This window comes from Providencia sp. PROV267, assembly GCF_028477825.1.
Lineage (GTDB): Bacteria > Pseudomonadota > Gammaproteobacteria > Enterobacterales > Enterobacteriaceae > Providencia > Providencia stuartii.
The window spans coordinates 114,826-172,496 of sequence record NZ_JAMPLX010000023.1 but is presented as its reverse complement, the minus strand read 5'-3'; the positions used below and the strand labels follow the sequence as shown (position 1 = coordinate 172,496).

Here is a 57,671-nt window from a genome sequence, read left to right as displayed (position 1 = left end):
AAGGGAATATCGGTCTGATGAAAGCGGTTGATAAGTTTGAATATCGCCGTGGTTATAAATTCTCGACCTATGCAACTTGGTGGATCCGTCAGGCAATTACGCGTTCTATCGCGGATCAGGCTCGTACCATCCGTATTCCTGTTCACATGATTGAAACCATCAATAAATTGAACCGTATCTCTCGTCAGATGCTACAGGAAATGGGCCGTGAACCTTCACCAGAAGAGTTAGCGGAACGCATGATGATGCCGGAAGATAAGATCCGTAAGGTACTGAAAATAGCTAAAGAGCCTATCTCTATGGAGACGCCAATTGGTGATGATGAAGATTCACATCTCGGCGATTTCATTGAAGATAATACTTTAGAACTGCCATTAGACTCAGCAACTTCAGAAAGTCTACGTTCGGCAACTCATGAAGTATTAGCTGGCTTGACTGCACGTGAAGCAAAAGTACTGCGTATGCGTTTTGGTATCGATATGAACACTGACCACACGCTAGAAGAAGTGGGTAAACAGTTCGATGTTACCCGTGAGCGTATCCGTCAGATCGAAGCAAAAGCACTGCGTAAATTGCGTCATCCAAGCCGCTCAGAAGTTCTACGTAGCTTCCTTGACGAATAATTCAGTCTTTAAACACCTGCTTCGGCAGGTGTTTTTTTATTCGCCTAATTAATACACTAAACGTTCACTTTTCGACGTTTAACAATCAACCATAGTGTGAAAACCACAACACCCGCCCCACCTATCATCGCCACATTAAACCCTGATGTCATTGCCGCTCGAACAGCTTGAGCAACATAAGGTAAGGTAACTGATGAAGTATTATTAATAAGTAAACTGACTTCTTGAGCAGGTACGGTTGCCATTAACATTTCATCATGCTGTAATTGATTGAGTGCTTGATGCGTCATTAATGTCCCTAATAGTGCGATCCCCAATGTCATGCCTGTTTGCCGTAACGCATTCATCACCGCGGAGGCAACCCCTGAATAGGCTTTATCAACACTCCCCATAATCAAAGCTCCTATCGCCGGTGTCGCCATTCCCATCCCAGCCCCCAGCACAAATAAAAGCAAAGCAATAACCGTATAAGCCGTATCTGCATTCACCAAACCAAGCGCAGTAGGTGTTAGTGCAATAAGCACAAACCCTAAAATCATTAAATTTCTGACACTCGTCAATCGAGTCAAGTGACCGAAAGAGAAAGAAAATAGTGCCATGGCAACAAATTCAGGAGCCATACGCAATCCAGCCTCAAAGGCTCCCCAGCCCTGCCCTTTTTGTAGAAATAAGGCGATAAAAAATACATTGCTGTAGGTCGCAAAACCAAGCGTAAAAGAGGCCACGTTATATTGAAAAAAGTATTGATTAGTTTTAAACAAAAAGATGGGAAATAAAGGCTTTGCAACTTTCATTTCGACTATCACAAAACTGATCAAAGCGAGAAAACCTACAGTTAATCCCCCTATCGTCATAACGCTTCCCCACCCTTGCGCTCCTGCTTCAATTAAGCCATATGTGACACCCGCAAGCGCAACAATACTCAAGCATTGGCCTAATGGATCAAAGGCGGCTTTCTCAGGATCTGCACTTTCATCAATACCTATCCAACCCAACAACAAAGTGACTATTCCAAGAGGAAGATTAATTAAAAAGATCGTTGGCCAATCAAACAGTTCAACTAATAACCCGCCTAAAATAGGACCAATTATCAATGACAATGCACTCACAGCAGACCAGATCCCAATTATCTTCACTCGCTCAATATCATTCAAAAATGCTTGGGTAATAATAGATAAAGCACCGGGGATCAGTGCTGCTGCCGCAATGCCTTGGATCACTCTTCCCCAAATCAGCATATTTGTTGTCGTCGCTATCGCGCAAAGGGCAGAGCCAAGTGTAAAAATGGCGATCCCTGCTAGCCACACTTTTTTACGCCCATAGCGATCACTAATCGGCCCCACAGACAAAATCAATGCAGATAAACAAAGCGCATAAGCATCAATGATCCACTGGAGCATTCCCATATCAGCATTGAGATCCCGTTGAATTGCAGGTAATGCAACATTGACGATGCTGATATCTAATGTCGCCATAAACGTGCCTAAACAAACGGCAGAGATCAAAAAAAGACGTTTCATTATTCTCACCTTCCCATCAAATGATGCCTTTATCATAATTATCGACCGACCGACGGTCAATAATAAATGAGATTGAATATCATTTAATGTTAGGGATCAATAAGATCACGCCTGTGGGTTTAATGAAAAGGGATCATTAACTAAGTTATAGGGGGATGTTGATAAACCAAGCCTACTTTATCAATTCATAAAATAAGACCATCACTAAAAGATTTAGTAATGGTCTTAGTAAACGGATATAGCATAAGTCAAAATTATTCACTGCCCAGTATTATTTCACAGGCAATTCTGTTCACTTCAACAAATTCATGCCATGTATATTGATCGTGATAATGAAGCAAATACTGTTTATCGACACGGCAGATATCTGGGCGCTCTTCATAAATAGTGCATAACATGCTAGTTTCATTATAATGTTTACAGATGCCATCGCCTCTATCAAGAAATTGAGTTTCATTAGCGCGATCAACATGGCGGCAGCATGCCCCACATTTATCACAAGGAAATAGCTCGGTTTCTAAAATCATAATGAATCCAGCCAATCACTGAATGAATCATCACTATCTACATCATAGGGTAATGCAATATTGCTCCGTTTAATTTCCTGATTAAGAATAATTTTTCGCTCATATTCTGTATTTGTCGCCTGCAATGCATGGGTAAACGTCTGCATTTCAGCAACATTAAAATTAAATTCAAGCTGAGCAAGTTCTGTTAGGTATTTATCTAAAGCAGCATTAACATCTCGGTAGTACTTTAATGTTAGCTCATATTTATTGCGGAATTTATTTAAAAAACGCCAAATCTTTTGCATTAAATTACTGTGCTCTAAATAATAGCACATCGCCAATGTCAATAAACCAGAGACTAAAGCCCCAATGAATAGCGCAACATCATTACCGAATGGGAATGATAATATTCCATTCAAGTATGTTGTTATCATTGAACCGAGTACAACAGAAATACTGGTCGATATAATTTTAATGGCTGATTTTAGTAAATCCCCTAATGCTAAATTTTCTGGATTAAAAAAGAGCAGCTTCACAGCAGAAAATAGGCTATTTGCAGACTCTCGGATTAACTTCCCTATCATTTTTGTCGATGTTAGGAAAATATTCAACATGGTGGTTGTAACACTGGCTAATAACCCACCAAACAACCCATTATTAAACTCAGTCCAAAAATCTTTAAAACGAGCTTTTAATCTTTCCCAAATATTCGTAACAACACCTTTCAAATCCTCCAAGAAAAGTTTAAATTTAAAGTATGTTTTATGCTGTTCAATCAATTTAGGAATCGAATCTTTTAATTCAAACCAAAGCTCTGCAAATACAATCCCTAGCATTTGCCTTGCTCCCATTCTCAACCCAGTGTTAATAGCCGCTGATGCCGTATTCACAAAAAACTTACTGCTACTGTAGTACTTGCTACTAATTTCTGCATCATACTGTTTTCTGGCCTTTTCATCGACAGCCTTCATGGCATCAAAATTGGCTTTCTGCTTATTCTTAAGTGTCTTGAGTTTTTTTAACTCAATATCGGTTAGTTGCCCTTTACTTTCTAATGCACTAATTTCTGCTTTAAGCAGTGTTTGCTGTGACTTTAGATTCGAAATAAAGTCTGCCATTTTTTTGGCTTTTTTCGACTTATTTAATGTTTCATTCGTAAAGGTCAAATTTGAGTCACGGTTAGCTAAATCCGCACCGTCAATTTCAGCAAGAACACGTGCAGGGTCATTATGCACTTCATAAGCCGCAATAATATGATCAAGATTAGTCACATCATGTTGGCTAAACGTTTCTCCTGTATAGGAGTCCGTTAACTCACCCGCTAACTTTTTTTGTTTGCCTTTGCGGTTTGTCTCTTTGTAATTCTCGTGGCTGTGGTATGCATGTGAATCATATTCACCACGATCCTGATAACGATTTTTTTCTTTCTCGGTTGCCCAAATATCATTTCTGACATTATGCACCGTATCAACATCCCCCCCTTTTTTATCTTTTAATAATAAAAAATCCAAACCAAAGGAAGTGACTAAACTTTGAACAATCGTATCATTCACTTCTTTTTGCCAATTATAATTTGTCTGTTGCATATGTCTTACCTATAAGTAGCAGTGAAAGTACTGCTACTTATGATTTATGATGCCATCAAGATAACGTAAAACGCTTAGTTTCATCTAATCGCTTATCTAAACATTCCTGATTTAATATTTTCAGACCATGGCTATCTGTTTCAATCTCGATAACCTCATCAACAATAATAGCCTCATTATTTTGATTTAATTTCGGCTTAAATAATGGTGTCGTAATTAGGTTAGTCATAATAGCTGCAAGTTTATAACCATTATTAATAGTGAGCTTTAACTCATCCGTAATGCCATGGGTGTTAGCCTGACCTAATGCTTTATTACGTTGAATCATTTTGTCGGCTTCTATGAGTGCTAATAGATATGGTTTAAACACGGTAAATTGTGCTTCTAAAACATGATAAATAGCGACAACGTACTCTTTGGTTTTGGTTAAATTTTCATAAGCTAAAGTCATTTTTGCAACGGCACCATTAACTTCAGAGCGAATTTTTTGGGCATTATCTAATGCTTTTTCAGCGTGAGAATTATAAGCCCAACCAGCAATCGCTAAGATAGGAGCAACAACAGCACCACCTAACACCATTGCTCCACCTGCCATCCCCCAACCACCAGCAGCTAGAGAACCGCCACCGATAGCCGCCATTGTCGCATTATAAGCAGCCGCACCTGAAAGCGCTGCAATTGGTGTTCCTGTAGATGCAGCCGCGAATGCCATAACACCACCATAGACAGCAAACCCCGCAGCAGCACTTGATGCACCGGCTCCCACTAAGGTTCCAAGATACTCTGTCGCTGAAATAGCGAGGTTTTCAATTTTATTGATTTCATGACGTGGAATCGAAATTGAAATATCCTGTCCTGATTCATTAAGCTGCTTTAATATTGATTGTGCGATAGTGTTAAATTTATTGAAACTTTTACCGATTTTTAACTCAAGCGTACCTAACTTTTCTAATTCCGTTGTCGTGCTAACATTTATTGACTCTAGCACTTCTTTTTTTTCATCATAACGACGTTTAGAGCTCTCTAAAATATCGTCAGCTTCTGATTTTGTTTGGTATCCGTCATAAGCCTTCTTTCCACCAAACGCGGCGGCCGCAATAGCTGCACCAGCAATAATAAATGGTATTGCCATACAATCCTCTCAGTTTTAATAAAATGAAAATAACTAGTTACAATTGACTAATATAATCCCGTAGGTTTTGTTCAAACTTTATCTTTAACCATTCCGGCTCTAAAACTTTAATATTTGGGATCCAATATTGAATTAAAGGTAAAATTTGCTTTTCACTCATCGCAGAGCATGAAATTGTTAGAGTATCACTACTTTCATCAGCAATACACTGATTAGGTAAAACATCTCTTCTTTTGAAGTAATCAGCTATCGACTTTGAAACCAATACTCGAGCATGAAAATAATTATGGCTAGTCCATGGGTCTTTACTCTCCATTAACATATTGACAATATTATTATCAGGTAAAAAAGTTTTTTTGCTGACATCTAACCATTCAATCCTATTTAGTGAAAATGATTTAAGCTTACCCTCTTCGATAGCATTCAAGTACCAAATCGTATTGTGACAGATGAGCTTATATGGATATATTGTCCGATTTTTGCTTTTATACAAAATATGACATTCTCTTTTATTATCAATTGCATACCTAATTCTTTCATAATGTGTTTTTAAGTAGCTCTTGATCTTATGCTCAATGCCATTAAATTTAATGAGAACACTTCTGTTCTGAATAGTCTCAGGAATACTCTTCAAAAAAGACTGACTAAAATCAGGCAAATACTTATCTATACCAAAAAAAGAAATCATTTTATAATATTCGACAACTGTCGAAAAACCATACTTTGAATTCCCTTTATGCTCTAAAATTAAGTTTAGCGAATTCAAATCTCGATAAATCGTCCGCTCGCTGACTTTAAAACGAGAGGCTAATTCATACTTATCTACTTCACCATAAAGATATGCTTCGAGAATAATTGTTGCTAATCTGACTCCTTGATTTTTTTTATAGTCATCCATTTTATCACCAACTATGATTTAGGTTAATATTGATTACACAAAGAATATCAAACTCAGTGACAAATAGCGTCAGTACAAAACTTTTTATCGTATAAGATAACTCTCATTTTTATATCATAGCAATTTTTCAGCTACCTTTAATTAAAACCCTTATTAAGTGTAATTACCTTTTATTTAAAAACCACTGTAATTCTGAACAGACTATTTAAGAGTAAACAGCCAATAAAAAACATTAATAACAAAATTACGCTTAATAGGTGATTTTTATTCTAACGACAAGTTAAAAATGCTCATAAAACAAACTGTGATTATCTAATTCTTATTATCTTAGTCTTTTAATAAAGGGAAAACGATGCCATGATTAAGTAGCGTGATGACTTTAACTGGGTTGGAAATAGTGATAATGATGGCAGCATAGTCGCTCGCACATGTGAGCAACATTTTAATGTATAAAGGAATATCCTAGTTATCCCCAGCCAATATGTCGAAAATTCGATTAAAAATGATAATGAAGATGAAAAAACGTTAGCCTACTGTTCCAAAATACGCTAACGCTTTAATAAGTAAGTTAGTTTTTATTTATAGGAGTTTCATGCAAATATACCCAAAAACAATGTTCCCCAAGTACCTTAATACAAACCGTAGCAGTTCGTAACAGCCTTGATTCAGGGGTTTCATGCAACTCTTGATACTGTATCCAGCAATACTCACCTCGCTCAAAAATTGGTTTAATATCTGATAATGTAATTGTAAGTGAAGGTCTTGTGCCTATATTTTGGCTAAACAACTCATTCACTTGCTCTAAACCAATACGTTCTCCCTTAATTGTCACCATTGCAAAAGCATCATCAAAGCTAGCTAATAAAGGGGTTAATGCATGCGTATCTTTGCCAGTAAATACATTTTCAATCAAGATATGTAGATCTATAACACTCTGCAACGCTTTTTCCATGTGACTCATAAATTATCTCTCTTTTAATACTGCGATTAATGATAGTAGGCCGACAACCGCTGCTATCATGAAGGTATACTGATAGCGTAATAAATCATTTTGTACGGTGACGACACTAAAAATAGATACCAACACGACCGTTCCCACACTGAACGAAACTTGGCGATTAATATTCCATAGCACACTCCCTTGCAATAAATCCTTCCCTGAAAAATCAATTAATGCACTGATCTGAGCGGTATTAGTACACAACCCACCACCAGCCCCCATTAATAAATAAGCAGCAATGAGTAGAGGCAAATCTGAATAACTTGATACCCAAAACAGCAACATTATTCCTAAGCTATGAGTCGTCATTCCTGCAAAAAATAGCGTTTTCTTACCAACGTGGTGATAGAGGTAACCACCACTTAGCATTGATAGTAGTGCCCCCGCGGCATATAGCAGCATAAACATACCCGTCTGAGCTGCACTAAAATGCAAATTGCTTTGTAAGTTAAAAATATTGAGTAAATTGACACCTGTAAATACACCAGGTACTGCGTAATAAACAATAAAAGCATTACGCAAATTGCTATTTACGAGTAACTGAAAATTTAAAATGGGCGCCGAACATTTTTTGGCGTATTGAAGATATAAAACCAGAATAAAAGCGGAAAATAGAAAGCTACTTACGGCCAGCACAAGGCTATGATAGTCGTTATAAAATGAAAAGGATAACAATAAGAACAGTAAGCTAAAGCTCACCATAATCAACCCTATCACATCAGGTTTTTCTCTTTGTTGCCGCCCATCATTATTCACCCACCACCATGCTAAGATTGCCGCAAATAATGAGAAAGGCAAATTAGCATAAAATACCCAGCGCCACGATAATGAATCAATAATCATTCCCCCTACTGCTGGAGAAAATGCAGGGGCCGTTAAAGCGACAACCATAATTAAAGTTGAAATACGATGGCGCTCTTTACCTGGAAATAGCTCAAAAACGAGAGCCTGTCCCACAGGGATCAATAGCCCACCAGCAACGCCTTGAATAAAACGCCAAACTACCAAGCTATAAATTGAATGACTCAGCCCACACAATAAAACACTGACTGAGAATAACAGCATAGAAATACTGAGCAGTTTCTGGTTACCTAATTGCCCAGCGAGCCACAAACTCAATGGCATGATCAGGACTAAACCTAAGATATAACTATTAGCGACCCAAGCCACCATTGATTGGCTGGTAGAAAATGCTGAAGCAATATCAGGCAATGCAATCGCTGACATAAAAATATTAATACAGTCGATAAAGAAGCCGATTAAAAAAACAGTTGCGATTTTATATCGATAAGACATACCTACCTCCGGCGCACAAGAGTAGGTATTCCCCCTTTCTTTGTCGATATAAGAGGATTAAACTCATTGTTTAATAATGACAAACAATCAGACTGATTATGCAAAAAAACCTTAAGCAAATAACCACTTTTCTGCAAGTCGTGGACTCAGGCTCTTTTACCAAAGCCGCTGATATTTTAGGCATGAGCCGGTCTATGGTCAGTATTGATATCAAGCAGTTAGAGATACGGCTGAATGTCAGTCTGCTCATACGTAATACGCGCAATATTGCCCTCACCGAGGCGGGTAAGCATTTTTATGATGACTTTAAACGTATTCAATTAGAGATAGAAGAAGCGTTTGAAAGAAGCCAAAATTTAGCAACAAACGTCACAGGCTTACTGCGTTTTTCATCCACGAATGAGTTTGGCCAACGTTATATTTTGCCTTTACTACCTGAATTTTGTCGCCTTTACCCGAAGTTACGCCTGCAATACAGCTTTAATTCATCATTAGATGATTTGGTCACCGAAAAATTAGATCTCGCGATACGTTTAGGTAATTTAAAAAGCTCATCACTAAAAATACGCAAAATAGGTGAATACCAAATCTATATTGTGGCGACCCCTGAACTATTAAAACACTATCCCGTTAAAGGTATTAACGATTTAGCACAAATTCCTTGGATAACCCATTCATTACTCAATTGGCAAGATACACAATACATTCTAAAAAATACTCTAGGGGAAAAATACCCTCTTCCTATCATAAAAAGCCAATATGAATCGAATTCAGTAGCGATGATCCAGCAAATGGTACTGGCCTCTCTTGGGGTCGCTATCTGTCCTGATTGGCTAGTTAATGATGATATTAATGCAGGGCGTCTCATTCGTTTATTACCTGAATTTTATCTACCTTCACAGAATATTCAGCTACTTTATCCCAATAGCACTACTCTACCTGCGAAAACACGCGTCTTTATTGATTACTTAGTTGAAAAATTTAGCCTATAAAAAAGCCGTGTCTCATCGAAACACGGCCTTAAAATAGCATCGCGACTGTCAATAACGCTGAGTGCAGCTAGGCAACAAATGACTAAGGCGCTAGAGCACAGACTTGTGTGAGTGTGAGTCAGCGTCATCTGCAAAGCGTAAAGTATGACGAGTATATTAAAGGGCTATCCAAAACACCCCATTCGCTTTAATAGCCGTAAACTGCTGTAAGAATTCCTGCAAATTTTGCTCTGGCTCTAAGGTTGCAAAAGTCTGCGGATGCATAAACTTAGCCATGGCTTCAATAGCAAAAATATTCATTGGGTTATTATAGAAATTATGGTAAACCGCCATGACATGCTTATCTTTTACCGCTGTCAGCGATGAAATCCCTTGGCGATCGACAAGCTTAGCCAATTGCTTTTTAGCAACCGTTGCATCTGCATAATAACCCAGTTTAACGGCTGTTGAACGGCGATTAAAATTCTGCCAATCTGCACCGGTTAATAAATAAAAGTCAGGGTTTAGGGTAATAATGTTTTCAATTGAACTTTCAGCACCTTTAGCCGGAAACTTGTCTTCCACTAAGTTTTTACCACCCGCAAGGCTTGCTAAAACCCCAAAACCTGACCGACCGTAGAGCTGACAACAACTATCCGTGAATAAACCCGCATTAGCCTCAATTAATACCGATGGATAAGGTTTTTTCAATTGCTCTTCAATGGCGGCTAGCTTTTCTTGATACAATTTTGCAAAGCGGTTTGCACGTTCCTGAGTTCCTAATAATTCACCTAATAACACAATACTTTTTGGCGTGTTATTGGCGATATCCATACGGAAATCAATAAAAATAACCTTGATCCCTGCTGCTTCCAATTGTGGCATAAATTGGCTATCGCGCATCGCTGCATAATTAGATTTATGCATTAATACCACTTCTGGCGCCAGCTCAAGTAATTTCTCAATTTGAATGCCCGTCTCACGGGTTTTTCTTAGTGTTGGTATTTTGGCTAACTCAGGAACCGCAGAAAAATAAGCCTGCTTTAAATCAGGCGCGTACTGTTCTAACGAATCACTCCAGCCAATAATACGTGAAAAAGCGTCTTGCCCCGCGGCAATATCGACCGACAAAATATCTCTTCCATCAATCAAAAATAATTTTTCGACAGGAAGATCAACACTCACTTCACGTCCTTGTAAGTCCGTAATTAATGTAGGCGTTTTAGCTGACGCAATTACACTGACTAAGCATAATAATCCGGTTAATAGCCATTTCATTCAATAACCTCATTGAGTCATAAAGATGAGCCATCAATAAGATGGCTCATAAAATATTCAACTTAAAACGTCACACTATAATTCAACGCAAAAGTTCTTCCTCTACCTTTATAGGTATACAGATCTGCTGCCCCATAACTCGGGCTATATAATTTAGGCGCACGCTGTCCCCAAATGGTGGTGTAATCTTCATCCAGTAAATTTTCTACCGCAAAACTGACTTTACCAACTGGCAATAAATAACTGCTTAAGAAATCCACGGTATTATAGCCATCGAGCTTGTTACCATCCGCATCTGAAACATTAAAGGTTTGCTGGCTTTGTAAACGTAGAGACCAATCATTAGGTTCCCATCCCACATAAGCAGTGACTTTTGATGGGCTAGCAAATTTAACGCTCCATTTTTCCCATTTACCATCTACTTTGGTTTCTGATTTTTGCAGGTTAAAGTTACTACCAACACTCCAATCACTATTATCGAAGAAATAATCAATCGCTCCTTCCACACCATAAATACGACGTTTATCTGACTTCATATAAATCGTCATATCCGTATTATTAATGTCATAACTTCTGTCTGACAATGAATAATATGCTGCAATCTGTGTACGTAGGTTCTCGCCGGTATAACGCCAGCCCAGCTCATAAGAGTCAACTTTAATGCCTTTAACTTTAGTATCATTAATATTAATACTATTTTCTAATGCCAAATGCCCATTAGCATCAGGGGCTGCTGCGTATTTCCCTGTACCATAATATTTTGCAATATCAGGAATTTCGAAGCCTTGAGAGAAATTAAACCATGTTTGCTGATCTTCCGTTAAATTAATTAGTAGACCCGCATTAAAGAGTAAATTGTTATAATCAGTGTTCCCCCCAGGTACTGCATCGGCGGATTTTATCTTACCTTCTGCAATTTGCTGCTGTTGAGCATACCCAACAAAGTCATCCACTTTGTTTTCAGTATATTGATAGCGCACACCGCCGCTTAAAGTGAATATTGGATTAATATCGTAGCTACTTTGTAAGAAAGCAGCCATATTGGTTGTGGTATAACTTGGATAACGCCCAACTTGATAGGCTTTTTTCAAATCCATACCACCTGATTCTTTCGCTTTATCTAAATTAAAGAACATTTGATTAGCACGAAATTGTTCGTGCTCAGCGTCAGCACCATAAGTCAGCGTCAGATTATCGACAGGCTCACTATTAAACGTCAGCTTAGTACCATAGAAATTGGTTTTTTGATCGGAAGCACTAATACTGGTCACATCCTTTGCTTTATTTAAAGCGGGGAATGGATAAAATTTTTGTGATTCATCACGATAATAAACTTGAGCAACAAAATCTTGCCCCCAAAGGTCGCCATTTGAATATTGTAAATTCAACATATGGCGCTCAGTACCCGGTAAACGATCTGAGTTTAATTTGCCGCTATTATAGGCTTCGCCTTGGCCTTTCACCGCCGCAAAATCTTTGCCTAAATAAAGCCCATGTTTGCCATCGGACTCACTTTTATAATATTGAACCGTGGCTTGTAGCTGCTGATTATCATCAATATTAATAACCCCAGCGCCCATTACATCTAAGCGGTCAGAAAATTGTAGGCCTGTTTGTGTATTATCAATATTAATTGCCTTACCTTTGCCATCATACCAACCGCCATAACGTTGATAGGCAACAGATAAACGACCATGGGCGTTTTCATTACCCCCACTCATTGCCGCAGCAACATTTTCATCATGATCTTTGCCATTACTGAAACCGGTTTTTCCACCAATTTGCAGGTCAACTTGTTTTTCTTCTTGGCCTTTTTTGGTGACAATATTAATTAATCCACCACTACTACCGCCACCATATAAAGAAGTCGCGCCAGAAATCACCTCAATATGGTTAATATTAAATGGGTCGATAGAGTCTAATTGGCGGCTGTCACTACGCGAAGAATTTAAACGTACGCCATCCACCATCACAATCATTGAGCGGCCACGCATATTCATGCCGTAATTAGTACGTCCTTGACCGCTAACACTCATACCGGGGATCAATTGTGACAGAATATCTTTTAACTCTTTTCCACCTTCTGCTTGCTGTTCAATTTCAACATTATCAATAACCCATGTGGTTTGGGCCATCTCCGACACACTTCGATAAGAACGCGTTGCCGAGACAGTCATTTCATCTTGTTTGTTTTCTGCTGCGAATGTTGCTGGTGCAATAAATGAAGCAAAACATGGAGAGAGTATCCAAAGATGCTTAATTTTCATGTGCCTAAGATCCTAATAGGTTGTCGTGTTTTTTTAAAAGCCGCGGCCGATAGCATTACGGCTTTTTATCCGGCTAAATTAGCGGCTAATTTTAACTGATAACAAACATACTATTAAGAACTATTATCATTATTATGTCTTTTTTTAGACGCTTTCGGCAGATAAGAAGATAGGAGAAGCCAAATATTTATAAATCAGAAAAAGAAATGCTGGAGGAGATCAGACAAAAAGCAGGTTTATCGGATTTTGAGCTACCATCAATAACAAGTTATGACTAAGTCGCTATGTCGTCGTCGAGCCAATTAAAACGATATATAAAACGAATAGTAAGGTGTTTGCCTTTGATTAAACTAAAAACAAACACCACATTAACAAGGCTTTGATTTTGTACTACCCATAATATTTCAAGTGACAACGTTATTGATTAGGTTCGCTCGTATTCACCACAACATTTTGTCTGTGCCTAACGACTTGCTCACTTATCAACTAACCTAAATTGAAATTATCTAGGGCATAAATTTAACTTATTTTTTTGACGCTAAGTAATCTTGTAACGTACCTTCAGGGTGCTTCTTACAGAATTCAACAATCTGTGGCGCTTCAGCAACGCTTTGCTCTGTTAACGCAACATAATCACCACCTTTAAATTGTGTATCCATATTGGTGATCCACAATGCAACAGGTGCCCAGCTTTGCGGGTTCAGGTTAATATATTCCTGACAAGTCATTTTTTCAGGCGTGACAATATTCGAGTCCGCAGCCATCGCATTAAAAGAGAATGCTGCCATAGCAGCTAAAACGCTAGAGATAACAATCTTTTTCATTATAAACCTCTTATGTGTATAAATAATGCATAACAATGTGGCTGTTTATTTTTATCACAAACTTATTAAAGTTTATATAATCTTATTTGGATGATAAAAATAGAAAATAAAAGACTTAACTTGACCATCTTTTTATAATTAACTTAAATTGATAAAATAGAAAAAAAAGCTTTCATTTAAGTTTCTATAAGAGTAAATAAAAATAATAATATAAACCTATCACTGAACCTAATATTTAAAATATAAATTGTTTATTGGAATAAATGAGCATAGAGATTTCATTATTTTTCTGTCCCCGGAAAATAACCGGCTAGCTTACTTAATGACCTAATTGATGATACTGCCACCTCTTTGTTAGGATCCTTGCATAGCGCCATTAATCTTACAACAGCATTATGTTGCTCAATCGTTGCTTTATAATCCCCTAATGCAGGAATAGCCGCAATTTTGACATCATCGTTACCTCTAAAGGTAAGCTCAATCAATGTGCTTATTATTTGTTTTTCCATGAGTTAGCCTGTTATAGTAAGAAATAAGTGAATGTACTTGGTTATTTTAAGTCAAATAACTAATTACATCCTACTGTATTCAAGAACAATTTAAGTGGCTAATTGGAAATTTACTCCCATTTATTATGTGTTTTAATATTTATAGCGATAGTTCAAATTAGACGTAAGATTTATAACATAAAATACTCATCGTTGGATGAAAGGGCACTATCCTTCATTAAAAAACACGACTCATAGTTTAAAATCGCCATCCATACTCATTACGTACTCAGAGAAGATCGCTATGTATAAAACCTAATTGTTGAATATCAAGTTGTTGTAATACTAAAGCCCGTTAAAAATGGGAATCAATTAACGATACCAGCCGTAAAATTGATATATTCAGGGCGAATAGATATAATGTGGAGTTATAATATAGAAAAATATGAAGGCAAAAATATTATGAAGTTAAAATCTATTGAAGATTAAGACAGGCACCTGAAACTACTAATTCCACCACATGAATACTTTAGAAGAGGTAACTTAATGATATTAATATAATTTCCACATAAACAAACCGTTTAAAAACAGCAAAAAAATCTACTTAACCATTTCAAATTAAGAAATAAGTAACATTTGTTATATTTTAACTTACTGGTTATACTTATTAAATTCCAATACTTAATTAAGTGATTTTTTATTTAAAAAATTAACCAAGAATATATTAGCAATAACTCAATTAAATATTACCAAAAAAAATAAATTAAAATAGCAACCTCTCATATTAAATCAATATGAGAGGAATTACATTACTTAGCAAATATAGATAAGTCTAAAGCACCATAATAAACACCTGGCTCAATATAGTGTTCATCTTTGCATAAATTCCAATCTATAGTGAACTCACCACTATAATTATCATATTTATGTTCTAAATCAATATCAAAGGCTTCACCATTAAATAAAATATCCCCCTCATCATCACAGTCTGAACCATTCTGATTGATTATCCCTTCAATATATAAACCATTATCTTCATAGTCTTCATTAATTAAGTAAAACTTATTTGGTTCGTCTTTTATTAGCCCAGTTTGCAATCGAACAGAGCCTAGAACAGTATTTCCAATGTTACTATCACAATCAATTTCAACAGTCACTCTTTCATAATCAACCAATCCTGTTGACTCATCAGAAGATAGATAAAACCTAGATGAAGTATTTCCATTCACATCGATTGTGCAAGCATCAAGAACATCAATGTTAAAAGAACTAACTAATATCTCAGATAAATCTGTAGTTCCGTTTGCTTTTGCCGTTAATGATGCACCATATAGTTGAGGAACTATTGTACCATCACTTAATGCTATAAAATATTCCCCTGGCTCTGCCAGATCCGGTGATATAAATTTAATTTCTGCTCCTGTTACAGTAATATCAGTAACTCGATCATCATTTGGTGAAAATAGTTCCCCATTAAGGTTTTCTGATGGGGAGTAACAATATGCATATGAACTAGACTGCACTAAATTATCAATCTGAACAACTTTACCATTAACAACTCTTACACTACCATTATCGTGATTACCATCTAAATCAACCCAACTGGATGTAGCAAAAAAACTTAATGAAAAATAACCCACATGTTCCATGTCACTATTTAACAAATGAAAGTAATATTGGTCATCTTCTTCATAAAGTTTGTCGCTATTTAGGCAATAGTTTCCATCATGGCTTATAGAGATAATCCCAAATACATCCCAATTCCTAGGATCTTCAGTAGGGCCAATTAAATTAATACTAGAACTAATTGATACATAAGATACTTCTGTATCCGGTGGAATAGTTACATCAATAGTATTAGCAAACCCTAATGAGCTATTCAGTAAACATAACGCTAAGATGGCCTTAACGACGTTTCTTTTTAAAGTCAATGCCATTATTTAACTCCTAAATTTAATATTCGCCATTTCACGCTGATTACTGACACGTTAAGTTAATTTTTCTAATTGGGTTGTCTTCCGTTACTGCAATATCTTTCAAATGAGAATAATGAGCACCACACGATGCACTGTGGCTATTTCCCCATTGGATCAGCAATGTTCCGGAATCAGGTAACCCACTCATATAAAGTTGGCCGTTATCACCCACAATACTGGTGTTTTCTTCATTTTTTTCATCATCAACCAGCTTAGCAATCGCCCCAAAAGGGATCACACCGTCTCGATAGGTTAGTGAAATCAGTGCCTGCATCCCGACACGTGTTGGGAATTTCGCTTTAACCACCGCGCCTTTCGTCGGGTAAACGTTTTGCGAGGTCTTTGGTAACGTCACATCATCGGGTAACGTATTTACATTCAAACCAATGGTATTTTTGGCGTATTCGTTCACGTTCGGGGCAACCGCATAACCAAACATATCAATTTTTGCATTACCTTGATTTAACGAGGTCCCATCCGCATCCGGTGCTTCAACTAACACCACGGAATTGCCTAATGTTCGTGCTAATGTCAGGCCACCTGAATGGATCACCATCCCACCATTGACGCCCGCATTCACAGAAGAAGAACTTGATGAATAGTTATATCCCCCAGAAAAGCTGCCTTTTGAGGTGTTGTAATTCAGACTAATGGCGCTATTACTTTCTTGGTTGTTATTTCCCATACTCTGTGAAACAGAATAAGACAAGTCTCTGTCCAATAATGAACCGTGCAGCCCGACTTGCTGGCTATAGTTACCGCGGTTGTTTTTGGAAATATAATAATTACTGCTCATATTTCGTAAGTGCTCTTCATTGGTAAATAAACTGAAAGGCACATTCACATTGAAAGAAATTTGATGGTTTTTAGGCCAATCATTACGGCTATCGGATTTTCTGTAGTCAATCGCATAACTGACGTTGTAATTCACCCCTTTAAAATTACCGTTATACCCTGTCGATAATTGGGTAGTTTCAGTATTGGAGTCCCAATAATCGGTACGACTGCCACTTAAATAAATCGAGCCATATTTGCCCAGTGATTGTGAAAGCGCGGTTCGGAAACTAGAACGTTGGCGTAATCCTAACCAAGGTGCCACACCATCATTGAGCTGATAATTATGTGTATTAAAATCAGAGAAGCTGAAGAAATGACGTGTGGAATAACGTAATGCGGTTAAATCGACATTAGTTCCTGTAGAGGTTAAGCTTTTTGAATATTTAATCCTAAAAGATTGACCTTCTTTTCGATCACCAGAGACAAAAGAAGCTGCTGCATGGGTAATATCGACGGACAAAGCGCCAAAATTCCCTAACGAAATCCCCGTCCCCATCACCCCAGAAAAATAATCTTTGGAGAATAAAGAGCCACCGTATAAGGTCACATCATAAGGCAAGCCATAAACCAAGCTACCCAACAAAAATTTAGCGCGTTTAGAAGAGCGCGTTAAATTGCCGTTATATTCTCCCGCCGTCACTTCATATTTCATGCCACCCGGTCTTAACATCACGGGTAATGAAGAATAGGGATAAACAAAGGTTCTTTCAGAACCATCTTCTTCACTGATATTGACCTGTAAGTTCCCTGAAGAGCCCGTTGGGTATAAATCTTTAATGCTAAAAGGCCCCGGTGCAACATAAGTTTGATACACCACATTACCATTTTGGCTGACAGTGATCCGCGCATTAGATTGTGCAATGCCATTAATTTCAGGAGCAAAACCACGCATACTGGAAGGCAGCATTTTTTCATTCGAAAACAGCTTAATTCCTTTAAAAGGAATACTGTCAAATACATTACTGCCCGTTGAACTTTCCCCCACCAACACCTCCCCCCGTAACGCGTTAATGGCTCGCATCACATAGGTGTTTGAAAAAGTCGACGTGCGGTTAGTGTAATTACGCCTTCCTTCTGAATTCGAATAGTAATAACGATAATTTGAACGCAAACGCCAAGCCCCTAAATTGACGCCGCCACGCAGGCTTAAAAAGGCATTATCATTATTTTGAGTTTCTCGTTGGGACTTATTACGGCTGTGACTCCCATTGAGCTGATAAGAAAGCAAAATTGCAGGGATCCCATTTTCCAACAGCCCTTCAGGCACATAACCATTAGCACGGTTATCCATATAAATTTGCGGAATACTGATTTCCATGCTCAGTTTAGACAAATTTGTTTTCACAAACGCGTCGGGAATATAATCCCCTAATGCGGTGATCGCTTCATCATCCGAAAGTTTTTGTAACGTTGGGATCGAGGCTACATTCACACCAAACTCATCGAGCATAGACTTAGTGAACTCAGCGGAAACATCACCATCATGGCCTTTTACGAAAGTAACATCCATGCTTCCCATATCTTTTTTATTGATAAATACCGTAATATTGTATTTACCTTCAGGAACCGTATTGGCTTTTTCAAATTGAGATAAATCGATTGAGTTCGGATCCATTCCTGACTGCAAAGATAATAGTTTTGGGTCAAAGTAATCCTCTGCATAAGAATAACCAGCAATGCCAAGACAATAAGAAATAAAGCTCAGATAAAAAATTCCACTTTTCATCTTAGACGAATGATATAATTTCATAGTTATCTCTCAGTGATTTTTTTTATAGTTTTTGGGTTTGCTCTGGCATTTCCAGCATGAATTCATTTAATAATCGCCATTTCACCGTGGCATTCGCATAATTTCCTTTCGGTAATGAATAACTTTGTTTGCCAAAAGGTGGAATTAATTTAAACAGTTGCATATTGTCAATTTGATGTTGACCCACCGCTAATTTCCCAAAGGTTAAATAAAGTGGAGACTGGTTATCAACGATCAGTTTTCCATCAGAAACAGTAAATTTAAATTTATCTTTAACATTAACCATTTTAAGATTTTTAATCGCTTCTGGGCGATAATAAAACTTATAATGTAAAACTTTTGATAGAGTTAAGCTTCTATCCATTTTTTTAAATTTAACAGTATTTTTAGTTCCTTTCGGGGGAATAGACTTTAATCGAATAAAAAACACTGACTCCCGGTCTTGAGGTAATTTTTTTAAATTATCAATTTTTTTGATTTGCCAGTTATATTCTGACTTGGCCTCTAGCCGATATAAGGGTGGTGTAATCATAAAAAGAACTGAATCCGCTTTTTTCGCATTCAGCCCTGTCGACTCATCAGGAATGGCAATATCAGCTTGAACAAGATACGCATTTTCATCATTATTTTTTAATAAAAATGATAGTCCTCGGCTTTCTTGATGAAAAACCAATCGTTCATTAGGAAAGCGCAAGCCACTGCTAGTATTTTTTGCAATAGCTTGATGAAAGTTTAATAGACCTAAAAATAATATGATTAATGAAATTATTTTCATTTTTTAGCCTTACTTTCAAATATAAAAGGTTTGGTTGTGCCGCCATAATCATTCATTATTCGCCATGAAAAAGAACTAAGCCCCGCCATATCAGGTATCGTTATATGTGAATATGGAGCAACCATTTTATTCTTTATTTTACGATTATTATTCACCTTCATATCAACTAAAGTAGTATAATAAGGTGTTGGATTATTAATGGTTAATGTATTATTTTCATAGCTCACTGATATCTTTCCATACGAGTCTTTAACTGCCATATCTAAGTTTTTAGGCCGATAATAAAGTTTAATAACCAAATTTGTAACTATGGATAATTTTCTACTACCTTTTTCATCATTTTTCTTTGGTGGAATAGCTCTTGAGCTAAAATAAAATACACTCTCACGATCTTTTGGCAACAAGCTTAATGATGCAGGAAAAATACGCATCATAAAGGTTGAGTTTTTTTCAACTCTAAAAATATTAGGTGTAATAATAAAAAAATCGCTTTTTTTATTATCTACATCATAAATTTCATTTTGAACAAGAAAGGGAGATCCCACATTATTTTTAAATGTCACAGATGCAGATTTATCACCTTCATTGAAAATGATCCGGGTCTTATTTAAACTTAAACCAGCAGAATAAGTAAAAAAAGAGAGAAAAAATAAGAAGACAGTAAGCGTTATTTTTTTCATTATAATCGCCCTAATCTGAAAAATAGCTAAAAGTGACATGAGCGGTAAAGTCACCAACATCATCTTCCGAACAGCTTTGTCTAAGATCATAACAGGCTAATACTGCGGTTAAGATAATATGTTCATCTCCATCATCAATATCATCAAAAACGATATCTCCAACTGCAAAATTCTCTTGTTCATCTTCATCCATGATAGCGACACCAAAATAAGCATCGGGATCGCTATTAAAGACATAGCCATCAGAGCCATCAACAATACTTCCAGACGTCATTTGAATATAGCTGGTTGAAAAATCACCTTCACAATCTTGAAGAATAATTTCAAACTTTCTCCTCTGCGTTTGCTCAATAATGTCCTGCATTGATACAATGCCAAAATCAATTTCATCAGAAGCTTCATAAAGATCTTCGACAATAATGTCACAGGGCTCTTGATCAACATAAGCTGTAAATTCAAAACGGATCGAATCATTATCAGCTTTCACTGAAATGGAAAACAATAAACAAAATAAGAAAGAAAAAGTAACCCAATATTTTTTCTTATTATGGTATTTGTAATGAGAGTTCAATGGCAGCATCAATATCACCTGATGTTATGGTTTGATTGTCAATTTTTGCAGCAACAACTTCAAAATAATGCTCACCAGTCCCTGACTCGACGATTGCCTCATCGCCAGAAAAAATCACTTCCTCACATGCACCATTGTCATCACCGCAATTCATCAATAAAAAACCCACATTGATCGCGCTATCTTCATACAACACGTTATTTTTTATGTGTGTACTGCTTAATGGTGTAATCACAATATCGATGGATTCGGTGTCCTCTGAGATCCCTTCACAGCTATATTCCACCGTGAAAGACTTGCGATAATTACTTTCTTCGCCCGGCTGCAGCGCGTTCAGTACACTGCTGCTAAAAGGCTCATCAAAAATAACTTCCTGATCGCTATCTGCGGCGAATTCACAAGTTGCATTAGCTACCGTACCACTAAAATAAATCGTCGCACTTTCATCAGCCAAGCTGACCTTAGATAGTAAAACTGCTGGCAATAATACCCCTAAAAAATACTTATTGAATTTCTGCTGAATAGCCATCATAACCCCCTAAATCATTAATTGCAGTCCATTTTGCTATTGCCCCTTTTGGCGTTTTTAGGTCAAAATTAATACTTGAAAATGGTGCTATCATGTTATTTTTATTATCTGAACTAATAGTCATCACTTTATTATTCAGCGTAACGCTAAATAGACTGATGTAATAAGGTGAACGATTGATAACCTCAGTTTTATTACCAACATTTTTAAATACTAGCGATGACTGTGCTTCTTTGGCTGTTTGCTTTAAATCTGTAGGTCGATAAAATAATTTGATAATATTATCAAAACCGATAATTACCCCTTCGCTATTTTTATCTCTCGCTGGCACCATTCGTGCTTTAAAGTAAAAAACAGACTCTCTATCTTTAGGTAATTGATTATTGATCAACATAATGCGCACATCTTGCCTGCTCATTTTTTCTAAACGAAATAAAGGTGGAGCCACTTCAAAGGCATCGGGATATTGCTCACTCGCTATCGTGATTTGTGTCAGATAATTAATCTTTTCGTCATTATTTCTTAGTGTCACAGAAACACTTTTTTCACCTTGAGGATAAATAATGCGTGTTGCATCAATACCTACTCCAGCGGAATAAGCAAAGTTATTTAACAATAAAAAATTAACTAAAATAATAAACAACCAAATTTTTAATGACAGTGTATTTTTCATAAATTTTTATTAAGGTGATTACAAAATTTGTAATCACCTTGCTTTAATTAGTTATAAGCTACGCTAAAGATAACAGGTACATTCAGAATATCTGTATCATTAGCACCATTGAGTGCGAACAGGTCTGCCTGCATTGGTAATAAATTTACTGCGTTACCATCAACATCAGTTGCAGCGCCTTCATCATCCGTACTCATAGCCAGTGATTGATTAACACTGATTAATTGGTTTGGTTTAATTTCAGTGGCTGTGCCTGAAGCAGGATTGGTTTTAATTCCCACTGCTAATGTTTTTGCATCAGTGTTAGCAAAGAGATTAGGATTAAAGATACTTGCTTGACCATCTGCGTATAAACTTAATGCACCAGAAGTGGTTTCAGCACCCGCACAATTAGTTAATACTAAGTTGAAATCTTTATTAGCAATGGATGTTGTTGGACCTTGAGTCACGCTCTCAGTTGTGAAAACACCAAAGTCAACAATAGAGCCAGAGCTTGTTGCAATATCACAAGTTCCTTTCTGCAATTGTGCTTTAAAAGTTACCGTTGTTGTTGTTGCTGCCATAGCAGAACTTGCAACGCCAGCCGCTAACATTAATGCAGCGATAGATGCTAATTTAATTTTCATATTGAACCTCTTTTATAATGATATAAACGTGCGACACCACATAGAGACAGAACAATTCTGACTCTCTATTTCTTTGTATAGAAATTAATTTATTACCCTTCGGTAAGTAGCTTATTTACAATAAACAGTAATGTGACAATTTTTATATAACGCCTCTACTAACTAATAAAGGGGACAAAAAATAATTTGTTAATATTTTTCATTTCGCTAATTTTAAAATCATTTTTTAAATGTTAATGGCTCGAACCCTAATCGAATAATCATCGATTTACGATATTTCATTAGAATAATTTATCGAAGATTTATATATAAAATACACTTTATAATTGGGCTACTTTTATTCATATTCGATTTTTATAATACCTGACTTGGAATAATTTCCAGGAACAAGGTCAGTATCAATACTACTCACCTGAGCCCATAATATGGAGTTTTCTACTTTATCCCGATGCAATTGCCAATTGTTTTTCTTAGCAGACCAATAGTTATCATCAAATGACATACTTACCGTTAAGCCCCCCATATGCATGTCCTGAGGTAATACTTCTAGATTCACTATTACATCACTATTACATTGACCACTGATGACTCCACTTCTATTGGCCTTCATAGCTGAGTTCTGGTCAACAACCCCTAAATCTAATGTATCTTCATCTAACCAAAAATTACAAACGAGATCAGGTTCTATCGGTTCTATAGGCTCTGTCGGTATAGGCTCCCCTACAGACAAATATGCATGGTCGCCACATGACAGTCCATAAAGATCAGCATAAGGAATAACGTTTGGTCTTGCACCAGCACCATGAACATAAACAGGTGAACTCCGACCAGGCTTAGTATAAAAACCTTGAGGGCCATCAGTTACATATACTTCTGCAGATAACCCTGGTGCGCTAAATGTCGCTATAAATTCAGGTTTCCCTAAAGGCATTCCAACCCATCTAGTTTGCACTCCAACACCACCGCCAAACCCCTTATCATATAATGCACCAGCACTATTATAGACGGTGCCTGTAATTCCTGGCTGCATAACGGTCCAGCCAACAAATAATTGCGCCTTAGGATCTACAATTTCACAATTACCTAAACCATAATAAAATGATTCATTTATATTTAAACTAATAGTACCGCTATAACTATACTTTAGCGTTGATACTTTATAACTTTTTCCATCTATAGCTACACCAAGCCAAATATCATTTGTTTCCATTACATCAAAAGTAGATGAGGTATGTTGAAATTCAACACCAGGAATTAAATATGCAGCCCTCATAACTAAATTAAATATTCTGGTTTCATTAGGGTATGGTTCCGCATAAACAAATGGAGAAATAAAAAAGAATGCGAATATAATTTTTAATTTCATAAAACTCCATTAAACCTCAATTAAATATTTATTCATAGCTTAACGCATAAGTCATGATTGCATTGAAATCTCCAGCCACTAAACTTTTATTTGCTAGAGCTTCTCGCTCTCCTTGTACATAGGCTTTTAAACGAATAAGCATATCGCCATCAACAAGCTGTACACTATAATTTGACTTTCCATCTATAGAAATAGGCCGACCATCTAAATATTCTAAGCCTATTCCTGCACCTTTTGCTTCACTTCCTGGTGCAAACCTTAATAAACCTTCATTATTTGTTGATCCTGAAAATGAAGCTTTAACAGTAGTACCTAACGATGTATCGCAATCTTTCAATTCAAATGTTATTAATATTCCTGAAGTTCGGGTAAAGCGATAGAGTGATTTTGTTGGAGTAACACCTAAATCATAATAAGCATTCTCCGTCCCTGGTTCTATCGTACATGGAAGAGCAATTAAAGTGCCCCCATAGTGAATAGTTGTCGAAGATGATGCCATAGAATAAATTGGTATTAATCCTCCACTCAACAGGAATAATATTAAATATTTAAAAGCTATTTTATAATTATTCATATTGTTTCCTTTTTAAGGATAACGAATTTCTACTGTGCCAGTAGCTGAAAATGTACCTTCAAATAAATTGCGATCATCTTCTCTCACAGGAACAGCCCATAAGGGAATTACCTTTGAATAACCACCTGACATTACGATGGGAATGTCATCATTATTAGGAGAAACAACTTGGTCTTGATAATATAAACGTATGCCAAGCCCTCCAATACTCGTTTGTACAGCATCATTATCAAATGGAGCATTCATACCGTTATATCCCATATACAGCTGCACACCATTACCAAGGTCATTACCGCAAGTCACTATTAATGTAAAATCCTTCCTATAATTAATTCCGTCGATCCTAGTAAGCCCGACTTCATCAAAATCAACATAAATTGGATCATTTTCCCCCGATATATCACAAGGTGGATGGCCAATTAAATTGCCATAAAAATTGACTTGTGTAGATGCTTGTACAGGTATCATGATATATCCAGATATCAATACACTGGCTATCAGCCATAATACAATGGAAATTACACGTTGTTGTGCCATTACTCATACTCCACAGTAAGTAACGCCGAAGCCGTAAACGGACCGTCATCAATTCCAGCTGATCCTCTTGCTACAGGAACAACAGACAACTCAGGTTGATTGCCGTAAGTAAAATAAACCCAATTATTAAACGCAAAAGGATAGCCATCTTGTTTCACTCGCAGCCCTAAATTAGGTTCGCTCGTACGTAATAAGTTGGCATTAAAATTTGCCCCGGAGTTATTTTCAAAACGTAACTTAAGTGGAGTACTATTGGTTGCATCGTCACAATCAAGTGTATAATCAATCGGTTGCTCGTAGGCTACACCATCGATATTTTTGATAATCATGTCACCAAAATCTACTTCAATGGCTTGATTATCATTTACATCACAAGTTTTAATCTCAATACGTATAGTTACCCTAAAGTCTAACTGAGTTGAACCAGCTAAAACATCTCTTGGTAGTAATACCGTTCCCAACAAAACACTATACAACCAGAGTATTTTGAATGTTTTTTTTCCCATAACTATTTCACCTTACTCATAGCGCATTTCAAAAGAAATCAGCGCAGAGTACGCTCCCGGCTGCATCAATTGTGCCGTACGTACCGGTGAGACATAATAGGTCAGCGTCGATTGCCCTGATGGCAGCAGATCTGGGTTACTATTTTGATTTAAAGGCAAGATTTGCCCTGCCTTATCACTCAGTACTAAACCAATCCCTTGTGCGCCAGTCACTCTGGCAAAATCCGGCATCCACGGTACCGTTGGCGCAATAAAACGGATTTTAACCGCCGGTTGGGTGCTACTCCACGCGGTTTGCCCAGTTTGGACGTTTTCCAAGGCACTGTTCACTTCGATACAATCTTGCAGTTCAAGGTGAAACGCCGTTGCACGCCCTTTATCCCCCACGGCTTTCAGTTCCGCGGTTTCGGTATTGCCCAACTCAATCGCTTGATACGCCGAGGTCATCGCTAAACGACACGGACTTTCGGTCAGTGAACCCGACACATACAACGCACCGTTGGCGCCATCGACCTGCCAGTTATCCACAGGACGATACAAACGCGTGTTGTTATCTTCTGCCTGACTGCCCCATGAACAGACAAGTACGCTGCCAAACAGCATAGAGGTGACAGCATGATTTAATAATTTGTGTGTCATCGGTTATTCCTTATCGTCATGTTGCAGACAAAGCAACGGTTATGGTCTACGGTGTCGCAGGCTTATCGTTCGGCACCACATGGCATTGGCTACCTTGACATTGGAAGGTCAAGTTTGGGCGCCCACCGTAATCATTGATGTAAGTCACTACCGGACGCTGTCCTAATGCATTGGCACTCACCCCTAACGCGCTTTCACCAAACGGTGGCAACATGATGGGTTTAAATTCTTTTTTATCTTTGTTGTCCAATGCTTTAAGGCTTTCTGCTGCATTAATCACTGTCACATAATACGGCGTGGGATTTTTGACCATTACCGTATCGCCTTGTTTTTGCAGGGTTAATTTTTCTTGCCATGGTGTGCCCATTTTGGCCGGCACAATCGCTTTTGGCCGATAGAACATTTTTACGCGGGTTTGTAAGGCAATCTGTAACGTGTTGGGCTTATCGCTTTTAGGCGGTATTTCACGCAAGTTAAAGTAAAACAAGCTCTCGCGATCTTGTGGCAAGGTACTAACCGCTGGCAGGGCTTCGATTTTCACTTGGCTAGATTTGCCGGGCTCCACACGCTGCACTGGCGGCAATACCACCAATGGCGAAGTAATTTTGTTGCCTTCAGCATCATCAATCCACGCCTGTGCTAGATACGGTAATTGTTTATTGTTGTTAGAAATGTTGAGTGACATCGATTTTTGGTCACCGTTAAAAATCACCCGAGTACGGTCAAGACCAATCGCCGCGTGTGCCATGCTGCTTAACCACATCATGCCCATCACACCCGCTATCAAAGCGTATTTTTTATTCAGTTTCATGCTGTTATAACCTTTTTAATGTCATCTCGGAGACACCATCGCGTCACCGCAAATTCTGTTCATACCGTGCTAACGCGTGTTATCGCTGCGCTAACTGCTTTGCTGCTAGCGGAGTACACTGCAACAACAGCGATGGATTGTTGATATCGATACTCTCAGGGAAAGCCACTTGGCATCCGTCCTCGTCTCCCCACTGTATGGTCATTAGGGAATTTGGTTCAATACCGCTGATATACGCACTGCCGCTATCCCCTACGATGCCGGTGCTTTGGCCTTTTGTATTGAATATTTGCGCCCCAAACGGAGGGTAACTGCCATCCGGTAAGCGCAACACCGTCATCGCTTTTTGCCCTGCCACAACCGCAAATTCGCGGTAACCCACCGCCCCTTCGGTTAAGGTCACTTGCACCACCGATTGCTGTGCATCCACATCATCTGGCAGCGCGTTCAAGTCAATTTGTGCCTTGCTGCGGTAGTAACTGTTCATGTCACCAACCACCGCTTTACCAAACATATTGGTGGTAACCGGAGCTCCAAACCCTTTGACAGGCACATTAGCAATGCCATCGGTGTCCACCAGTAAACGGGTTCCTCCAGGGATGCTCATGCGATGTACACCACCACCTTCTGCCGTCAGCGTGATCCCACCAGTTGCTGATAATCCAAACGCGGTATATTGGTTATTGGCGTAACTCGCATTACCCGAGACTCGCGCGGTATCGCCTTGGTGAGTCAGATACGCAGTTCCACTCGCTCCTTTACGGTTTGATCCTACGCCCAATTGATAATTGGTACGCTCATCAATGCGGTCATGGTAAGTCACTCGATTGACCGTGTCATAACGGCTGCTATTTAAGGAATACCCCACATTAGCACCATTACTCAGCGGAAATGAGGTCGATAAATAAATACTGTCATCCGTCACCCCGTTATACATACTGCGGTTTGCCGACAGGTTAACGCTGACATTCTTAATCGTTCCCACATCAAAATATTTGGATAACGTCAGGCTGTAATAGTTGTTTTCCGGTCGATCCCAATAGGTTTGGTGGTTGTAGTTCAAATACACAGACATACCGATATCACGGAAATTTTTGCTCAGTGAAATGGTGTACAGCTCTTTGCTACCACCATAACGAATACCTGTTTTCCTTGCCTGTAAGAAGTCTGACATACTCATAAAGTCTCGCTCCGAGAAGCGATAACCCGCGAATTGAATTTGACTATCAATAGCATCAAAACGTTTTGCGTAGCTGACACGATAAGATCCACCGTTAATAGTGTTTTCACCTGCCAAACGCGCAAACGACTGAGTCACATCGAATGACAACGCACCGAACGCCAGTAAGTCTCGACCAATACCCGCTGAAATCGCTTGGTAGTTTTTGCTGCCAAGCAAACCACTGAACAGTGACCAACCGTTATTCACCCCCCACGAAAACTCACCAGTGATAAAGTTATCACCCTCTTTGTGCCGGTTAACATCATTCGGCTGACCCAATGCCAACTTATATTGAAGCTGTCCCGGACGAGTTAGGTAAGGTAAGTTAGCTGTATCGAGTTGATACTCTTGTACCGTACCATCTTGCTCTTCAATTTTGACGTCCAACGTACCACTAATCGCATCGCTCAAGTTTTGAATACGAAACGGCCCCGGTGCCACTTGTTCGGTATAAATCACACGCCCTTGCTGGCTTATCGTCACCGTCGCATTGGATTGTGCGATCCCTGTTACTTCCGGTGCGTAACCGCGTAAATTCGGCGGCAACATGTTCAAATCCGAGCGCAAACTGGCGCCAATAAAACGGAATGAATCAAACATATTTGAGTTCAGGTAATCTTCACCCAAAATCAGTTTGGCTCCGAGAGCCGGCAGCGCACGAAAGGCGTAAAATCGATTCCATTGAAAATCACGATTGATAGCTTGGTTTGAGCCTGTTGCATGATTTAAACGGCCTTGCCAATCTGCACGAAAACGCCATGCACCTAAGTTTACCCCCGCCACCCCGTTACCGTTTAAGGTGTAGGTATTATGACCTTTGTTGTGCGGGCGATAAGTGTTACCGTTAATGTTGTAATCCAACAAAATCGCAGCAATCCCTTCATCCCAACGCGATGGTGGATCCCAATTAGGAGCCGTATACTCCATGTAAGCTTGTGGAATACTCACGTATAAGGATGAAGTTGAGAGATCCCCACGCACCTGTATTCCCGGCAAACTTTCCAATTTTAAGCATTGGTCATCGTGCCACCATGTCAGCTTTTTCAAGCTGTCTGCGGTCAGCCCTAATTGGGCAGTGATATCGGGTGATAAGCACGGCTCACTGCCTTGAGGATCATTCTCAGGGGGATAAAATGGTACTTTCACTTCTGGTAACGTATCGTCATTGACCTTAAGCGCTAAGCTATAGGTTCCTGGCATCACATAACCAGCACGCGAAAAATGTTCTAGATTGATATTTTTTTTGTCTTCCACATCCAATACATCCATATTGAATTGGATAACATCAGATGATGCCAATGCTATCTGGCTTTCACCCAAAGCAAACGCAATGGACAGCGACAGCAATGCAAGGCGAAAATAAGTAGCCTTTGGTGAAGACATAAAAAATATCCCTCGTGAACATTCACAATAACAATAAAGAGAAAAATAAATTCAACCGGCTTAATTAGTAATAATCGACTTTAAAACGGATCAAGCTTTGGTAATATCCTGCTCTTAGTGGGCGAGAGTCAGAGACTAACCGTAATTGATAAGCTAATCGCATACTCGGCGGTACAATATCTTGCTCCGGAGATGCTTCCCCCGGTACCACTTGACGCGATTGTGCATCTTGCATAAGTAACCCTACGCCGCGCGCTTCACCAAATACTTGAAACAACCCGTTATCGGAAGGTCCATCAAAGGTCATGCGCAAGGCACGCCAAGTTTGAGTCGGATCACTGTGTTTGACTAAATCACAATTAACTAATTGAATTTCAAAATCTTGTTTGGGGCCTTGGCCTTCTTGACGGATCGTACCAATCGGCAACACACCCATATCAATGATTTGGTCACGTGATTCCATGGCAATTGTGCAGGCAGCATCGGTGATTTCACCGTTCATAGTCACCGTACCTGCACCTTGCCCAGCTGCGTGCACCAAAGGTGAGGTAAAACTCGTAGTGAGGAGTAATACACTCCATCCGAATACAGCTTGACACCCCATGGTTTTACCCTCCTTTGAATAACACACTAGTGTTCTGATTACTCGTAGCTCATTGTGAAGTTAGCGAGTGCTGTAAATTCACCTGGAACAATAGTTTTGCCATCACCTTTCAAATAAGCAGAGAACAGCAGTGAGTTATCACCATTTTGAATTTTTAAGTCAGTTCCAGCAGAGCCATCTAATTTCACTGGTACACCACCCAGACCTGCAATTTGAACACCTGCGCCAGATGCTTGACCTTGAATAGCCAGTGAATCAGCTAAGTTAGGATTCACACCACCCGTAAAGGTGACGGTCGCCGTATTGTCTGTCAGCGTGGTTGTATCACAGTCAACCAGCTCAATAGTGAATGGCACTGGACGAGAAGTACCACCATCGGCTAATTGTGCTGATGCTACCTGACCTAGGTTAACCGTTTGGTCTGTAGACTCTGGCGCGATACCACATGCGGCTTCAATGATTGAGCCGTAGAATGTCACAGTACCTTGACCTGCGCTGACTGGAGCAGCCATAGCTGATGCGCTCATTGCGCCAGAAATCAGAGTTGCTAAAAGAATCTTTTTCATATTGGTTACGCCTTTACGATGAACACTAAAAAAAGTAAGCTATTAATTAGCTCACTTGGTTAAATAATTAATAGAATTTATTTATTAAATAATAAATAAAAACAAATAAAATACTTTCTGAGAACAGAAAGTATTTTCTTTATTCTCAGTTAAACATAAATCTTTAATAGTTTATTATTTGGTCGACTATAATTAGCCAACCAAATTATTCATCTTTACTGAAAAAGCATCCTCACCTTTATAGTAAGGAGATGGAGGTAAAAACAAATTAATATAATGAGAACCAACTTTTTTTTCTGTATCATTAACATTAAGATAAACAGCACTAAAGAAATTACTTAAACTACAATCCAATTCATGCAAAATAACAAAGAGGGTATCAACATTAATATTACACACACCTCTTTCATATCGAGATATTTGCTGCTGCGAGACATTTAGTTTTTCAGCTAACTGTTTTCCTGTTAACCCTCTCTTTTTCCTTAAACGAAATATCTCTTTACCAACAGCAATCATAAAAATATTTTTTGACACTTCATGTTCCACTATCATATTAGGCCCTCAATTCCTGATACAACAAACTTCATTTATTAAAGCCCGCTTGCACGAAAATATTTACGCCTTGCTCTGTTGCAGATAAATTTACTGTACCTGCTGCTCAAAATCAAACAAAGCTATATCTACCAAGCAGTTATTGATATAAGTTAAATATCCAAATAATGAGTAATTCAAATACAAAAAACCACATTAGCTTGGTACATTCAACATTCCTATTAAGAGAATACAAATTAGACCAGAATTATATATTACAAGAATCCCAAAAAGATTTAAAATTAGATTTATAATTCTGAAATTCATATTTTTTCAGAGGTTAAGTAATAACACTTAACGAAAAAAATATATGGAAAAATCCATCAATCCAACAAAATAAAATAAACTCAATAAAATCAATGTATTGAATAGCGTGGTAATTTTAATTAACACTTCAATTTTAGATATAATATTTTGCAATATCTGTAATATTGTTCTAATCAAACTAATTGTTTAGGATTAAATAAAACAGAAGTTTATTTTCACTTCACGTTTTTTATTTATATTCTTACAGAGCTATTCTTAATTAAAAAATCATTATTGCTAACTTCATCACCTTTAGAGAAATCATCATTATATGACACTCACTTTATTATTTTCGAGATCATATTATGAAGATAGCTGCTCACCATACAAATTATCTATTAATATCTTTACAACACTTATTTTTTCATATTCACTATCCTTGAATAAAAGCCCCCCCTCTGACCTATTGACATTTACTCATGAATACAATAAAAAATGATGAAAAATATAAATTAGAATGAAATTAATGATATTGCTCAAAGTGGAATTCAACTACCGAAATGGAGATAAAAATCGCTAAACAATAAAATTTAAGTGCTAGATATTTTTAAGAAGCAATATAAAACCCCATATCTAGAAATAAGAAAAAATGAATATTTTAATTTGATTGATAATATAAACTTGTTAAGTCAACGACTCGAAGAATCAGAAAAAACAAAAACCAGCGCTGAACTGGGCGATAAAGATGCACAGCTCAACCTTGGCTTAATGTACTATCAAGGAGATGGAGTTCCTGTTTCCATTGAACAAGCACAGAAATGGTTTATGCGTGCAGCAGAACAGGGCAATGCATATGCACAATATAACCTTGGCTGGCTCATGCAAAAAGGTGAAGTCGAAAATGCTTCTCCTTATGCGGCACGCTACTATTTTGAGTTGGCCTGCAAAGGGGGCTTAGAAAAAGCCTGCTTCGCGCTAGAAAAATCGCATAGCGAACATTTCTAAAACAGCCTCTCTATTTAAACGTTAATGGGAACTTAAATCCCATTAACTTTTCCCAATGTATGTTTATTCAACCTATCAGATAATCTGCAAATTTCTTGATGTTGCCGCTAAAAAACAAAAAAAGCCCTATTTTTCGTTCTTAAGAATGATAGTCACCTTTCGTTATTTCACCCTAAAATCGACAAGTAATTATTAACTTTTTATTAACATTCACCGAAGGTACTGCTTATTATTGACGAGGTGCTTAAATGAACGAATCGCTGCACACACAAGATGTCAATGCCATGCCACCAAAAGTCATCCTAAAATCTTCATTGAGTTTACTACTCGCAATTATTATTTTTGCGGCCATTGCCCCAGGTATTTTGATGACAGCGCCGGCAGTTGCAACTCAATTGGGCTCTCAATGGCAGTTATCGGCCGATAAAATAGGTTATCTTTTTTCAGCAGAATTAGGGGCTATGAGCTTTGCAACTGTTCCTGCTTGGTATTGGATCAACCGTATTAATTGGCAAAAAATAGCCATTATCTCTGCCATTATTTTTATCATAGGTAACCTACTCTCTGCTTTCGCGGCCACCTATATCACCTTGTTAATTTTTCGCGTCATAGCATCATTAGCTGGTGGTACATTAATGATCCTGTGTATTTCATGTGCCGGAAAAACAGAAAACCCGAGCCGCATGTACGCTTTTTGGGTTTTAGGTCAACTCGCATTAGGTACACTTGGACTACTTGTCTTACCACCGTTATTTGAACTCTACGGATTACGTATCGTTTACTTTATTCTCGCTGCTTTTATGGTCATCTTTTTTCCATTAATTCGAGCATTTCCTAATGTGATAATGGAAAAAGATCAACATCATCACTCATCAACTCACCCGCGAAATGCATTTATTAATAAGGCGATGGCCATTATTGCGATACTCATTTTCTATATTTGTTTGAGCCAAGTTTGGACATTCATAGGTGTATTTGGCCAAAATAGCGGGCTAGATGCTGAAGAGAATGGTCAGATTTTAGCGATCGCCACCATTTTAGGTATGGTTGGTGCGGTGATTGCGGCAACTGTTTCTAATCGGTTTAAAACCAATAAATTAGTGTTTTTAGGATATGGATTATTAATGACAAGTATCTTGTTATTGATTGGTTCACCTACCGTAATACGGTTTATTGTTGCCGCCTTATTGTTTAAATTCACATGGACATTTGTTTTACCTTTTATTATGGGAGCGGTCTCCCAGCTTGATACCAGCGGTAGGCTCATGAATAACATAAATTTGGTAATTGGTGGTGGAATGGCTATTGGCCCTGCCATTGGTGGATATATTTTAGTCAATTCGACACAAATGTTGACCTTTATTAGTTTTGCAGCGTTATGCACCCTATGCTCATTCGCCTTAGTTGCTTACTTTATAAAACAGTCAACGTCATAATTTAAGTTATAAAATAATAATTTTCTTACTTTTGATAAGTCGAGGTTTTCTTCACATTAATGATAACGTATGACTCTATCCATTTTCAGTAAGCTCATTTTGTCTTATGAGGAAATATTGAAAAGTGGTTTTCTCTCAAAATTGTCATGGTCAATAAAATTTGCCCACAGCACTTGAGCTATCGCGAATTATACAGAAGGTCTAGTATCAGCAGTGCGGTAGCTTTCTTGAATTGTATTGTGTGCTTGCAACCGGCTGATTTTTTTATTCATCGGTAAGGCTTATTGTGAAATGCCTTTAGGCTTTCACTTGAACTGCCTGCTATTCATCTATGGTTAATTAACGCATTGATAGCTTTAGATACAGTGTTATTTTAGCCTAGACCCCGTTAAGTGACCCCAAGTTAAAATTCAGCACTGAGATTACATGAACCTGATATGTTATCAATATCCTCTGTTGAGTAATGAAATACTCGTTCCCTAGTTCAAGTTGCTAAATTAGCTATATCACGACAATCGCACCATTTCCTTCTGTGTGAAAACAATAATACCGCCAAGGTAGCAATTCAAATAGATAGTCGCTATCAAAAACAATTTATTTATCGAAACGTTCAAATATTTATAGCTGTAAAAATATACCGACCGATAACGAACATATAAAATCACTCATTCTCAGTTCGCTTTTGTCAACTTGATAAGATTATGATTGTATGATTAAGGTAGGCGCTTTAACATTAAGGAGCTTTTTACCTAACTCCTACAGTTATTTTCAAAAAGAAACTATTTCTACAACACAAAATATAGTAACCAAGCGTTAATAAATTATTGTAATTGTAGAAATAGTAACATGGACAAAAAATTAAACTTCAGAGTGCACAACAACCATATTAAAGTAAAACCTGGGAGGACAACACTTTATATACATTTATGTGCAAACTAAATTTAAACAATATATTTCAATCGTCGTTACACCTAATTCGGGATTAATAATATTCCAGCAATTTTAAATATTCAATAGCTTAAAATTCCCAAAAAACCCTTTAAAGTTGTAATAGTTAAATTATAAAATTAAAAATACTCATTAATAATCATGAACTTAATAAGTCAGAATAAATTAAAACAAACTTATTACAAAAGATTTCAAAAAAATAAAAAAACACCATTTAAGACTAATCTCACCATAGAACAATAACCACATAAGTAAAAACAACTATAAAAATACGAAAACCTACAATTACAGCCTACAAAAACGCAATAAAGGATAACTAAATAGATTTAAACACCACACAAATGCTATAATATATTTTTAAATTCCATTAATTATAAAAAATTAGACCAATTAACAAGAAAAACACTTCTTTATATAAAAATATTTCTTTCTCACTTTAAATTTTAATTAATAATATAATTTAAAATCTTAACAGATATATGCTTTTTAAAATTAATCGTGATTTTTATGAGGATATTTTCTTTAAACCAATGTGCATGATTAAACATACAACAAAGTTGTCATCACGAAACACCTATAAAATCCATCAATCTGATCACTATTAAGAACATTCTCAATGGTGCTTTTTATAATTAATTAAACACTCATAAAGGAATAGCTTTAATGATTATGGGAATACTTCTTTCTCATTTAAAAATAAATATTACTCAACCAACCTTAAATAGATAGTCTATATACGACAATTAAATAAAAATAAACCATATCTTGTAGAAGTCAAACTCCCATTAGCAGCATAAAGAAATACTTTTATCATTAGGTTCTTAACTGGAACGGATACCTAATTAATCTTAAAGCGAATAGTTTAAATTCATTATTTTCAATAGATAGGGAGAACTTCAGTGAAGAGATTTCTTGGACTAAAGGAATAGGATGGAAACAAAAAAGCCACTTGCTAAGAAGTGGCTTAATGCGCTGATTTAACAGCTAAAATTTGGTGGCCCCTACTGGACTTGAACCAGTGACCAATCGATTATGAGTCATGCATAATACTTGTTCTCACATTTCTTAAATTGTTCTCAATCTGTTTTTTTATTATTAAAATTCATAATATTAAAATAAAAAAACGTTCTCATTCGTTTATTTTAATACCTAATTGTTCAAACACTACCTGACCCATTACCTGACCTGATATAATAATCAGGTCTCTCACATTATTGGTGATAATCAAATGAATTTAACCGAAACAGCCATTCGTGCTTTAAAGCCTAAAACCTCAGCCTACTATTCTTGGCACCAAAGTTCACAGAGAGGTACTGGGCGCATTGGTATCAAAGTACAACCCTCTGGGAAAAAAGTATTCTACTTTCGCTATTATGTAAACAAAGGCAAAAAAGAAAAGTTTATCCAAATTGGCCTATGGCCTGAAATGAAGCTAGCGACTGCAAATGAAATTGCTAAAACATATAGTTTATGGCTCAGCGAGGGTAAAGATCCAACCAATGAATTAGATATCCTTAAAAAGGAAGAACAGCAATTAGCCCAATTTAATAATAGCCAAGGTTCTTTTGAGCAATTGATACATGGCTATGTTAATAAAATGAAACAAGATAATAAACGTACATGGCAAGATGTCTTAAAAAGGCTGGAAAAAGAATGCTATGAGCAGATCCCTAGAGGCACAAAGGCAAAGGATGTAACACCAATCCAAATTAAAAACCTGTTAAGTACTATTATCCAACGTGGGGCGGTTGTACATTCAAATCGGATACGTTCATATTTAATGGCTGCTTTTAACTTTGGGATTAAGGCTGATAACGACCCTATGAATGCAAATAATGGTATCACATTTGGATTAGAGTCAAATCCTGTTTCAATGATACCTAAACAATCAGCTGCCGAAAAAGTCGGTAATACATGGTTAAACTGGGAAGAACTATCATTTATCATGAATTCAATAGCTGAAACCTCTGGTGTTGGTATCCTCATGCAACACTTAATTAGGCTATGTATATTTACAGGCGGACAGCGACCTTATGAACTCATTGCAAGTCAGTGGGGTAATATTGACTGGAAAACTAAAACACTACTTATTACATCTGATATTTCCAAAAATAAGCGCGAGCACCTTATTCCTCTCACAGATTCCGCACTATCAGAGCTTGAAGCTATCCAAAAACTCACCTCTCACCTCAATAGTAACTATATTTTTCCGTTATCTAAAGATGGAAAAAGACCAACAAGAACAGATAGCCTAGCACAAGCAATTGGCTACTTTAGGAAATACCATCCAGATTTTAAACACTTCACAGCAAGAGACCTTCGCAGAACCTGTAAGACCTTAATGGGTGAAATTGGAATAAGTAAAGAAATCCGTGATAGAATTCAAAATCATGCTTTGAATGACGTCAGTTCTAAACACTATGATAGATATGATTATCTAAATGAAAAACGCGCAGCTTTATCCCTATGGGAAGAAGAATTAAATCGAGTTTTATCATTACAAATAACTTAAAAACCTCACACAAAGGAGCTTTCACTCAAAAAATTTTTCATAAAAATACGACTATTTTATTTTTCATAGTAATATATAAAAAAACACAATAATATTAATGAGGTTATCATGAAAAGAATAAAATTTCTGAAATTATCGAAAATACTCAATGAGTATAACTTTAACTACAGAGATCTCCTTGCATACTGGTTTACTGATAGAATATATATTTTTTATCACTATGATAATCAAGACTGCTTTTTATATTTAAATTCGAAAGAAAAACTAGAGAAATCACCGACTACCTGTGATATAGAAAAACTAGTATCATGTTATAACTCTAAAAAGAACAAGCTTCAAAGTTTCACGTTTGACAAAAGATACAAATTAGAATTAGTAAGCGAATCACTCAATATGGATTTAAATATAAATTACAGATATAAAATAAAAGGATTAATATCAGGTTATTGGCCATTACAAATAAAAGGTAGTGTTAATTATACAAATGATGTATATCATATAATAGGAGATTCTTTCGATGGCATTAATATATCTATGCACGATGAACAATTCAAAGAATTAATGATTTCTGGAATTCCAGATATAGATAGAATCATTAATGATAATGATAGAGATATATTTAAATATCATAGTTTTGATTTAATCACTTTACCTAAAAAAGAAAAAGTGGCTATAGGCGAATTTTATATTTTAGAGAAAACTTTTTTAACTTTAGCTAAAAAAAACAAATGGAGACCCTATCCCGATATTAATAAAGGGAAAAGTAGAACATCCGCTCAGCAAAGTGAAGCCATTTATATTCTTTACAAAAAGCTATCAGATGATTTTTACGAATTGAAAAGTTCTAAAAATAGAAGTTATAGTTCTACTGAGTTTAATAAAGACTTAAATTTACTTTCAGAAAAAAAAGGAAATAAAATTAAATTTAATGAGGCAACCACTGCAGGATGGGTAAATTCTTATCCAGAAATAAAATTAATAAAAAAAACAAAATAACCGCTTCCCTCCTTTTTATTACAATTTCAGAAAGGAGGGGTTAATTTAAATTTATTCGTAAGAAATGATATTATCAACTATACCCGCGTTCATTGAAGTTGCTTAATTTTATGCAAAATAAGGGGCATGCTGACAATATAAATATTGAACTCAGTTCTGAACAGAAACGTACTCTTGAAGCACAGCATCGCAAATGTCGTGGCCGTACGTAGAATCTAGGACAGGATACGGTTCATACTGCTTTCTGCTGAAGGCTGGTCAAGCGGTATCAGAGGCTCAATCCCAGCGTATTAATGAAACGATAGTCCGTAGCCACCAGTAGGACTAGTTTAATAACGAAAAGCTGAAGCCTAAGAATGGTGGGATGTCCACTACACCGTGCTGGACATGAACAAGTGGCTGCACCGCAACAGTTTCAGTTACCGAAGACCCTAGGGTGTGCCGCATAAGTTCAGCGCAAAAGCTCAGCAGATGTTCGTGAAAACCTACAGCGCCTTGAAACAGCAAGCCGGTGATTAAGCAGCTGAGGCACAACCGCCACTTCCTCTCAGCCAAAAAGAATCCATTGCTTCTTCAGCTATAAATACCGTTCATCACCGAGACGTTGACTGATCGTATTAATGAGAACTTCCAGATGCTGAAAAATGCATCTTCAAGTTAATAGTGTATATACTAACTTATTGTCTTTGATATCACCTCTCATTTACCCATAATTAGATATAATGGTGTCCGATTAAATACTTATCACACACAAATTTCCTCCGTTAAGCTCATAGTATTATTTAGTGGTTTGCCATACCTTTTTCTTCAAATGTCCATGGCTACTTTCCCAATATCTCGTCATCCAAATATCCCCAAAAAACCTCAAAGTAAAAAATAAAAACAAATAAAACAATAAGTTGAAAATCCATTCTTTAATAAGGGTTCAATCGATTGCCAAGCTACCGTTATTTATATCACTATATACGTACCCAATAAATTTGCTAAGAAAAGATAACAATGGATACAAATACCCCAAACTCAACGTTACGTATGGAGCTTCTTAAACGTTATGGAGAACCTCGTGATCGCCTAGTTCGTGAAAAAGAGCGAAAAATAATCACATCGATATCCCGCACAACCGCATGGAAACTAGAACGGGAAGGTAAATTCCCTAAACGTAAGCAGCTAGGCCCTAAATCCTGTGCCTGGTTGTTAAGTGATTTACTGATATGGATTAATGAAAAGTAAGGCTCCTATTAGTCATAGCTGTATTAATTAAATAAAGACTAAATTGAATAAATAAATTTATCAAGTATTTTTTGATTAATTATTTATCAGGGTAACTTTATCTTTTTTTTACCATTCTGATTATTGCTATTTCTGCTATTAATAGCAGGAGTAGCAGTTAACTTAATTAGTTTTAAATAGAGAAATTTAAATATGAATAAAAATACATTCCCCATTGATGCTCTACCGAACATTATCAAAGATGCCATTAATGAAGTTCACAAAAATACCCAAGCGCCCATTCCTTTAATTGCTGTATCTGCTTTAGGAGTTATGTCTTTAGCTTGTCAGAACCAAATCAACGTTTTGAGATATAATAATGATAGTATGCCTGTCTCTCTTTTTTTTCTAACTTTAGCTGAATCAGGGGAAAGGAAAAGTACCGTCGATAAACTATTCATGAAACCCATTTATCAAATGGAGGCTGAACTTAATCAAAAATATCAAACTGAAATGAGTGCTTATCGCCATGATAAAAAGTTATTTGACCTCAAGAAAAAGTCATTATCTAAACTCATTACTACCGCATACCAAAAAGGTAATGACCTATCTGATTTTGAGGCACAATTTAAAGTTTTGTCTAATTCTGAGCCCAAAGAGCCCATTCTATATAAATTTTGTTTTAATGATGCGACACCACAAGCAATTAAAGATCACCTCAGCAAAGGCTCTAATTCCATAGGCTTGATGTCAGATGAAGCAGGAGTTGTTTTCGAGGGGAGAGCTCTGAATGAGCTCGGCTTCATTAATAAGATGTGGGATGGGAGCCCATTTTCTGTCTCTCGTAAGAGTGAAGAAGATCAATATATTAAAGATGCAAGAATGACATTATCCTTAATGGTTCAACCTACTATATTCAAAGAATTTATACAAAAAAAGGGAGATAAAGCTAAAGATATTGGCTTTTTTGCCCGATGTTTGATTAGCCAACCAGCATCAACCCAAGGTTATAGAATAATTACAGATACAACATCATACTCTGAATATTTAACTAAATTTCATCATCGCTTAACAGAAATATTATCATTAACAACAATACAAAATCGCAATAGAATTAATATAAGATATAACCTATCCCTTTCTGACGAAGCAAAAGCTCACTGGATTGATACTTATAATGATATAGAGAAAAATTTGATGAAATCAGGCACACTTTATCACCATAAGGAGTTTGGCTCTAAAATGGCTGAGCATTGGCTCCGCTTAGCAGCGATAATACATTATTTTTCATATGATAAAAAATTAATCTCATTAGATAGCTTACAATCTGCGGGAAAACTAGTTCACTGGTTTTATCTTGAACAACTAAAGTTATTTCCAGCTAATGATGAAATCTCCATGGCTAATCGAGATGCCGATACTCTATCTGTATGGCTAAATAATTTTTTTGATAAAAATAATATAAAAGAAATTAATAAGAACTACATTCGACAATATGGCCCTAACAGTTTAAGGGACTCAAAAAGATTGGATAAATCACTTTTTATATTAGCATCTAGACTTGAATTCTTTTCAAAGAAAAAAAATAAAACAACGTATATTTACCGATTTGATTTAAATGATTTATTACAGGTTAAAGATGGACCTTCTGAGTACATTCCCATGATGGAGGCAATAGGCAGTCAAAATTATTTAAACCAAGATTTTACAGTGAAACGTTAGGTATCATTGCATAGAATTACATTTAAATCCTTATTTTTTCTAGTTATACGCATTAACTCCAGAGTGGTTATTTGTTAATCAACTCTGATATAAAGGGGGCTGAGTGATATTATTGATGTTGGATAGGTAATATACTTCTAATCTATTACTGATCTATTTAATCTAATATCCCATATATAGATCTATTAATTAACTGGTATATATCTACTAGCCATATAATCCTATTAGTGAATATCACTATAAATACATATTCATCATTAGGTATGTAATCGAATTAACCATTAACGCAAACTGGGTATAGGTAACCCTCATTACCTATACCCTACCCTTTAAATTAATCACTGAGCCATTACCCATGGCTCTAAGGTATACTTATGTCTAATGATAACGATTCCATTTATAACCCTGATTATATAAGAATCATAGAAAAGACCTTAACCCGTTCCTTAACTGACTATACACGTATTATGGCATTACGTGTAGACTTACGGTTTCCTGTCATAGATAATCACGGTGATATGCCAACCTGCTTTATTAACCTAGATAAAGTGATATCTCGTTTCATTGATTCATTAAACGCTAAGCTTAAACATTATCAATACAGTAAAAGGCGAAAAGGTCAACGTACTTACCTTAACCGATTGCGTTACGTATGGGTAAAAGAACAATCCAGTTCTGAGCTCCCTCACTACCACTGTGTATTAATCTTCAATAAAGACGCCTACTATCACCTAGGAGACTATAACTTAGATGAACCTAGTTTACGGACGATGATTACTACAGCGTGGTACAGTGCGTTACAGCTCCAATTAGACCCTATCTCAGACCCGACTGGCGCATTAGTACACTATCCTAATAACGGTAAGTATTGCTTAAATCAGAATTCCTTAACGTTTGAAGCGGATCGAGCGATGTTGATGAATAGGCTAAGCTACTTAGCGAAAGAGCACTCGAAACATTATAATGCGAATTCACGTAGCATAGGTTATAGCCTTTCATAATTGTAATAAGGATGATGTCAGTACGATAGTTCACTACCCTGAGAACTGTCGGTACTGTTTAAATCGAGAAGCCTTATCCTTTAGCGATGACTATAATACCGTAATAGAACGATTAAATTACCTAGCTAAAGAATATTCTAAACACTACAGTTCGAATTACCGTACGATAGGCTATAGTCAGTACTAGAAGCGACTTAGGCAGGTAGCGCCCGCTACCTGTCTTTTAAAAGGGTTCCACTAATAGCCGCAATCCTCGTCTGTTAGGGAATATTCTGATACGAGCTTACCAATATCATGGAACAAAACGCCGAAGGCCACTGCAACACGCCACCTTGGTTCAAGCTCTTTTTTCTCAACAGGTCTGCCACTGGTGTCAATGATCTTCAAAAAATCCACCACAATGATCAATGCAAGGCTGAATGAGCCTTTGGAAATCAAGCAGATTAAAACCAAGTATCTGGGAGCAGTTTGGCAATTTGCTCGTCTTGTGTGGACTGCAAATCCTCGGGTGACGCAGCTGGCACCCCCTTCAGGAATGGCGAGTAGCGTGGAATTTCTGTATCTAGTTGAGATGACAGCTCTGGTAATGCTTTGGCTTGAAAAAATAGGTTTTTGAACATAGTGAACCTCCGACACGATAGTGTGAAGGTTCACTAACAATTAGGTTGTTAGATAGTCGCAAGAAACTTGCACTTATCTGTAGCGATGATAGAGCTAAAGACTTAAAAACCAGTCTGGTTCAACTGTTACTTTTTCAACCAACTCTGTTTTAACACCTAAACTAAGTTCTTTGAGCTTATCGGCTAACTGATCACCATCAACCAAGTCAATCGGAGCAACACCATCACGGTTGGCTTCTTCAATGGCTGCTTTTGTAAAGCTGCCAGTTGTTATAAACATCCCACGATCTGAACGTCCTACTGTTGCCCCTCTGAAATCTCGGATTTCTGGTGCCCCAACTGAGCCTTTGTATTTTTTACACTGAAAGGCAATATGAAAACTCATCAAACCATTGATTCGGGCAATTCCTTTGCCATCGATACCACCATCCCCCGTGCGACCAGTCACTTCAACATGAATGAAGCCTGATTCTCTCAATAACCTCTGTGTTAACCGCTCAAAAGCATCAGGGCTCATTTCTTCAATGAGTACATGGTGTAACTTTTCACGCCAAGCCATAGCTTCTTCTGGTGAATCATTAGACGAAAGCTCTGGCTCTGAAGAAGAACTTTTTGACCCCCCAGGCTTTCGGTCAAGCTCTCTGACAAAGTTCACAATCTCTCGACTATCCAGCTTAGCATTTTGCTTGGCTTTATCAGTCAAAGCCCAAACGCCTCTTGATGAATTCTCAAGATATCCTGCTTTTTTGAGGTAGGTTCTCGCCCAAGCCAATCGATAACCAACCTCTGTTTGGCTGCTCTTTTCGGGGTTATGCAACACGGCTAAAGTCTGCTCATCAAACTTTTCTAGCTCCACGACCTCCTCGTATATTTCATCAATACTGCCTGAGCCGCCAAGATTGTTCAGGGCGATGATGAGTGGCTGCATCAGCTGGTCAAAAGTAACCATAAAAGATCCCATCCAAAATCAAAAATGGGCTTCCCATCCTAGAAAGAGCAGCCCATATTGGTGACATTAATATCTAACCGTTTACGACTTCCATCAATTTCGAGTAACTCGTTACAACATCATATTTGACGTTTTCACTCGTGATCTCTGCATTAATTTTTTCAAAGAATTTCCGAGCACATTCAATCTTGCGATCTTCTATGCCACGCAATTCAAGCGAAGACATCGTTCCTTTAGTCTCAGCAATAAAGTAAATGTGTTTAACACTTCCTTCTTTGAAAGAAATCGCCCAATCAGGGTTGTAGTCGCCAACAGGCGTCGGTATCAGAAAACCACGAGGCAGTTTTGCATAAACCACGACTTCTTTGCTTGTATCGAGCTCAGTAACAAAGTCCCGCTCAATACCTTGTGAATCAACGACTACATAATCATAAATATGCTTATTAACGCCACTAACGGCTTTTGTCATATCAGTGATTTTTTGCTCTGCCGTGAATATATCAACATCATAAGATTCGTTCGTTGGATCATATGATAGCTTCTCGATGATCACAGATGCCTTTTGCTCTTTCACAAGGCGTGAAGCCTCAGCGAGAAAATGCTCAGGGTTCTGCTTAAATTGTGCAAATACTACAGGTTCTATACCCATCAGTATTTCGGCGACTGTTTTGCGAGTCAGCACACAATTTTCAGCCAACTTACCAACCAAGTCATAACGAACAGCAGAATGAATGCTCGATTGATGAGTTTCAGTCTCAGTGTTTTTCACCTTGAAACTTTGTCCAGCTTTGAGTTGTTCGTCGGTAATGCCATCCAATTGAACACCATCTTGAATGGTGTATTGAAGAGGCGTTACCTTAAGTTCTTTATTGAGCACTCGAATACAATTTTTAATCAACTCAGACGAATCAAAATCAACCTTATAAACCGCTTTGCGATTGATTTTGTGCCAAAGCTCCTGAAACTCTTTCTTATCAAAATTAGCATTCAAAGGATTGTTTTTAGGTTTACGATCATCACCAACACCTGGCAATTGCGCTTCACTATAAACACCGTCAATCAGGGTCAATATTTGCTCTCGGTAAGGCTCTAACTCAGCAGGCATTGGCGCTAACTGCCCACTAGCCTTAGCCTGGTGGAATGATGGCGCGATTGAATCGTCAGCGTCATTGGTATAATCATTTTTAAGCAAATACTTATAAATTTGCTTAGCCATGACAGGTGTTACTTCTACCGGGCCATCAGCCGTTGTAATTATCTTACCCGTAAAATAAGCTTCATCTGCTTTTCTAGGTCTCGCAGAGAGAGACTCGCTGATCTCTTTTTGCAGATTCGTGACAAAGTCTTTATAGCTTTCACTTGCAATCACCGACAAAACATTAATTTCATGCACAGTTGCCGGATGGTCCTGTCTGTCACCATGTTTATTGACGGCCAGACGTAAACCACGTCCAACTTCTTGACGACGAGAGATAGTATTGTCGCTGTGTTTCAACATACACATGACAAATACGTTTGGATTATCCCAACCCTCGCGTAAGGCCGAGTGTGAAAAGATAAATCGAGTAGGCTCTTCAAACGACAGTAACTTTTCCTTATCTTTTAGAATCAAGTCATAGGCATCTACATCGTCTGATAGCCCGGCATCTTCACCACGAACTTTAAAGCCAGGGTTCTGAAGACGATTTGATTTCTTATCAATTGAGAAGTAGCCATTATGCGTTCTAGAGCCTTCAATGGCCGATAGATAGGCTTTATAGGCATCATTCTGCTCACTCGGTAAAAGGGTCAACTCATCAAGATACTCCTGTACAAGCAAGGAGTACTCTTCCTCAAAGACGCGAGCATAATCACCTTTCTCATCCGCTTGAGAGTAATCCCTATACTTTGCGACTTCGTCAATAAAGAATAGAGAGAGAACCTTTATACCCTGGCTAAAAAGTGTTTTTTCTTTTTCAAGGTGCGCTTTAATTGTCTCGCGGATCTGTATGCGGCGAATTGTCTCTTCGGTCACGTCTCCCGTGGCATCGCCCGCGGTTAAAACATGGCCATTTTTGAATTCAACCGTGTCGTTAATCGCGTTGACATCAGTAACCACAAAGTCACGGTACTGGTCCAGACCATTGCTAAGATCAAAAAGATTATCGCCCTTAGTAACCTTCTTGGGTATGCGTTTGATGCCATTTTGTTGTTTAACCTCGATCTCTATACGAGCCACTGGCATTTTTTTCGAGATCTCGATGGATTCCAAATATAGATAGGCTGTCGTTCCCGCCAAGCCTTTTACTGAAATACCACGAACGGCAATTTTCTTAACCAGCTTATTGTTATAAGCGTCAAGCGCATCCAGGCGATGCACTTTATTATGTGTTGTCTTATGCGTGGCCGAATATCGAAGTACCATCAGTGGTTTGAATTTGGCTAAGGCATCTAATGTCTTTTTACCTTCCATCTTCTGCGGCTCATCCAAAATCAGGATTGGACGGTTTGCACTAATAACATCAATAGGACGCCTAGACTGGAAGTCATCCAACTCTTCATAAATACGTCGATTGTCTTTTCCTGACGCATTAAAGGCTTGAATATTGATGACCATCACATTGATGCCACTGTCAGAAGAAAAACTTTCTAACTGATGCAATTGTTTCGAGTTATAGATAAAGAACCGAGCCTTTTTACCGTTGTAATTCTGAGCAAAATGCTCACTTGTGATTTGCAGCGACTTATAAACACCTTCACGAATGGCGATGCTAGGCACAACGATAATAAATTTGCTCCAGCCATAGCGCTTATTCATCTCAAAGATGGTTTTGATGTAGCAATATGTCTTACCAGTACCGGTTTCCATTTCAACATCGAGATTAATCTTAGAGCTGGAATTGCTTATTAACGCTTCTGAAACAGGGAGGTTCTGTCTACTTTGAACACCATGGATATTCTGCAATAGCTGCGATTCAGTGAGCGCGAGTTCAGCATTTTTAAAACCATCCTGGTCGCTCATATCCCAGCCAGCGTTGCCAAATTTATCTTTGGCAACGCCAGGATCGATTCGGTAGGTTACGCCGGAGGTATTAGGTTGTCCCGCAAAGCAGTCAACAACCGACTCTACGGCAACAGTTTGATAAGGTTGGACTTTGAACTTTAACTTCATACTCCCTCCTTATATCGCTTTAACTTCAGTATGTGGGGACACTTGCTTGAAAATCTGCTCGGCATTAATTTTTACTGCATCAGACTCAAAGCCGTCATCACGGAATACTACGCGAAGTGGTTCTTTTATGGCTAACTCTTTAATCAATACTTCATTTATACGCAGATCAAAACAGGCCACTAATGCATCATCATCAACAAAGAAAACTGTTTTGCCTTGAATCGTTTCTTTTCTGATTGGTAAGGTTAAATCGACGCCCCAATCCAGCAGTACTTGAAAGAGTAAATCTTCATCAGTGCGGTCTGATTTAATATTATCTACCAATAAGTCTAGCGAACCCTGAGTAACTTGATCTGGAGAGTAGTAAACATCCGCCATATTCGAGGTATCCACTTTAAGTACTCGGAATCCAACGTCTTTATTCCAGTCTTTGTGGCACTCGCCTGCTAATATTTTTGCACCAGCTCGGCGGATGCGTTCTTTAGAAATCTCAGCAATAGTTTTGTAGCCAGCTTTGAACGCTGCTGACTCTGTATCACACTCTTCCGGCAACTGAACCATAATAAATTTTCGGTTTCCGCCGTCTTCAGCATTAATCGCCATTACTGAGTGGGCAGTGCTACCACTTCCAGCGAAGAAATCTAATACAATACTACTTTTATCAGTCGATAAAGAAATTAACCTTTGGAGTAGTTTTACTGGTTTTTTACCATTAGAAAATTCAGTGTCTCCCTCCTTTGTGAGGTTGTTGTACTCAATGTCATCCCAAAGAGTAGTAATACGATCCATGTAGTAATAGGTATTATCAACTTTTTCTACTACGTCAGCTAAAAACATAACCATGTTACGTTGTTCTGATGTTGACCCTGCTTTATAAAAAACTTCAATCTCTGTTCCTTCATTACGTCCTTTTATTGGTGTATAGACACAACTATACATTGGAAAGTCATGTCCGGACGTTTCTCTGATTACAGTTTGCCTTACACTGCTCTGGGCATTTGTAGTGCGAAATATCCTATCTGCGAACTGATTGTAAACTTCATCTATCGTGATCCCTTTCGATCTGGCAAATGCTGATAGAGACATTGTTTGCAAATTCTCATATCCATAGAATTTGATTTTTTTAGTTTTATCTTCCTTGATAAGAACTTTGTTTTCCAAGTTGGTGATTATTGATGTGTACTTCCAACTTTTGCCTTCTTCTTCGTAACTCTTGATACGGTCTGAAAGTTTTGTTTTTATATAAACTGGGTTAAGGAACGTTGACTCTTTATTTTTTGAATACACCCAAATAAATTCAGTAGCATCTTTCAGGCTCTTTCCTTCAGAGCTTCCAGATACTCCACCTATTTTAGTTTTAACGGTAATAATATTTATAAAATTCTGCTCACCGAATATCTCGCTACAGATTTTCCCTAGAGAATCTACCTCATTGTCATCTATATGGATGAATATAACGCCGTCATCAGATAACAAATTTCTGGCTAACTTTAATCTTGAATACATCATAGTTAACCAATCAGAGTGGAACCTACCATTTGTATCCCTGTTTGCGACTAAGCGATTACCATCTGAATCTACTTGGTTTGATCGCTTTAAAAAAAGATCATTTCTCTCAGAGAAATCGTCGTTGTAAATAAAATCGTTTCCAGTGTTGTAAGGAGGGTCGATATAGATCATCTTAACCTTGCCTAAATAAGTTTCTTGCAACATCTTTAGCGCATCGAGGTTATCGCCTTCAATAAAGAGGTTTTCAGTGGTGTCAAAATTGACACTTTCTTCTCGACTAGGTCTTAATGTTTTTGCGATAGGTGCATTCGCTGTTAGTAGTGCCTCTCGTTTACCAGGCCAGTTCAGCTGATAGCGCTCTTGCGGGCCTTCAACGATTGAATTTGATAGCTCTTGTTTAAGTTGGTCAAAATCAATGGCCAGCTTTAGCTCTCCGTTAGCACCATTTGATTCCGTCACGCAGTTCGGAAACAACGCCTGAATTTTCTCTATGTTTTGCTGCGTCATGTCGGGGCTGTGCATCTTTAATTTATCCATGTGTTTTACCTTTTGCGTGATGCCTTACATTTATCGCCGTCATATTTGTCGCGGTAGCGTTGTTAACTGCGTTCATTCACCCCAATCACATAGAAAAACTATGCTCAGGGGTTCACTCACTTGTCGCCTAGCTACCACACCAACTATTTAGGCCATAATGAAAGCGGGCACTATTTAACTGATTAACATTGTTTATCTGTATATTCTTTATGCGAGTAACTCTTCAAGCTCGCACCTTAAATTCTTTAACTGCTTATTGAGCTCAACCTTGCGGTTAAACTGTTTCTCAGCATGAACCTTCTTCTTATATTGCGAGATTTGCTTTTCCAATGCCTGAATTGCCATCAAGCGTTCAATGACCTCTTCAATACTCTCGGCGGTTCGTTTGGGTATGGGTAATAAGCGCGTAAGAAGCTTTTGATACAGCTGCGCCATATCGATTGCAGTTGGCAAAACCAAAACTTCAGAAGTTACTGTTGATGCATTAACTAAATAGAACGTTTCTGAGAACAAATAACGGCTACAAACCCATTTGGCCTGATCGTTCTCTGCCTTACGCTTATAGCAAGCGGCGTAATGGCCTTGCTCACCACTAGCACCCCATACCTCAAATAGAATGGGAAAAGGTATGGCCAAATCAATCGCTTTAAGTACGCTGTCGTCTATCGAGTCACCTTTAAGCTTCACACTGAAAACCTGTATTTCACTGACCTCACTGGTTTGGGGAATATTCAGCGTGCTAGGCGATAGCTTGTAAGCCCAAAGAATTTGATCTACTTGCTCTACAAAAAGTGACTTCAACCCAGTGGTTGCCGCGCTGTGCTCATATATTTTGTTCTTAGGCACGACTCGACCGAACTTTGCGTTGTCAGGAAATATCCAAGGTGAGTTCATAAACTAGCTAACCTCATCCTGAGCACTATTCTCCATCAGATGCTTTTGCTGGATCACAATAAATGCCAGCAATTCAAAGTCATCAAGCCCGGCAAATGTATTCACTAAAGCAGAGGTAGCGCCACCACTGAACAAACTATCAATATCTTTTTCTTCCTTAACTTCAACCATGCTTTTTATGGCATCGGTTAGAAGGTGAGAGTAACGCTGCATATCTCGACCGTCTTGTGTTAGGCGATTAAATAACGCACAAATATCACTGAGCGGCTCTGTTTGCCCTTTGCAGCTACTGCGGATTAAATCTAATAATCTCTTTACCTCAAAATGATTAGCGACGATGTGCCCCTCATTCGATACATAGACAAGGTAATAAGGGTGGAGCCTGTTTTGCAGATCTCTATCGATACTGTTATTGACGTTTTTCAGCGCAAACACCACGCCAGGCAATAACCCTAATTCTGGCTTAGCTTCAACCACCGCATGCATGCCGCTTGGTGCATTTCTTGGTTCGCCGTAGAGTTTCATTAGATTTAGCAGGTCCATTCGAAATTCGTTTAGACCTAGATCGGTGATAGAAACCCCCGTTTTTAAATCTTCAAGCTCGATGACTTCTTCTTGTAGTTTCTTTAACTGCTCTTTACGGTACGACACATCATTCGCTTGACTACTTAGAACGTTATCATCACCGGTCGCTGTCACGTCAACAATTGTCATTCGACTTTCAACACGTTCTTTTAAGTTGATGTACTCATCCAGCGATATATCAGGCCAGTAGTTAACTAACTGAATGCATTTATTCGGCGAGCCAATACGGTCAACTCGCCCAAAGCGCTGAATAATCCGAACTGGATTCCAATGAATATCAAAGTTAATTAAGTAATCACAGTCCTGTAAGTTCTGTCCTTCAGAGATACAGTCTGTAGCAATCAACAAATCGATTTCAGCGGGTTCGTCAGGTAATACACTTGCTTTCGATTTGGAAACTGGCGAAAACAAGGTGAGCACTTCTTGTGTGTCGTAACCTTTTCGTCCGGTTTTTAAGGTGGTCTTAGGTAAACTGGCACCACCAGTGATCATCGCAGTATGGATTCTATGCTCGCTTAACATCACAGGTGACAACTGCTCGTACAGATATTGAGCGGTGTCAGCAAACGCCGTGAACACGATGATTTTCCTGTTTCCAGGATTTATCGGATTATTTATTTTTGCAGCAATATGTGATTTCAGATGCTGCAACTTAGCATCCTCTTCTGGCTTAATTTTGCTAACAGAATCTAGTAACCCTTTGATCAGCTCCAAATCACCATCTAAATCCTGCTGCCAGGATGGAAGATCCATATCCATCAGCTTGATTTTGATCTTGTTGCCGATTTCCATATCGTGATAAGAAGGCATATCGTCTTCATCTGCTTCAATAGACTCAAGCGCTTCAACGAGACTGCTAACTTCGGTTTGCCCGTCTCGCTTATAGAATTCGTCGATAATACCTAGAACACGAACATGGTTATCATGGAGAGATTGCAAGGTGCTTCTGAACGAGTATACGGAGCTCTCAAGACGCTTTAGAAGGTTCGTTGTCATCAATGCAACCAAGCTTTTTTCACGGTCGCTTTGCTTTAACTTACCTTTTCCGCCTTCAACTTGCGTGTCATACATCTCCTCGTATTTCTTCAATCTACTCGGGAGGATATAACTCACTGGCGCATAAACAGATAGTTTGAGTAGCTTAAGCTGTTCAAAGATCTCATTCAGGCTTACTACATCCGAACGAGTAGTAAGCGGACAATGAAACGATATTGGCTTGTTACGTTCAGGGAAATGGCCAATATCTGTTGTGTCGTAGAAAGTTGTGATGTGCTTTCGTGAGCGAGCGATAGTGACGCTATCAAGCAGTTCAAAAAAGTCAAAATCTAAGGCATCGAGAATGGCTTTAGCTGTTCGCGTCTCTGGGTCTAGTTTGGACCAAGCGTTAAATGCAGCTTGTGCTTGGTTGAATATCTGTTCCACGCTTTTTGTGGTTTTAAGATGCTTTGTGAGATTGCTCGACTCACCTTCATAAGCCAGTGCAAGTTGATTCCTTAGGTCAGTAAATCTGTTATTCACTGGTGTCGCTGATAGCATCAGCACCTTGGTTTTTACGCCAGCGCGAATCACTTTATTCATCAGTTTCTGATATCGAGTTTCTCGATCTTTCACTGCATCGTTATTTCTAAAGTTATGCGACTCATCAATGACGACCAGATCATAGTTACCCCAGTTGATTCTATTCAACGGAGTACCGAAGGATTCGCCAGAGGTTCGGCTCAAATCTGTGTGACACAAAACATCGTAACTAAAACGGTCTTTAGCAAAGATATTTGTTTTTAGGTTTCGATTAAAGTTGAGCCAATTATCCGCCAATTTTTTCGGACATAGTAGAAGTACGGACTTGTTCCTGAGCTCGTAATACTTGATGACAGCTAACGCTGTAAAAGTTTTACCAAGACCAACACTATCAGCCAGAATGCAGCCATTATAGGTCTCTAACTTATTGATAATCCCCGTCGCGGCATCTTTTTGGTAGTTAAATAGCTTGTTCCAAATCAAGGTGTCCTGATAGCCGGTTCGATCATTTGGTAATACATCCTCTGTAATATCATCAAGGAATTCATTAAAAATGTTATACAAAATAATGAAATAGACTTTTTCAGGCGAGTTTTCCTGGTAGACAGACTCTATATGCTCGCAAATGGTTTTAGTAACATCTTGGAGCTTCGCAGGGTCTTTCCAAATTTGGTCGAATAACTGTAAGTACTGGGCTGTGAAATTTGGCTCATCGATTTTTTGCACAAAATTCGAAATAGCATTTCCTCGCTGATACCCTAGATCAACCGCCGTAAACCCGCTAACCGGAGCAAAAACTGCACTCTTTGTCTCTGTTTGCTGTCTAGGTGCTTCCGTCACAACAAACGACTGCATTGGAGAATCAGTTTTGTTTGATTTGAATGTCGCTTTCTTTCTGATCCAATTTGCACACTCTTTAGCGATCGCTTTTTGAGTGAGCTTGTTCTTTAACTGTATTTCAAAGTCAGTTCCGTAAAGGCTGCGTTCACGCTCAGCTTTGGGGATAAAGAACTCTCGTTTTTCTTTTTTGAATTTATCGGTAACTTCATCCGCGACAAAAGTAGGTGATGTGAAGATGAACTCAAGTGAGTCTATCTTCGCTAACTCCTTTTTGAGAGCCTCATACGCATAAATAGAAAAGCAAGACGCAGCAATCTTTAACTTTGTGTTCGGTGCCAGCGTCTGTTGAAGCTCGTCACCTAATAGGTTGTTAAGGTTATCGATTATTTTCATCAAAATTTATACCCTGCGCCAAGTTCGTTTTTGTGCATTAGTTACCAAGTTCTTTTTCAATCCCTGGAGCTAGCATGATGTTTTTAACTCCATAAAGTGTTGCTCTGTTCTTTAAATACAATTGAGCTCCACCATCTTTTAGTGTGGCGTTGGAAGAACAATCCACATTCCATTGTCTGAGTAAATAGCCTGCCGTTGCCGCTCTAATCTCAACTTTCATCACGCCCCACGTCATGCCATAGTCTAGCTCAATCGCTTCGCTGTGCTCAATACGAGGATGCGGCACTAATTCTAGCTCTACAAAGCGATTCCATTGCCGGTCTTGGGGTTCGAGCTCCATTTCAGACAAAGTGGAGTCTTCAAGCACAACCGCAGCTTTAATTCGGGTCAATACAAAGTCACGGAACTCACCATGCTCGCGGTCAAAACCACGAACATGCCAACGCAGGCCATTGTCCACCAGCGTATGCGGCACAATTTCACGTATTGTTTCACCACTCGATAACGACACATAGGTGATACGCAAGGCTTTGCCTTTATGGATGGCTTCGGTGACTTTCGCCACTATCGATAAACTCGGCTTGTTAAGGTGATAAGGCGCTTCACACGCAAAAGGCGGTTTTATCTTGCCAGTAAAACCATCTCCGTACCCTTGGCTAATTGTCGCCAATGTTCGAACGACGTCGTAGTCGAACAAGGGCTCAAATGCTTCACCTCGTTTATGCAGCTTGAGCTTTTGGTCATACTCAATGTTACCTGGTGCAAGCACTCTGTATAGCGAGAAGTCTTTCGTTGCTTGTGTAGCCGCTATGCTGAAGCGATCGACTAAATCTGCCCGTACCGCTTCCCCCTTAAACAATAAGGTGAAATCGATGTGAGCAATGCGATCCCGGATTGCTTGTGGCAACTGCGCTATCTTCGAAAGCCTATATGACTTCGCCCCTACCGTTTGTTTCAGACCATCATTTATCATGCGTCTTGTTTATCCCATTCAAGCAATGTCTTAATACTCTGTTTATCAAGTCATGACTGGCATCGCATCATCACATTAAACTGATCCGCTCTACGCGGTTATTCATCCACACTGACTCAATCATCTCTACGGGTTGAAGCTGGACTGATGGATATAAAGTACGGAATAGGCTCCAACCTAATTAATTATAATAAGAGCCTATCTCAATAGGGATTAATTACCGCATAAAAAATATATTATCACTGTAACCAAAACCTTATACAGCCTGACTTTTAAACATCGATATGGCTGGGTAAGGTGATGAATTTAGCTCCTATTGAGATAGGCTCTAAATGTCCCCTTATATAAATAGGAAAGCCATTTCTCATTTTGCATATAAACTATTTGTGTCTAATGTTGTAAATACTCGCATTACACTGGTATTATCTCCTGCTAAAGGATAAATATTGGATGATTGTTGTTCAAGTTAATTTTCACGAGCCTTAATGAGTATTTGGATAAAGGATTTTTATGATTGACGAAAACAGCATGTTGCGAGCAAGTTTGCTATCCTATCGCAATAGCAAATTGCTTAATGAGAACGCCGATATAATATCGATTGTTGAATTTATCATTTATTCTGATAGTAGATTTACCGACCAAATCTCAGATGAGGAAGCATATTCTTTTTTTAATATGCTTCCATTGTCCTATGATGATGTGGTTCCTTCTATTACAATACGAGCTAATTGGTCATTTGTACGCAGATAAAGGAAACAATATGGCCTAGATCAGTGGTGAGATAAATTACTATGATCACAAGCAATATGTGAATGTCCGTCTGGTAGGAGGCATTGTTAGGACAATACCACTTGCACCATAGGCCATCCCGCGGACACTAAATAAGCCTTTATCAATCAGTCTGTCACATGGGATCCACTATTCCGTCATGCTGACGGACAGCCAGCCTTGAACATAGCTCTGCTTAAAAAAGCACATGAGGACGTAATGGCGAATATATGGTACAAAATTAAATCGGTTTTCATAGCAGAACCGGAAGATGCATACTGGAATCAAAGAGCAACCAACTTGGACTATCTGGTAAAGCGGCATACGGGTGAAATTGTAGTTGACCCGACCACCGCTCACTTGTCTCTGGATGACCGGGCCAAAATGGCAATCGATACGGTAGACTTCAAGACGATGCTTGCCGACCTGGAGATATCGACGGACTATCGTGCACTCAATTCCAATGATATTGTTGTGGCAATTTGCATTGGGATCATGGGGGTTGGCGCTGCACATATGACAAATCTCTATGCCGATGCACTGGAAGAAAAGTTCGTAAAGCTGCATGAATATTTTAAGCCTGTGGGTAAAGGTACCAGTCCCTTAGATTACCGGGCAGGTGCTAACCATCGATCTATCTTTGGGCACGACTTTAATCTCAATCAGAAACTACCAGACGGTTATACGTATGATGGGCAAGATGTCGGTGGGCAAACTGTATATTCGCTGGTGCTAAAATACCTCGAAAGTAATTTTCCCGGGAGCAGTGGACTCGGCCTGCATCTTAAAGCAATCCTGCATATTCTGACCCACTATCTTTCCGATTTACCCACAACGAAAGGGTTACCTTTACCCTTTTCTTCTTTTTTTACAGAATGGAAAGAGGATCCCACCAAATCATCAGGCTATGCGGCTTCTAACCCTTTGATGGAAGCTCTGGGAGATGAATACGGAACTATAAACACAGCTGATATATCTAGCTACGCTGTCATGAAGCTGCTTTTACTCTCTTATGCCGCTTTTGCTCATAGGGGACTGGATACTCCAGAAGATGAAAAAGAGCTACATAAGACGCAACTTGCGGTGATCGCTTATGGCACTGCACTTGTTATACAGATGATTCTGCTGGTAACAGGAACTCTTGGGCGAACCGGAAAGCTGAACTACCTTATTGCTGGCCCGTTCCTCTGGAACAGTGCCCGATCGGTGTTGATAGTTCATAAACAGCATCGTCAGGTCATGACTCATTACGAGAAATCTATTTCCGTACTTAATGACAGCGAATCAAATTTTGACAATTGGGTAAAAACTGTATGCGCTTAGTAAACCATGCCACTAATACAAAAAACTTTTATCATTTTGAAGACTCCGATGATTATTGCGAGCCTACTGTAGTAACAGCAGCAGCTGAGCGTTTGCGGCAAAGCAAAGATCTTAAGGCCACTGATGTAGCCCAACTCGAAACGATTGTCTCGCTTGAACTGCTGAGGTATAAGTACGCTTCTGGTGAAATGACGGTGGATGATTTAAAGTCGCAGATACAAAAACTGCGTAATACTTTAATTGATGTCCATGGCCGGGAACCTTTCGATAACGGCAATATAGACAAAGGTTTCTACAGATTTCTGAACGAGGAATATGGTCTTGTCACAAAGTAAAAACATCCTGGCTGCTGTTGGGTTATTAGTGACTGCAATTTCATCAGCTTTTGCAGGGAAAAAGTCTTCGGACGCTCTTGAAAAACGTCGTAAAAAATCGATTGAAAAGGAAGAGGATGGGATTGATAAAAAACTGAAAAAGGACGGCAAATGATTATTTTATTTATTGTTATTGCATTAATTTTTTTTGTTATTATATTTGGCGCCAATGAGGTGCCCAGACGAAGAAGGCATCAGGCGATGCAGGAGGCAAAAAAGAAAAGGTTTCGTGATAGTGACCAGAGATGAATGACGAAGTATTACGATCACGCATATGTAGCATATTGATGATGTCCACTTCCCGTTATCTGATATGTATTAGCTCAGACTTGAACTAACAGGTGTTGGGTAGAACATAACTAAGCCTGACCGGCTGGTCTGAGCGAAGTGCGGACGTACAGTAAACTGTCCACTACCCTTATTGTCGATATCCCACTCACTGTTCCAATTCAGCCATCGTCAACTCGGCAACTTTTATTGTTGTTGAGGCAGTATCGTTACTTGAGAGGGTCCAGGTGTCAGAGGACATTAAAGCTTGAAACTCGACAATGAAT

48 protein-coding genes and 2 pseudogenes (1 of these 50 running past the window's edge) are annotated in these 57,671 nt (G+C 38.2%); 14 read left to right on the top strand and 36 right to left on the bottom strand.

Translation table 11 applies throughout. The annotated features are described in order from the left end of the window. On the top strand, positions 1–623 hold the 3' portion of the coding sequence (gene rpoD, locus PR709_RS15815) for an RNA polymerase sigma factor RpoD (protein WP_120752680.1). The gene continues 1,285 nt to the left of window position 1, outside the view; the window shows 623 of its 1,908 coding nt (coding positions 1,286–1,908); its start codon lies off the left edge, out of view; it ends in the stop codon at positions 621–623. Positions 624–679: 56 nt separating this feature from the next. Here the strand turns inward: rpoD and PR709_RS15810 are convergent, their stop codons facing one another. The 7 genes from PR709_RS15810 to PR709_RS15780 all read right to left on the bottom strand — a co-directional run bounded on the left by PR709_RS15810 (position 680) and on the right by PR709_RS15780 (position 8,564). Further along, on the bottom strand, positions 680–2,143 hold the full coding sequence (locus PR709_RS15810) for an MFS transporter (protein ID WP_272570993.1): 1,464 nt from the start codon (positions 2,141–2,143) through the stop codon (positions 680–682). Positions 2,144–2,397: 254 nt separating this feature from the next. After that, a complete protein-coding gene (locus PR709_RS15805; protein ID WP_004925202.1) occupies positions 2,398–2,670 on the bottom strand; it encodes a YkgJ family cysteine cluster protein in 273 nt (90 codons plus the stop codon). Beyond that, positions 2,667–4,238, bottom strand: coding sequence for an ATP--cob(I)alamin adenosyltransferase (locus tag PR709_RS15800; RefSeq protein WP_004925204.1), 1,572 nt, complete (start codon positions 4,236–4,238; stop codon positions 2,667–2,669). Before PR709_RS15800 ends, PR709_RS15805 begins: the two co-directional genes overlap by 4 nt. 55 nt (positions 4,239–4,293) lie before the next feature. After that, the gene (locus PR709_RS15795; RefSeq protein ID WP_004925206.1) at positions 4,294–5,370 is read right to left on the bottom strand and encodes a hypothetical protein; all 1,077 of its coding nucleotides are present in this window, start codon (positions 5,368–5,370) and stop codon (positions 4,294–4,296) included. A 37-nt stretch (positions 5,371–5,407) separates the two neighbouring features. Continuing rightward, positions 5,408–6,268 carry a helix-turn-helix transcriptional regulator gene (locus PR709_RS15790; RefSeq protein ID WP_004925210.1) on the bottom strand — a complete coding sequence of 287 codons (861 nt, stop codon included), beginning with the start codon at positions 6,266–6,268 and terminating at the stop codon, positions 5,408–5,410. A 568-nt stretch (positions 6,269–6,836) separates the two neighbouring features. Continuing rightward, positions 6,837–7,229: a hypothetical protein gene (locus PR709_RS15785; protein WP_181710236.1), complete on the bottom strand. Its 393-nt coding sequence runs from the start codon at positions 7,227–7,229 to the stop codon at positions 6,837–6,839. 3 nt (positions 7,230–7,232) lie between these two features. Next, positions 7,233–8,564, bottom strand: coding sequence for an MFS transporter (locus PR709_RS15780; protein ID WP_004925216.1), 1,332 nt, complete (start codon positions 8,562–8,564; stop codon positions 7,233–7,235). A 98-nt stretch (positions 8,565–8,662) separates the two neighbouring features. Between PR709_RS15780 and PR709_RS15775 the strand changes: the two genes are divergently transcribed. Then, the gene (locus tag PR709_RS15775) at positions 8,663–9,556 is read left to right on the top strand and encodes a LysR family transcriptional regulator (RefSeq protein WP_272570992.1); all 894 of its coding nucleotides are present in this window, start codon (positions 8,663–8,665) and stop codon (positions 9,554–9,556) included. A gap of 156 nt (positions 9,557–9,712) precedes the next feature. Here the strand turns inward: PR709_RS15775 and PR709_RS15770 are convergent, their stop codons facing one another. The 22 genes from PR709_RS15770 to PR709_RS15665 all read right to left on the bottom strand — a co-directional run bounded on the left by PR709_RS15770 (position 9,713) and on the right by PR709_RS15665 (position 31,551). Further along, a complete protein-coding gene (locus PR709_RS15770; protein ID WP_036943108.1) occupies positions 9,713–10,813 on the bottom strand; it encodes an ABC transporter substrate-binding protein in 1,101 nt (366 codons plus the stop codon). Positions 10,814–10,875: 62 nt separating this feature from the next. Next, entirely contained in the window at positions 10,876–13,080 is a 2,205-nt protein-coding gene (locus PR709_RS15765; RefSeq protein WP_014657622.1) for a TonB-dependent siderophore receptor, read from the bottom strand. Between the two features lie 524 nt (positions 13,081–13,604). After that, positions 13,605–13,904 (bottom strand): HdeA/HdeB family chaperone, encoded by a 300-nt coding sequence (locus PR709_RS15760; protein WP_014657621.1) that lies wholly within the window; start codon positions 13,902–13,904, stop codon positions 13,605–13,607. A 281-nt stretch (positions 13,905–14,185) separates the two neighbouring features. Continuing rightward, positions 14,186–14,413, bottom strand: coding sequence for a HEAT repeat domain-containing protein (locus PR709_RS15755; RefSeq protein ID WP_272570991.1), 228 nt, complete (start codon positions 14,411–14,413; stop codon positions 14,186–14,188). 788 nt (positions 14,414–15,201) lie between these two features. Continuing rightward, positions 15,202–16,329: a hypothetical protein gene (locus tag PR709_RS15750; RefSeq protein WP_014657619.1), complete on the bottom strand. Its 1,128-nt coding sequence runs from the start codon at positions 16,327–16,329 to the stop codon at positions 15,202–15,204. A gap of 40 nt (positions 16,330–16,369) precedes the next feature. After that, positions 16,370–18,955, bottom strand: a complete 2,586-nt coding sequence (locus PR709_RS15745; RefSeq protein ID WP_232074386.1) for a fimbria/pilus outer membrane usher protein — start codon at positions 18,953–18,955, stop codon at positions 16,370–16,372. A 22-nt stretch (positions 18,956–18,977) separates the two neighbouring features. Beyond that, positions 18,978–19,730, bottom strand: a complete 753-nt coding sequence (locus PR709_RS15740) for a fimbrial biogenesis chaperone (RefSeq protein WP_060561402.1) — start codon at positions 19,728–19,730, stop codon at positions 18,978–18,980. Next, the gene (locus tag PR709_RS15735) at positions 19,727–20,410 is read right to left on the bottom strand and encodes a fimbrial biogenesis chaperone (RefSeq protein ID WP_272570990.1); all 684 of its coding nucleotides are present in this window, start codon (positions 20,408–20,410) and stop codon (positions 19,727–19,729) included. The genes PR709_RS15740 and PR709_RS15735 overlap by 4 nt, the downstream gene beginning before the upstream one ends. Before the next feature lie 10 nt (positions 20,411–20,420). Next, complete coding sequence (locus PR709_RS15730; protein ID WP_014657613.1) at positions 20,421–20,990, bottom strand: fimbrial protein; 570 nt, start codon at positions 20,988–20,990, stop codon at positions 20,421–20,423. Then, positions 20,956–21,510: a fimbrial protein gene (locus tag PR709_RS15725; protein ID WP_014657612.1), complete on the bottom strand. Its 555-nt coding sequence runs from the start codon at positions 21,508–21,510 to the stop codon at positions 20,956–20,958. The genes PR709_RS15730 and PR709_RS15725 overlap by 35 nt, the downstream gene beginning before the upstream one ends. Beyond that, a complete protein-coding gene (locus PR709_RS15720) occupies positions 21,485–22,153 on the bottom strand; it encodes a fimbrial biogenesis chaperone (protein WP_164456808.1) in 669 nt (222 codons plus the stop codon). The genes PR709_RS15725 and PR709_RS15720 overlap by 26 nt, the downstream gene beginning before the upstream one ends. 77 nt (positions 22,154–22,230) lie before the next feature. Then, positions 22,231–22,809: a fimbrial protein gene (locus tag PR709_RS15715; RefSeq protein ID WP_014657610.1), complete on the bottom strand. Its 579-nt coding sequence runs from the start codon at positions 22,807–22,809 to the stop codon at positions 22,231–22,233. A 337-nt stretch (positions 22,810–23,146) separates the two neighbouring features. Further along, the gene (locus PR709_RS15710; RefSeq protein WP_060561400.1) at positions 23,147–24,175 is read right to left on the bottom strand and encodes a hypothetical protein; all 1,029 of its coding nucleotides are present in this window, start codon (positions 24,173–24,175) and stop codon (positions 23,147–23,149) included. A 28-nt stretch (positions 24,176–24,203) separates the two neighbouring features. Next, on the bottom strand, positions 24,204–24,749 hold the full coding sequence (locus tag PR709_RS15705) for a fimbrial protein (protein ID WP_060561399.1): 546 nt from the start codon (positions 24,747–24,749) through the stop codon (positions 24,204–24,206). Between the two features lie 12 nt (positions 24,750–24,761). Continuing rightward, positions 24,762–25,286 carry a fimbrial protein gene (locus tag PR709_RS15700; protein WP_060561398.1) on the bottom strand — a complete coding sequence of 175 codons (525 nt, stop codon included), beginning with the start codon at positions 25,284–25,286 and terminating at the stop codon, positions 24,762–24,764. Continuing rightward, positions 25,286–25,792 carry a fimbrial protein gene (locus tag PR709_RS15695; RefSeq protein WP_060561397.1) on the bottom strand — a complete coding sequence of 169 codons (507 nt, stop codon included), beginning with the start codon at positions 25,790–25,792 and terminating at the stop codon, positions 25,286–25,288. The genes PR709_RS15700 and PR709_RS15695 overlap by 1 nt, the downstream gene beginning before the upstream one ends. A 12-nt stretch (positions 25,793–25,804) precedes the next feature. Further along, entirely contained in the window at positions 25,805–26,431 is a 627-nt protein-coding gene (locus PR709_RS15690) for a fimbrial protein (protein WP_272526214.1), read from the bottom strand. 46 nt (positions 26,432–26,477) lie between these two features. Further along, positions 26,478–27,242, bottom strand: coding sequence for a fimbria/pilus periplasmic chaperone (locus PR709_RS15685; RefSeq protein WP_014657604.1), 765 nt, complete (start codon positions 27,240–27,242; stop codon positions 26,478–26,480). Positions 27,243–27,321: 79 nt separating this feature from the next. Further along, positions 27,322–29,847 (bottom strand): outer membrane usher protein, encoded by a 2,526-nt coding sequence (locus tag PR709_RS15680; RefSeq protein ID WP_272526213.1) that lies wholly within the window; start codon positions 29,845–29,847, stop codon positions 27,322–27,324. Positions 29,848–29,911: 64 nt separating this feature from the next. Then, positions 29,912–30,451, bottom strand: a complete 540-nt coding sequence (locus tag PR709_RS15675) for a fimbrial protein (protein ID WP_060561394.1) — start codon at positions 30,449–30,451, stop codon at positions 29,912–29,914. Positions 30,452–30,489: 38 nt separating this feature from the next. Further along, entirely contained in the window at positions 30,490–31,017 is a 528-nt protein-coding gene (locus PR709_RS15670; protein ID WP_014657601.1) for a fimbrial protein, read from the bottom strand. A gap of 192 nt (positions 31,018–31,209) precedes the next feature. Continuing rightward, complete coding sequence (locus PR709_RS15665; protein WP_223854670.1) at positions 31,210–31,551, bottom strand: helix-turn-helix domain-containing protein; 342 nt, start codon at positions 31,549–31,551, stop codon at positions 31,210–31,212. 966 nt (positions 31,552–32,517) lie between these two features. On the opposite strand from PR709_RS15665, the gene PR709_RS15660 reads away from it, so the two are divergent. The 9 genes and pseudogenes from PR709_RS15660 to PR709_RS15625 all read left to right on the top strand — a co-directional run bounded on the left by PR709_RS15660 (position 32,518) and on the right by PR709_RS15625 (position 42,870). Beyond that, complete coding sequence (locus PR709_RS15660; RefSeq protein ID WP_014657599.1) at positions 32,518–32,859, top strand: tetratricopeptide repeat protein; 342 nt, start codon at positions 32,518–32,520, stop codon at positions 32,857–32,859. Between the two features lie 248 nt (positions 32,860–33,107). Continuing rightward, positions 33,108–34,295 carry an MFS transporter gene (locus PR709_RS15655; RefSeq protein WP_272570989.1) on the top strand — a complete coding sequence of 396 codons (1,188 nt, stop codon included), beginning with the start codon at positions 33,108–33,110 and terminating at the stop codon, positions 34,293–34,295. Positions 34,296–36,471: 2,176 nt separating this feature from the next. Further along, entirely contained in the window at positions 36,472–37,755 is a 1,284-nt protein-coding gene (locus tag PR709_RS15650; RefSeq protein ID WP_115167876.1) for a tyrosine-type recombinase/integrase, read from the top strand. Positions 37,756–37,863: 108 nt separating this feature from the next. Then, the gene (locus PR709_RS15645) at positions 37,864–38,751 is read left to right on the top strand and encodes a hypothetical protein (RefSeq protein ID WP_115167877.1); all 888 of its coding nucleotides are present in this window, start codon (positions 37,864–37,866) and stop codon (positions 38,749–38,751) included. A 354-nt stretch (positions 38,752–39,105) separates the two neighbouring features. Next, positions 39,106–39,267: pseudogene (locus PR709_RS19605) on the top strand (helix-turn-helix domain-containing protein); the annotation flags it as partial. A gap of 483 nt (positions 39,268–39,750) precedes the next feature. Beyond that, positions 39,751–39,981 (top strand): helix-turn-helix transcriptional regulator, encoded by a 231-nt coding sequence (locus PR709_RS15640; RefSeq protein ID WP_115167879.1) that lies wholly within the window; start codon positions 39,751–39,753, stop codon positions 39,979–39,981. Between the two features lie 192 nt (positions 39,982–40,173). Continuing rightward, positions 40,174–41,682: a YfjI family protein gene (locus tag PR709_RS15635; protein ID WP_272570988.1), complete on the top strand. Its 1,509-nt coding sequence runs from the start codon at positions 40,174–40,176 to the stop codon at positions 41,680–41,682. Positions 41,683–42,056: 374 nt separating this feature from the next. Then, positions 42,057–42,683 (top strand): inovirus Gp2 family protein, encoded by a 627-nt coding sequence (locus PR709_RS15630; RefSeq protein WP_272570987.1) that lies wholly within the window; start codon positions 42,057–42,059, stop codon positions 42,681–42,683. Next, on the top strand, positions 42,670–42,870 hold the full coding sequence (locus PR709_RS15625) for a YagK/YfjJ domain-containing protein (RefSeq protein ID WP_226693778.1): 201 nt from the start codon (positions 42,670–42,672) through the stop codon (positions 42,868–42,870). Before PR709_RS15630 ends, PR709_RS15625 begins: the two co-directional genes overlap by 14 nt. A gap of 53 nt (positions 42,871–42,923) precedes the next feature. On the opposite strand, the pseudogene PR709_RS15620 reads toward PR709_RS15625, so the two are convergent. The 7 genes and pseudogenes from PR709_RS15620 to PR709_RS15590 all read right to left on the bottom strand — a co-directional run. Continuing rightward, positions 42,924–43,303 (bottom strand): annotated as a pseudogene (locus tag PR709_RS15620) (MobH family relaxase); the annotation flags it as partial. A gap of 94 nt (positions 43,304–43,397) precedes the next feature. After that, complete coding sequence (locus PR709_RS15615; RefSeq protein WP_272570986.1) at positions 43,398–44,231, bottom strand: restriction endonuclease; 834 nt, start codon at positions 44,229–44,231, stop codon at positions 43,398–43,400. 94 nt (positions 44,232–44,325) lie between these two features. After that, a complete protein-coding gene (locus PR709_RS15610) occupies positions 44,326–47,403 on the bottom strand; it encodes a type III restriction-modification system endonuclease (protein WP_272570985.1) in 3,078 nt (1,025 codons plus the stop codon). 9 nt (positions 47,404–47,412) lie between these two features. Beyond that, on the bottom strand, positions 47,413–49,449 hold the full coding sequence (locus PR709_RS15605) for a site-specific DNA-methyltransferase (protein ID WP_272570984.1): 2,037 nt from the start codon (positions 49,447–49,449) through the stop codon (positions 47,413–47,415). Positions 49,450–49,656: 207 nt separating this feature from the next. Next, positions 49,657–50,343, bottom strand: a complete 687-nt coding sequence (locus tag PR709_RS15600) for a DUF4391 domain-containing protein (RefSeq protein ID WP_210853285.1) — start codon at positions 50,341–50,343, stop codon at positions 49,657–49,659. 3 nt (positions 50,344–50,346) lie between these two features. Beyond that, positions 50,347–53,679, bottom strand: a complete 3,333-nt coding sequence (locus PR709_RS15595; RefSeq protein ID WP_210853283.1) for a helicase-related protein — start codon at positions 53,677–53,679, stop codon at positions 50,347–50,349. Positions 53,680–53,716: 37 nt separating this feature from the next. Further along, a complete protein-coding gene (locus tag PR709_RS15590) occupies positions 53,717–54,652 on the bottom strand; it encodes a WYL domain-containing protein (RefSeq protein WP_272570983.1) in 936 nt (311 codons plus the stop codon). Positions 54,653–55,639: 987 nt separating this feature from the next. Here PR709_RS15590 and PR709_RS15585 point away from each other — a divergent pair. From PR709_RS15585 to PR709_RS15575, 3 genes are read left to right on the top strand one after another with little or no spacing between them, the layout of a single operon-like run. After that, positions 55,640–56,743, top strand: a complete 1,104-nt coding sequence (locus tag PR709_RS15585; RefSeq protein ID WP_272570982.1) for a hypothetical protein — start codon at positions 55,640–55,642, stop codon at positions 56,741–56,743. Next, complete coding sequence (locus PR709_RS15580; RefSeq protein WP_272570981.1) at positions 56,734–57,078, top strand: hypothetical protein; 345 nt, start codon at positions 56,734–56,736, stop codon at positions 57,076–57,078. The genes PR709_RS15585 and PR709_RS15580 overlap by 10 nt, the downstream gene beginning before the upstream one ends. Next, positions 57,065–57,232 (top strand): hypothetical protein, encoded by a 168-nt coding sequence (locus PR709_RS15575; RefSeq protein WP_272570980.1) that lies wholly within the window; start codon positions 57,065–57,067, stop codon positions 57,230–57,232. Before PR709_RS15580 ends, PR709_RS15575 begins: the two co-directional genes overlap by 14 nt. The last annotated feature ends 439 nt before the right edge of the window (positions 57,233–57,671 follow it).

Coding starts and splice junctions, on each gene's coding strand:
- PR709_RS15810 (WP_272570993.1), bottom strand. CDS start 2,143: ATGAAACGTCTTTTTTTGATCTCTGCCGTTTGTTTAGGCACGTTTATG.
- PR709_RS15805 (WP_004925202.1), bottom strand. CDS start 2,670: ATGATTTTAGAAACCGAGCTATTTCCTTGTGATAAATGTGGGGCATGC.
- PR709_RS15800 (WP_004925204.1), bottom strand. CDS start 4,238: ATGCAACAGACAAATTATAATTGGCAAAAAGAAGTGAATGATACGATT.
- PR709_RS15795 (WP_004925206.1), bottom strand. CDS start 5,370: ATGGCAATACCATTTATTATTGCTGGTGCAGCTATTGCGGCCGCCGCG.
- PR709_RS15790 (WP_004925210.1), bottom strand. CDS start 6,268: ATGGATGACTATAAAAAAAATCAAGGAGTCAGATTAGCAACAATTATT.
- PR709_RS15785 (WP_181710236.1), bottom strand. CDS start 7,229: ATGAGTCACATGGAAAAAGCGTTGCAGAGTGTTATAGATCTACATATC.
- PR709_RS15780 (WP_004925216.1), bottom strand. CDS start 8,564: ATGTCTTATCGATATAAAATCGCAACTGTTTTTTTAATCGGCTTCTTT.
- PR709_RS15775 (WP_272570992.1), top strand. CDS start 8,663: ATGCAAAAAAACCTTAAGCAAATAACCACTTTTCTGCAAGTCGTGGAC.
- PR709_RS15770 (WP_036943108.1), bottom strand. CDS start 10,813: ATGAAATGGCTATTAACCGGATTATTATGCTTAGTCAGTGTAATTGCG.
- PR709_RS15765 (WP_014657622.1), bottom strand. CDS start 13,080: ATGAAAATTAAGCATCTTTGGATACTCTCTCCATGTTTTGCTTCATTT.
- PR709_RS15760 (WP_014657621.1), bottom strand. CDS start 13,904: ATGAAAAAGATTGTTATCTCTAGCGTTTTAGCTGCTATGGCAGCATTC.
- PR709_RS15755 (WP_272570991.1), bottom strand. CDS start 14,413: ATGGAAAAACAAATAATAAGCACATTGATTGAGCTTACCTTTAGAGGT.
- PR709_RS15750 (WP_014657619.1), bottom strand. CDS start 16,329: ATGGCATTGACTTTAAAAAGAAACGTCGTTAAGGCCATCTTAGCGTTA.
- PR709_RS15745 (WP_232074386.1), bottom strand. CDS start 18,955: ATGAAATTATATCATTCGTCTAAGATGAAAAGTGGAATTTTTTATCTG.
- PR709_RS15740 (WP_060561402.1), bottom strand. CDS start 19,730: ATGAAAATAATTTCATTAATCATATTATTTTTAGGTCTATTAAACTTT.
- PR709_RS15735 (WP_272570990.1), bottom strand. CDS start 20,410: ATGAAAAAAATAACGCTTACTGTCTTCTTATTTTTTCTCTCTTTTTTT.
- PR709_RS15730 (WP_014657613.1), bottom strand. CDS start 20,990: ATGCTGCCATTGAACTCTCATTACAAATACCATAATAAGAAAAAATAT.
- PR709_RS15725 (WP_014657612.1), bottom strand. CDS start 21,510: ATGGCTATTCAGCAGAAATTCAATAAGTATTTTTTAGGGGTATTATTG.
- PR709_RS15715 (WP_014657610.1), bottom strand. CDS start 22,809: ATGAAAATTAAATTAGCATCTATCGCTGCATTAATGTTAGCGGCTGGC.
- PR709_RS15710 (WP_060561400.1), bottom strand. CDS start 24,175: ATGAAATTAAAAATTATATTCGCATTCTTTTTTATTTCTCCATTTGTT.
- PR709_RS15705 (WP_060561399.1), bottom strand. CDS start 24,749: ATGAATAATTATAAAATAGCTTTTAAATATTTAATATTATTCCTGTTG.
- PR709_RS15700 (WP_060561398.1), bottom strand. CDS start 25,286: ATGGCACAACAACGTGTAATTTCCATTGTATTATGGCTGATAGCCAGT.
- PR709_RS15695 (WP_060561397.1), bottom strand. CDS start 25,792: ATGGGAAAAAAAACATTCAAAATACTCTGGTTGTATAGTGTTTTGTTG.
- PR709_RS15690 (WP_272526214.1), bottom strand. CDS start 26,431: ATGACACACAAATTATTAAATCATGCTGTCACCTCTATGCTGTTTGGC.
- PR709_RS15685 (WP_014657604.1), bottom strand. CDS start 27,242: ATGAAACTGAATAAAAAATACGCTTTGATAGCGGGTGTGATGGGCATG.
- PR709_RS15680 (WP_272526213.1), bottom strand. CDS start 29,847: ATGTCTTCACCAAAGGCTACTTATTTTCGCCTTGCATTGCTGTCGCTG.
- PR709_RS15675 (WP_060561394.1), bottom strand. CDS start 30,451: ATGGGGTGTCAAGCTGTATTCGGATGGAGTGTATTACTCCTCACTACG.
- PR709_RS15670 (WP_014657601.1), bottom strand. CDS start 31,017: ATGAAAAAGATTCTTTTAGCAACTCTGATTTCTGGCGCAATGAGCGCA.
- PR709_RS15655 (WP_272570989.1), top strand. CDS start 33,108: ATGAACGAATCGCTGCACACACAAGATGTCAATGCCATGCCACCAAAA.
- PR709_RS15650 (WP_115167876.1), top strand. CDS start 36,472: ATGAATTTAACCGAAACAGCCATTCGTGCTTTAAAGCCTAAAACCTCA.
- PR709_RS15645 (WP_115167877.1), top strand. CDS start 37,864: ATGAAAAGAATAAAATTTCTGAAATTATCGAAAATACTCAATGAGTAT.
- PR709_RS15640 (WP_115167879.1), top strand. CDS start 39,751: ATGGATACAAATACCCCAAACTCAACGTTACGTATGGAGCTTCTTAAA.
- PR709_RS15635 (WP_272570988.1), top strand. CDS start 40,174: ATGAATAAAAATACATTCCCCATTGATGCTCTACCGAACATTATCAAA.
- PR709_RS15630 (WP_272570987.1), top strand. CDS start 42,057: ATGTCTAATGATAACGATTCCATTTATAACCCTGATTATATAAGAATC.
- PR709_RS15615 (WP_272570986.1), bottom strand. CDS start 44,231: ATGCAGCCACTCATCATCGCCCTGAACAATCTTGGCGGCTCAGGCAGT.
- PR709_RS15610 (WP_272570985.1), bottom strand. CDS start 47,403: ATGAAGTTAAAGTTCAAAGTCCAACCTTATCAAACTGTTGCCGTAGAG.
- PR709_RS15605 (WP_272570984.1), bottom strand. CDS start 49,449: ATGGATAAATTAAAGATGCACAGCCCCGACATGACGCAGCAAAACATA.
- PR709_RS15600 (WP_210853285.1), bottom strand. CDS start 50,343: ATGAACTCACCTTGGATATTTCCTGACAACGCAAAGTTCGGTCGAGTC.
- PR709_RS15595 (WP_210853283.1), bottom strand. CDS start 53,679: ATGAAAATAATCGATAACCTTAACAACCTATTAGGTGACGAGCTTCAA.
- PR709_RS15590 (WP_272570983.1), bottom strand. CDS start 54,652: ATGATAAATGATGGTCTGAAACAAACGGTAGGGGCGAAGTCATATAGG.
- PR709_RS15585 (WP_272570982.1), top strand. CDS start 55,640: ATGGCGAATATATGGTACAAAATTAAATCGGTTTTCATAGCAGAACCG.
- PR709_RS15580 (WP_272570981.1), top strand. CDS start 56,734: ATGCGCTTAGTAAACCATGCCACTAATACAAAAAACTTTTATCATTTT.